44 protein-coding genes, 1 tRNA gene and 1 pseudogene (1 of these 46 running past the window's edge) are annotated in these 57,671 nt (G+C 69.0%); 22 read left to right on the forward strand and 24 right to left on the reverse strand.

The features are described from left to right. The 3 genes from VGU03_RS09010 to VGU03_RS09020 all read left to right on the forward strand — a co-directional run. Positions 1-115 (forward strand): IS3 family transposase (locus tag VGU03_RS09010; RefSeq protein WP_327478489.1); only part of this gene is annotated, 115 nt, incomplete at its 5' end. A 26-nt stretch (positions 116-141) separates the two neighbouring features. Next, a complete protein-coding gene (locus tag VGU03_RS15645) occupies positions 142-804 on the forward strand; it encodes an RHS repeat-associated core domain-containing protein (RefSeq protein WP_414655954.1) in 663 nt (220 codons plus the stop codon). After that, positions 794-1,183: a DUF4279 domain-containing protein gene (locus tag VGU03_RS09020; RefSeq protein ID WP_327480054.1), complete on the forward strand. Its 390-nt coding sequence runs from the start codon at positions 794-796 to the stop codon at positions 1,181-1,183. The genes VGU03_RS15645 and VGU03_RS09020 overlap by 11 nt, the downstream gene beginning before the upstream one ends. 731 nt (positions 1,184-1,914) lie before the next feature. Here the strand turns inward: VGU03_RS09020 and VGU03_RS09025 are convergent. From VGU03_RS09025 to mnmG, 4 genes are all read right to left on the reverse strand, one after another. Next, the gene (locus VGU03_RS09025; RefSeq protein WP_327480055.1) at positions 1,915-2,154 is read right to left on the reverse strand and encodes a hypothetical protein; all 240 of its coding nucleotides are present in this window, start codon (positions 2,152-2,154) and stop codon (positions 1,915-1,917) included. A 401-nt stretch (positions 2,155-2,555) separates the two neighbouring features. Then, positions 2,556-4,889 carry a Tex family protein gene (locus VGU03_RS09030; protein ID WP_327480056.1) on the reverse strand — a complete coding sequence of 778 codons (2,334 nt, stop codon included), beginning with the start codon at positions 4,887-4,889 and terminating at the stop codon, positions 2,556-2,558. Between the two features lie 131 nt (positions 4,890-5,020). Beyond that, positions 5,021-5,776, reverse strand: coding sequence for an RDD family protein (locus tag VGU03_RS09035; protein ID WP_327480057.1), 756 nt, complete (start codon positions 5,774-5,776; stop codon positions 5,021-5,023). A gap of 92 nt (positions 5,777-5,868) precedes the next feature. Further along, positions 5,869-7,743, reverse strand: coding sequence for a tRNA uridine-5-carboxymethylaminomethyl(34) synthesis enzyme MnmG (mnmG, locus tag VGU03_RS09040; protein WP_327480058.1), 1,875 nt, complete (start codon positions 7,741-7,743; stop codon positions 5,869-5,871). Positions 7,744-8,317: 574 nt separating this feature from the next. On the opposite strand from mnmG, the gene VGU03_RS09045 reads away from it, so the two are divergent. Beyond that, on the forward strand, positions 8,318-8,503 hold the full coding sequence (locus VGU03_RS09045) for a hypothetical protein (RefSeq protein ID WP_291190104.1): 186 nt from the start codon (positions 8,318-8,320) through the stop codon (positions 8,501-8,503). A 14-nt stretch (positions 8,504-8,517) separates the two neighbouring features. On the opposite strand, the gene pepN is transcribed toward VGU03_RS09045, so the two are convergent. Then, entirely contained in the window at positions 8,518-11,148 is a 2,631-nt protein-coding gene (gene pepN, locus VGU03_RS09050) for an aminopeptidase N (protein WP_327480059.1), read from the reverse strand. Positions 11,149-11,211: 63 nt separating this feature from the next. Here pepN and VGU03_RS09055 point away from each other — a divergent pair, with 63 nt between their 5' ends. Both VGU03_RS09055 and VGU03_RS09060 read left to right on the forward strand, forming a co-directional pair. Beyond that, a complete protein-coding gene (locus VGU03_RS09055; protein ID WP_327480060.1) occupies positions 11,212-12,207 on the forward strand; it encodes an aldose epimerase in 996 nt (331 codons plus the stop codon). After that, positions 12,204-13,157 carry a pyridoxal-phosphate dependent enzyme gene (locus tag VGU03_RS09060; protein WP_327480061.1) on the forward strand — a complete coding sequence of 318 codons (954 nt, stop codon included), beginning with the start codon at positions 12,204-12,206 and terminating at the stop codon, positions 13,155-13,157. Before VGU03_RS09055 ends, VGU03_RS09060 begins: the two co-directional genes overlap by 4 nt. 4 nt (positions 13,158-13,161) lie before the next feature. Here VGU03_RS09060 and VGU03_RS09065 read toward each other — a convergent pair whose 3' ends face one another. Together VGU03_RS09065 and VGU03_RS09070 are read right to left on the reverse strand one after the other, a co-directional pair. After that, complete coding sequence (locus tag VGU03_RS09065; RefSeq protein ID WP_327480062.1) at positions 13,162-14,223, reverse strand: sterol desaturase family protein; 1,062 nt, start codon at positions 14,221-14,223, stop codon at positions 13,162-13,164. A gap of 31 nt (positions 14,224-14,254) precedes the next feature. Further along, positions 14,255-15,154, reverse strand: a complete 900-nt coding sequence (locus VGU03_RS09070; protein ID WP_327480063.1) for a DMT family transporter — start codon at positions 15,152-15,154, stop codon at positions 14,255-14,257. A 78-nt stretch (positions 15,155-15,232) separates the two neighbouring features. On the opposite strand from VGU03_RS09070, the gene VGU03_RS09075 reads away from it, so the two are divergent. After that, a complete protein-coding gene (locus tag VGU03_RS09075) occupies positions 15,233-15,796 on the forward strand; it encodes a DNA-3-methyladenine glycosylase I (RefSeq protein WP_327480064.1) in 564 nt (187 codons plus the stop codon). A 232-nt stretch (positions 15,797-16,028) separates the two neighbouring features. Next, on the forward strand, positions 16,029-16,898 hold the full coding sequence (locus VGU03_RS09080; RefSeq protein WP_327480065.1) for a DUF72 domain-containing protein: 870 nt from the start codon (positions 16,029-16,031) through the stop codon (positions 16,896-16,898). Between the two features lie 14 nt (positions 16,899-16,912). Here the strand turns inward: VGU03_RS09080 and treF are convergent, their stop codons facing one another. From treF to bioB, 7 genes are all read right to left on the reverse strand, one after another. Beyond that, entirely contained in the window at positions 16,913-18,502 is a 1,590-nt protein-coding gene (gene treF, locus VGU03_RS09085; protein ID WP_327480066.1) for an alpha,alpha-trehalase TreF, read from the reverse strand. After that, positions 18,499-19,302 (reverse strand): glucose 1-dehydrogenase, encoded by an 804-nt coding sequence (locus tag VGU03_RS09090; RefSeq protein ID WP_327480067.1) that lies wholly within the window; start codon positions 19,300-19,302, stop codon positions 18,499-18,501. The genes treF and VGU03_RS09090 overlap by 4 nt, the downstream gene beginning before the upstream one ends. A 141-nt stretch (positions 19,303-19,443) precedes the next feature. Continuing rightward, a complete protein-coding gene (gene bioC, locus VGU03_RS09095) occupies positions 19,444-20,322 on the reverse strand; it encodes a malonyl-ACP O-methyltransferase BioC (protein WP_327480068.1) in 879 nt (292 codons plus the stop codon). Continuing rightward, on the reverse strand, positions 20,319-21,092 hold the full coding sequence (gene bioH, locus VGU03_RS09100; RefSeq protein WP_327480069.1) for a pimeloyl-ACP methyl ester esterase BioH: 774 nt from the start codon (positions 21,090-21,092) through the stop codon (positions 20,319-20,321). The genes bioC and bioH overlap by 4 nt, the downstream gene beginning before the upstream one ends. Continuing rightward, positions 21,089-21,844: a sulfurtransferase gene (locus VGU03_RS09105; RefSeq protein WP_327480070.1), complete on the reverse strand. Its 756-nt coding sequence runs from the start codon at positions 21,842-21,844 to the stop codon at positions 21,089-21,091. The genes bioH and VGU03_RS09105 overlap by 4 nt, the downstream gene beginning before the upstream one ends. A 26-nt stretch (positions 21,845-21,870) precedes the next feature. Then, positions 21,871-23,130 carry an 8-amino-7-oxononanoate synthase gene (bioF, locus tag VGU03_RS09110; RefSeq protein ID WP_327480071.1) on the reverse strand — a complete coding sequence of 420 codons (1,260 nt, stop codon included), beginning with the start codon at positions 23,128-23,130 and terminating at the stop codon, positions 21,871-21,873. Positions 23,131-23,185: 55 nt separating this feature from the next. Next, on the reverse strand, positions 23,186-24,187 hold the full coding sequence (gene bioB, locus VGU03_RS09115) for a biotin synthase BioB (protein ID WP_327480072.1): 1,002 nt from the start codon (positions 24,185-24,187) through the stop codon (positions 23,186-23,188). Positions 24,188-24,329: 142 nt separating this feature from the next. Here bioB and VGU03_RS09120 point away from each other — a divergent pair, with 142 nt between their 5' ends. Both VGU03_RS09120 and VGU03_RS09125 read left to right on the forward strand, forming a co-directional pair. Continuing rightward, positions 24,330-24,536, forward strand: coding sequence for a hypothetical protein (locus tag VGU03_RS09120; RefSeq protein ID WP_327475431.1), 207 nt, complete (start codon positions 24,330-24,332; stop codon positions 24,534-24,536). 12 nt (positions 24,537-24,548) lie between these two features. Further along, complete coding sequence (locus VGU03_RS09125) at positions 24,549-25,268, forward strand: ComF family protein (protein WP_327480292.1); 720 nt, start codon at positions 24,549-24,551, stop codon at positions 25,266-25,268. Between the two features lie 67 nt (positions 25,269-25,335). Here VGU03_RS09125 and ubiA read toward each other — a convergent pair whose 3' ends face one another. Together ubiA and VGU03_RS09135 are read right to left on the reverse strand one after the other, a co-directional pair. Continuing rightward, positions 25,336-26,229, reverse strand: a complete 894-nt coding sequence (gene ubiA, locus VGU03_RS09130; RefSeq protein WP_327480293.1) for a 4-hydroxybenzoate octaprenyltransferase — start codon at positions 26,227-26,229, stop codon at positions 25,336-25,338. Between the two features lie 221 nt (positions 26,230-26,450). Next, positions 26,451-26,621 (reverse strand): hypothetical protein, encoded by a 171-nt coding sequence (locus VGU03_RS09135; protein ID WP_327480073.1) that lies wholly within the window; start codon positions 26,619-26,621, stop codon positions 26,451-26,453. 196 nt (positions 26,622-26,817) lie between these two features. On the opposite strand from VGU03_RS09135, the gene VGU03_RS09140 reads away from it, so the two are divergent. Then, positions 26,818-27,909, forward strand: a complete 1,092-nt coding sequence (locus VGU03_RS09140; protein ID WP_327480074.1) for a GGDEF domain-containing protein — start codon at positions 26,818-26,820, stop codon at positions 27,907-27,909. A 154-nt stretch (positions 27,910-28,063) separates the two neighbouring features. Here the strand turns inward: VGU03_RS09140 and thrC are convergent, their stop codons facing one another. From thrC to VGU03_RS09180, 8 genes are all read right to left on the reverse strand, one after another. After that, positions 28,064-29,395 (reverse strand): threonine synthase, encoded by a 1,332-nt coding sequence (thrC, locus tag VGU03_RS09145; protein ID WP_327480075.1) that lies wholly within the window; start codon positions 29,393-29,395, stop codon positions 28,064-28,066. Then, complete coding sequence (locus VGU03_RS09150; RefSeq protein ID WP_327480076.1) at positions 29,392-30,345, reverse strand: homoserine kinase; 954 nt, start codon at positions 30,343-30,345, stop codon at positions 29,392-29,394. Before VGU03_RS09150 ends, thrC begins: the two co-directional genes overlap by 4 nt. Then, the gene (locus VGU03_RS09155; RefSeq protein ID WP_327480077.1) at positions 30,342-31,493 is read right to left on the reverse strand and encodes a homoserine dehydrogenase; all 1,152 of its coding nucleotides are present in this window, start codon (positions 31,491-31,493) and stop codon (positions 30,342-30,344) included. The genes VGU03_RS09150 and VGU03_RS09155 overlap by 4 nt, the downstream gene beginning before the upstream one ends. A gap of 396 nt (positions 31,494-31,889) precedes the next feature. Further along, entirely contained in the window at positions 31,890-33,872 is a 1,983-nt protein-coding gene (locus VGU03_RS09160; RefSeq protein WP_327480078.1) for a bifunctional 2',3'-cyclic-nucleotide 2'-phosphodiesterase/3'-nucleotidase, read from the reverse strand. An 80-nt stretch (positions 33,873-33,952) separates the two neighbouring features. After that, positions 33,953-35,110: an N-acetylglucosamine-6-phosphate deacetylase gene (gene nagA, locus VGU03_RS09165; protein ID WP_327480079.1), complete on the reverse strand. Its 1,158-nt coding sequence runs from the start codon at positions 35,108-35,110 to the stop codon at positions 33,953-33,955. Continuing rightward, positions 35,107-36,141, reverse strand: coding sequence for an SIS domain-containing protein (locus tag VGU03_RS09170; protein ID WP_327480080.1), 1,035 nt, complete (start codon positions 36,139-36,141; stop codon positions 35,107-35,109). Before VGU03_RS09170 ends, nagA begins: the two co-directional genes overlap by 4 nt. 246 nt (positions 36,142-36,387) lie before the next feature. Then, positions 36,388-37,419 (reverse strand): LacI family DNA-binding transcriptional regulator, encoded by a 1,032-nt coding sequence (locus tag VGU03_RS09175; protein WP_327480081.1) that lies wholly within the window; start codon positions 37,417-37,419, stop codon positions 36,388-36,390. A 65-nt stretch (positions 37,420-37,484) separates the two neighbouring features. Continuing rightward, positions 37,485-38,789, reverse strand: a complete 1,305-nt coding sequence (locus VGU03_RS09180) for a sugar MFS transporter (protein ID WP_327480082.1) — start codon at positions 38,787-38,789, stop codon at positions 37,485-37,487. Between the two features lie 409 nt (positions 38,790-39,198). On the opposite strand from VGU03_RS09180, the gene glk reads away from it, so the two are divergent. The 11 genes and pseudogenes from glk to VGU03_RS09235 all read left to right on the forward strand — a co-directional run. Then, positions 39,199-40,233, forward strand: coding sequence for a glucokinase (gene glk, locus VGU03_RS09185; protein WP_327480083.1), 1,035 nt, complete (start codon positions 39,199-39,201; stop codon positions 40,231-40,233). A gap of 93 nt (positions 40,234-40,326) precedes the next feature. Continuing rightward, positions 40,327-43,026, forward strand: a complete 2,700-nt coding sequence (locus VGU03_RS09190) for a TonB-dependent receptor (RefSeq protein WP_327480084.1) — start codon at positions 40,327-40,329, stop codon at positions 43,024-43,026. A 98-nt stretch (positions 43,027-43,124) separates the two neighbouring features. Further along, entirely contained in the window at positions 43,125-45,470 is a 2,346-nt protein-coding gene (locus VGU03_RS09195) for a beta-N-acetylhexosaminidase (RefSeq protein WP_414655955.1), read from the forward strand. Between the two features lie 7 nt (positions 45,471-45,477). Next, entirely contained in the window at positions 45,478-46,515 is a 1,038-nt protein-coding gene (locus VGU03_RS09200; protein WP_327480085.1) for a glycerophosphodiester phosphodiesterase, read from the forward strand. Between the two features lie 228 nt (positions 46,516-46,743). After that, on the forward strand, positions 46,744-49,854 hold the full coding sequence (locus tag VGU03_RS09205; protein ID WP_327480086.1) for a TonB-dependent receptor: 3,111 nt from the start codon (positions 46,744-46,746) through the stop codon (positions 49,852-49,854). Positions 49,855-50,004: 150 nt separating this feature from the next. Then, positions 50,005-51,279 carry a sterol desaturase family protein gene (locus VGU03_RS09210; RefSeq protein ID WP_327480087.1) on the forward strand — a complete coding sequence of 425 codons (1,275 nt, stop codon included), beginning with the start codon at positions 50,005-50,007 and terminating at the stop codon, positions 51,277-51,279. Positions 51,280-51,413: 134 nt separating this feature from the next. After that, a complete protein-coding gene (locus VGU03_RS09215; RefSeq protein WP_327480088.1) occupies positions 51,414-52,904 on the forward strand; it encodes an amino acid permease in 1,491 nt (496 codons plus the stop codon). 173 nt (positions 52,905-53,077) lie between these two features. Continuing rightward, positions 53,078-54,976 carry a M61 family peptidase gene (locus VGU03_RS09220; protein ID WP_327480089.1) on the forward strand — a complete coding sequence of 633 codons (1,899 nt, stop codon included), beginning with the start codon at positions 53,078-53,080 and terminating at the stop codon, positions 54,974-54,976. A 121-nt stretch (positions 54,977-55,097) separates the two neighbouring features. Then, positions 55,098-56,996 carry a M61 family metallopeptidase gene (locus VGU03_RS09225; protein WP_414655956.1) on the forward strand — a complete coding sequence of 633 codons (1,899 nt, stop codon included), beginning with the start codon at positions 55,098-55,100 and terminating at the stop codon, positions 56,994-56,996. A gap of 291 nt (positions 56,997-57,287) precedes the next feature. After that, a tRNA-Arg gene (locus VGU03_RS09230) sits at positions 57,288-57,364 on the forward strand. A gap of 258 nt (positions 57,365-57,622) precedes the next feature. Continuing rightward, a pseudogene (locus VGU03_RS09235) lies at positions 57,623-57,671 on the forward strand (IS3 family transposase) (its annotated part continues 139 nt past the right edge of the window); the annotation flags it as partial.

A 57,671-nucleotide genomic window follows, 5' to 3' on the forward strand; every position in this document is an offset into this window, starting at 1 on the left:
CGCCGACGTGTTCGACTACATCGAGATGTTCTACAACCCCAAACGCCGCCACGGTTCAAACGGCGACCTGTCGCCTGTAGAGTTCGAACGGCGCTACGCGCAACGAGGGTCCTGAGTGTCTACGGAACCCTGGGCGATTCAGTGCGTGCGGCAACCAACCCGCAAGGCGTACGTAGCTACGAGTGGCCCTGGCTCAACAATGCGTTCGGTGAGGCGCCCAAAAGCGGTACCGACACCTTCTACACCCGCTTCCCGGGGCAGTACTACGACGTCGAGACCGGGCTGCACTACAACATGCACCGGTACTATGACCCGAGTACGGGACGGTATTTGCAAAGCGATCCCATAGGATTGGCAGGGGGGCTGAATACATACACGTACGTCTATGGAGACCCCCTCGAAGGAACGGACTCGCTGGGTTTAATTGGGCCACAAGAATCATCGGTCCAGAATCAAATTGAAGTGGCTATCGCCAGAGGAAATGTTCAGCAGCTCGAAAGCCTCCTTGAATCGGAAGGGCTGTCTCCGGCGGAGGAATCCGCGGTGCGGGAAGGCCTTGAGCAGTTAAAGATTATAAACAGGAGCACTGATAGCATTGAGCGGCTTTCGAAACTGTTCCGGAAAAGTCCGGACGAAATCGAGAATGCAATCCACATGTGTAAGAAACTGTTACCTCGAAATACGCCCGTCAGGAATCCTGATGTGATGGTTGATATGGATACTGGCGAGGTTTATCCTAAAACGGGCAACGGTTCAATTGGCGATTCCATTGGTAACATCTGGGACCATCTCAATGAGCGATAATAAATTCCAAGCCTCCATTGTTATATCCAGCGAGCACATGGAAGCCAAGGAATTAATAAAGCAACTTGGAGAGGCCGAGACTGCAGACAAGGGCGACCCGATTTCGTCCAGAAAGGGGGCAAAGCTCAGGAAAGATTCGATTTGGATGAAATGCTCGACATTAGCCGAGAGCGAGCCCTTGGAGAGCCAGATATCAGAACTAGTTACCTACCTCAAGCAGCGATCTTCACAAGTAGTCGAAGTTCTGAGGCACTCAACAATAGAAATATGGTGCAAGATATCGAACAAGAAAAGCCAATGCGGTTTCGTTATTAGTTCTGGCTTAATTGATGAGCTTGCATCCCTTAAGATAAACCTCGTGTTCGATCTCTACCGTTGAGGTGCCCATGTACTGAGCCATGGTTTTCATGTGCAGCTGTGGCATGCGCACTGAGATCGATGCGAGCCAATCAATCGCCGATGTCGAACGCGCTGCGCGGCATGCCGTTCCGAGCAGTTGCTCAGAGGGCACGCAGCATCTACGGATTGGAGTTGAGGCGGCCGATGCCGTAGGTAGATCATCCACGCCGAACCCACAGTCGCTCAAGCGGTCGAGTTAAGCGTTCTCCCATAGGGAAACGTGGACTGTGAAGGCCTTGAGCCAGCCGACCTTGATCAGCTGTTGGCCAGCCAAGTGAGGATAGGATCTGGACAGGTCGTTACGGCAGAGCAAAATCGAGGTCGATGTAAGTCGGAGATTTGTCGCCTTCGATTTGAGTGCGCCGTGCCTGCCGCGCGGCGACCTTCACTTCCTCGGATGCGATGTCGCGAGTGATGGCCGCCTCGAGTTCGCAATGCGCCTTCGAAGCTCGTCGTATTTTCGTGCCATCTCCGAAGTGCTGGCGACCGAAAACAAGGGGTCTGGTTCAACGATTGACGTTTGCGTGGCCGCTTTTGGCCGGAAGCGGCCCAATGTCGGGTCTTCACAACAGAGTCGCCGGACGCCTGAAGAGCCGCCATCGCCGTTCAGTGCGCACAACGTCTCAAAGTCTCGTCAGACGCAACTGCACACCGCACGCCTGCGCCCCACCTGATCGCCGCCTGGGACCGCTCGTCAAAAGAACGGGCGGGCTAATCTGAGTGCGGGCTATGGCGCAAATACCTCTTCGAGCTCAACCTATTTCGAGTTAAGTCGGTTTCGTGTCGGAGCTTGTAATGCTCGCGGATGCGTTCGCCGACGCCCAGGGCCAACTCCGGGTCGAGGACCTTGCGTTTCTCATCGCGCAACTTAGCTAAAGCCTCCACCCACCAAACTTGGCGAAGCTCCGCCAGGAACATCTCTATAAGCTTGCGTTGTACTTCCTCGGACACCTCAGGTTCCTCGCAGCTGCCTTGCTTTGGACCTCATGCAGTGAGTCGCTGCATGCGTCACATCGGCGCTGGGACCGCTCGTACATCGCGGCCAGGTCGCGCATAGAAGTATACGCTTGGCGTTATCGGGCGAGCTGCCGGTTCGGGAGTGACAAGAGCGGGTGGCCAAAACGGCACACACTTTGGCATATTTGTACTTTCTCTTGTCCAGTCGCTTCGACCTCTAGCTGATTGATTGCATTGCCCTCGCACCGTCTTTGAATTCCGGAGACATCAATAGATTGTGCATTCGGGGACCTAGGAGCACGAACTACGGACTGTGCGCGGCCACAACCTATGGCATTGCGACCACGGCATCGGCCTACGCGCCGGCACCGCCGGCGCGCAGACCAGCATGCCGGTCAGCGCTGCTTGGCGCGCAGCAGGGCGTCGGCGAGCGCGCTGTTGGTCGGTGCGGGAGCGGGCTTGGCCGGGTTGCCCTGGCGCGGCGGGCGGGCGTCGCGGTTGCCCGGGCGCGCATCGTTGCCGGGCGGGCGCGTTGCGCGGGCCTGGCCGGGCTCGTCGTCCAGGCGCATCGACAGGCCGATGCGCTGGCGCGGGAGGTCCACCTCCATCACCTTGACCTTGACGATGTCGCCGGCCTTGACCGCATCGCGCGGGTCCTTGACGAAGCCGTGCGAGAGCGCCGAAACGTGCACCAGACCGTCCTGGTGTACGCCGATGTCGACGAAGGCGCCGAACGCGGCGACGTTGGTGACGCGGCCTTCCAGGATCATGCCGGGACGCAGGTCCTTCAGGTCCTCCACGCCCTCGGCGAAGCTCGGCGCGACGAACTCCGGACGCGGATCGCGGCCGGGCTTTTCCAGTTCCTTGAGGATGTCGCGCACGGTCGGCACGCCGAATTTCTCGTCGGTGTACTGCTCGGGTTTGAGGCCGCGCAGGAAGCCGGTATCGCCGATGATGTTGCGCACCTCGCGGCCGCACTGGGCGATGATCCGCTCGACCACCGGATAGGCCTCCGGGTGCACCGCGCTCGCATCCAGCGGGTTGTCGCCGTTGGGCACACGCAGGAATCCTGCGCACTGCTCGAACGCCTTGTCGCCCAAGCGCGGCACCTTGAGCAGCGCCTTGCGGTTGGCGAACGGGCCGTTGGCGTCGCGGTGCTTGACCACGTTCTCGGCCACGCTGGCGGATAGGCCCGCCACGCGCGAGAGCAGGGCGGCCGAGGCGGTGTTGACGTCCACGCCCACGGCGTTGACGCAATCCTCCACCTTGGCGTCCAGCGCGCGCGCCAGCTTCACCTGGTTGACGTCGTGCTGGTACTGGCCCACGCCGATCGCCTTGGGCTCGATCTTCACCAGTTCGGCCAGTGGGTCCTGCAGGCGGCGGGCGATGGAGACGGCGCCACGCAGGCTCACGTCCAGGTCCGGAAACTCCTTCGCGGCCGTTTCCGATGCGGAGTACACCGACGCGCCGGCCTCGCTCACCACGATCTTCGACAGTTTGTGCTCGGGATGGGTCTTGCCCAGACCTTTGATCAGTTCGCCGGCGAGCTTGTCGGTCTCGCGCGAGGCGGTGCCGTTGCCGATGGCGATGAGGTCCACGCCATGCTTCTGGCACAGGCGCGCCAGCGCGGCCAGCGACTCGTTCCACTGGCGTCTGGGTTCGTGCGGATAGATCGTGTCGGTAGCCAGCAACTTGCCGGTGGCGTCGACCACCGCGACCTTGACGCCGGTGCGGATGCCCGGGTCCAGGCCCATCACGGTCTTGGCGCCCGCCGGTGCGGCCAGCATCAGGTCCTTGAGGTTCTCGCCGAACACGCGGATAGCCTCGTCCTCGGCGCCCTCGCGCACGCGGCCGAACAGGTCCAGCGTCAGGTGCAGGTGCAGCTTCACGCGCCAGGTCAGGCGCACGGTCTCACGCAGCCAGGCGTCGGCGGCGCGGCCGCGGTCGTGGATGCCGGCGTGCGCGGCCACGCGGCCCTCGCCTTCGAGGTGGCCCTGCTCGGCGTCCAGCGCCGGCTGCAGCTCCAGTTCGATCACGCCCTCGTTGCGCGCGCGCATCAGCGCCAGCAGGCGGTGCGATGGAATCTTGCCGATCGGCTCGACGTGGTCGAAGTAGTCGCGGAACTTCGCGCCCTCGTTCTCCTTGCCCTCGACCACCCTGGCGCGGATCTGCCCCCTGTCCCATAGCCAGTCGCGCAGCTCGCCGACCAGGCGGGCGTCTTCGGCGATCGATTCCATCAGGATCGCGCGCGCGCCATCCAGCGCGGCGCGCACGTCGGCCACGCCCTTGTCGGCATCAACGAACCGTTCGGCGAGGGCTTCGGGTGCGAGCGTGGGATCCTCGCGCAGGCCGGTGGCCAGCGGCTCCAGGCCCGCCTCGCGCGCGATCTGCGCCTTGGTGCGGCGCTTGGGCTTGTAGGGGAGGTACAGGTCTTCCAGCCGTGCCTTGGTGTCGGCGGCGAGGAGCTCGTTCTTCAGTGCATCGGTGAGCTTGCCCTGTTCCTCGATGCTGGCGAGCACCGCGCCGCGGCGCTCCTCCAGCTCGCGCAGATAGCGCAGGCGCTCCTCCAGCAGGCGCAGCTGGGTGTCGTCCAGGCCGCCGGTGACTTCCTTGCGGTAGCGGGCGATGAAGGGCACGGTGGCGCCTTCGTCGAGCAGAGCCACCGCCGCGCGCACCTGTGCGGGCTGGGCGGCGATGTCCTGGGCAATGCGGTGTTCGATGCTGAGCATGTGATCGTGCTTCGGTGATGCAGGAAGCCGTCGATCATAGCAACCGCGCCGTTGTCGGATGGATCGCTGCTGGCCGGTCCGCCGCCGCCGCGCAGGGGCATGCTTCACCCGGCACTGCGGTTGAGCTGAGCTCAGGCGTGGAAGGACCGGTCGTCCGGGCGATGCGCCTCGCGAAAGGCGCCGGCGCGGCCATTGAGCACCAGGGTGTTGGCGAGCATGTCGTGCAGGCCCTGCTTTCGGCGCGTCCAGGCGACCATCAGGAAGCCGATCAGCAGGATCATGGCGCTGAGAGTCTTCGCCGCATAGCGCCCCAGTGCGCGCGGGAAGCTGATGCGCCGGCCTTCCAGGTCGGTCACGCGGATGCCCAGCGCCAGCTTGCCCACGGTGCCCTGCCAGGCGGAGCTCTCGCAGACCGCGAAATAGACCCAGGCGAGCAGCCAGGTGAGCAGGTAGGCGGTCTGCATGGTTTCGTAGTAGTGGCCGTACGCGGTCATGAGCCGCTCGATGTCCTGGCCGGCGGAGAGCACGGTTTGCTGCAGCCGTTCCTGCGCCGCGCCATCGCCGAAGGCTTTCATGATGAGCGTGTTGGGGATGAACAACACGATCGCATCGATGATGTAGGCAAGCACCCGCTTCCAGAAGCCGGCGTAGTCCTCCAGCGCGGCCGTGGTGGTTGGCGGCGGTACCGCAACGGCGGCCGGGGCGAACGGCGGCGGGGTGGCCGCCAGCGCATCCGGGAACAACACCGACAGCGGCTGCCAGTCGGCCAGGCCTTCGTACCAGCCCAGGTCCGCGCCGGCGAGCTTGCCCTCGCGCAGCCAGGCGCGCACGTCGCCCTCCTTGTAGGGCCCGTGGCGCTGGCCGTCGCGGCCGATCCAGACTTCCATCCGCATACTCCGAAATCATCGATGCGAGCGATGATGCCATGGGCTACCGCGCGCTGCGCCCTCTCTCCGGAGGGGGGAGGAAGACAGGCGCCTCAGGCGCTGCGGCGCTTGAGGTGCACCAGCAGCAGCGAAATCGCCGCGGGCGTGACGCCGCTGATGCGCGCGGCCTGGCCCAGCGTCGCCGGCTGCGTACGCTTGAGCTTGAGCAGCACCTCGGCGGAGAGGCCGCGCACCTTGTCGTAGTCGAAGTCGGCGGGGATATCGGTGTGCTCGTGGCGGCGCTGGCGCTCGATCTCCTCGCGCTGGCGCTCCAGGTAGCCGGCGTACTTGGCCTGCACCTCGACCTGCGCGGCGACGTCCTCGCGCTCGACGGCGGGGCCGAGTTCGGTCACGGCGGTGAGCCTGGCGTAGTCGAGCTCGGGCCGGCGCAAGAGGTCCAATGCGTTCGTTTCACGGCTGACGGCGATGCCGAGCTGGCGCTCGATCGCCGCTCCCAGGGTGTTGGTGGGTGCGGCCCACAGCGTGGCCAGGCGCTGCGTCTCGCGCTCGACCGCCTCGCGCTTGGCGCACAACGCGTCGAAGCGCGCCGGCGGCACCACGCCGAGCGCGAAGCCTTGCTCGGTCAGGCGCAGGTCGGCGTTGTCCTCGCGCAGGTGCAACCGGTATTCGGCGCGCGAGGTGAACATGCGATAGGGCTCGAGCGTGCCGTTGCTGGTGAGGTCGTCGATAAGCACGCCGAGGTAGGCCTCGTCGCGGCGCGGGAACCAGGGCGCCTCGCCGCGCGTCATTCGCGCCGCGTTGAGCCCGGCGACCAGCCCCTGCGCGGCCGCTTCCTCGTAGCCGGTGGTGCCGTTGATCTGGCCGGCGAAATACAGCCCGCCGATCGCCTTGGTCTCCAGCCACGGGTTGAGCCCGCGCGGGTCGAAGTAGTCGTACTCGATGGCGTAGCCGGGGCGCGTGATGTGTGCGCGCTCGAAACCCTTGATCGAGTGCACCAGCGCCAGTTGCACGTCAAACGGCAGCGAGGTGGAGATGCCGTTGGGATAGATCTCGACGCTCTCCAAGCCTTCGGGCTCGATGAAGATCTGGTGCGAGCCCTTGTCGGCGAAGCGCACCACCTTGTCCTCGATCGAGGGGCAGTAGCGCGGGCCGGTGCCTTCGATCTGGCCGCTGTAGAGCGGCGAGCGATCCAGCGCGCCGCGGATGATCTGGTGCGTGCGCTCGGAAGTGTGGGTGATCCAGCAGCTGACCTGGCGCGGATGCTCCTGGCGCGTTCCGAGGTAGGAGAACACCGGCGCCGGATCGTCGCCCGGTTGTTCATCCAGCCCGTCGAAGTCGATGCTGCGCGCGTCGATACGCGGCGGCGTGCCGGTCTTCAGCCGATCGGCAGCGACCGGCAGCTCGCGCAGGCGCTGCGCCAGCGTGCTCGCCGGCGGATCGCCAGCCCGCCCGCCCGCGTACTGCGCCGGGCCGATGTGGATCTTGCCGGCGAGGAAGGTGCCGGCGGTGAGCACCACCGCAGAGGCACGGAAGCTCACGCCCATCTGCGTGACCGCGCCGGCGACGCGGCCGCCTTCGATGATCAGATCGTCTACGGCCTGCTGGAACAGTTCCAGGTTCGGCTGCGATTCGACCATCTGCCGGATGGCGGCACGGTAGAGCGCGCGGTCGGCCTGGCAGCGCGTGGCGCGGACGGCCGGGCCCTTGGAGGCATTGAGCGTGCGCCACTGGATGCCGGAGCGGTCGGCCGCGTGCGCCATGGCGCCGCCCAGGGCGTCGATCTCCTTCACCAGGTGGCCCTTGCCGATGCCGCCGATGGCCGGGTTGCAGCTCATCGCGCCGACGGTTTCCAGGTTGTGGGTCAGCAGCAGCGTGCGCGCGCCGCAGCGGGCCGCGGCCAGCGCCGCCTCGGTGCCGGCATGGCCGCCGCCGACCACGATCACGTCGTAGCGGGTGGGATGGATCATCGGAAGGACGCCTGGCAGGCAGGGACGAGAACCCTCGTATGGTAGCGCTTCGATGCCGGTGTCTGCGCAGAATCAAGAACTTGGCACGATTGCTGCTTCACTTTCCATGCACTTTCCATGGGCAGACGCTGCGCGACGTGGCGCGCCGAGGCTGGGCAGACAGGGGCCCGACCGCGTACCAGGAGAGGAAGCATGACGGCGCCGCTGGGGCATCCCACGGCGCCGTCGCCTTTTGTGGCCCCGGAAAAACCAAACCCCGCCGTGGGGCGGGGTTTGGCCTTGCTTAGATCTGGCGCCCGGCGGTCTCAGGAACAGGGGGAATCCAGGATGACCGTGTTGCCGGGCGCCAGAAACCGGAAAGTTGCGGGCGCCTCCGCGATCCGTCGCGGCTGCGGGACAGATATTCCCAGCGCTGCCGTGAATAAAAAGTGACTAGTTCAGGCTTTTTTTTGTAAGCCATCTGACGCTGAGCGTCAGCCTGCGGACGGCGCCAAAACCCGAATGTGACGAGGATCACGCTCTGGCACGGCGGTTGCAGAGCTCGCTTGGTCCATCAACACACACACCGTCCGCCATGAACAACATCTTCGACTTCCAGCCGGTCTATCCCCGCCACGACCTGATGATCGAAATCGGCAAGGTGCAGATGGCGATCGAGCACCTGGCCGCGCGTACCGAGCAGGAGCGCCAGCAGCTGCGTCCGCGGCTGGAGTCGCACATGGTCCGCCTGCGCAGCGCGCTGAACCAGCTGGCCGCCTGACGGGGTCGTGATTCTCACCCCTTGAGCATGTTGCCGACGATCTCGGCGAGATTGCGCGACAGTTCTTTTTCCGCCAGTTCCGCCACGGCCGCGCGCGCCAGCTCACGGCGCACCGGCTCGAGTCGCTGCCAGCCGTTGAAGGCGGTGGCCAGCCGCGCTGCCACTTGCGGGTTCAGTGCATCCAGTTCGGCCAGGCGCATGGCGAGCAGGCGATAACCCTCGCCATCGGCGCGGTGAAAGCCGCTGGGATTGCCGCGGGCGAAGGTGCCAAGCAGCGCCTGCACGCGGTTGGGGTTCTTCAGGGTGAACTTGGGATCGGTTTCCAGCGTCCGCACGCGCGCCAGCGCCGGTTCGCCCGGCAACTGGGCCTGCACGGCGAACCACTTGTCCAGCGCCAGCGCGTTGCCCGCATGGCGCTCGCGGAAACGCGCCAACGCACCTGCCGCCTGCGGCGCCTCGCTGCGCACCAGCACCGCGAGGGCGGCCAGGCGATCGGTCATGGTGAGGGCGCGATCGAACTGCGTGGCGGCCAGGGCCTGGGCCGTCGGCGCGTCGAGCAGGACGAGCAGTTCCAGCACGCGGCGCGTGAGCCGTCGCCGCGCCTGGCTGTCCGCATCGAGCGTATCGCTGGCCCGCGCGGCCAGCTCACGGTAGCGCTGGGCGAGCGCCGGCGCACCGATGCGGGCGGCCAGCTCGCGCTGCAGCGTCTGCCGCAAGGCGTGGATGCGCGAAGGATCGACGTTAGTTTCGCGCTCGGCCAGTTCCACCTCGCCCGGTGGCGTCAGCAGGTCGGCGAGCAAGGCCGCGTCGAGCGCCTCCTGGCCGAACAGCCCGGCGAGCGTGCCGCCCCATACGGCCAGCGCTTCGCGGCCGTTGCCCTCGCGCAGCTCGGCATAGGCGCGCCAGGCCAGTTGCTGGGCCGCCTCCCAGCGGTTGAAGCCGTCGGTGTCGTGAGTGAGCAACAGCGCCAATGCGGCCGGCGCGTAGTCGCACTCGAGGATCACCGGCGCGGAGAACCCGCGCAGAAGCGAGGGCACCGGTGCCTCGCCGACGCCGCCGAATACGAACGTCTGCTCGGCCTCGTCGAGCACCACCACCTGCTCGGTGGCGCCGCCGTGCAGCGGCAGCATGCGGCCGTCCGCCGCGAACAGCGCCAGCCTGACCGGGATCGGCAGCGGCCGCGTGTGCGGCTGACCCGGCGAGGGCGGCGTGTGCTGGCGCAGGGTCAGCCTGTACTCGCGCCGCCCGGCGTCGTAGCGGCCCTCGGCGGAAAGGCGCGGCGTGCCGGCCTGGCCATACCAGGCGAGGTAGGGCGAGAGGTCGATGTCGTTGGCTTCGCCCAGTGCGGCAAGGAAATCCTCCAGCGTGGCCGCGCGGCCGTCGTTGCGCGCGAAGTACAGATCCATGCCGCGACGGAAGCCATCCTGCCCCAGCCGACCGGCCACCATGCGCACCAGCTCCGAGCCCTTCTCGTAGACGGTGGCGGTGTAGAAGTTGTTGATCTCGCTGTACTGGGCGGGGCGCACGGGATGGGCCAGCGGGCCGGCGTCCTCGGGGAACTGCGCGCGGCGCAGCAGCGCCACGTCGTCGATGCGCTTGAGCGCGGGCGAGTTCATGTCCGCCGAGAACTGCTGCTCGCGGAACACCGTGAGGCCTTCTTTGAGCGAGAGCTGGAACCAGTCGCGGCAGGTGACGCGATTGCCGCTCCAGTTGTGGAAGTACTCGTGGCCGATCACCGCCTCCACCGCGCGGTATTCGTCGTCGGTGGTGGTATCGGGGTCGGCCAGCAGGTACTTGGCGTTGAAGATGTTGAGGCCCTTGTTCTCCATCGCGCCCATGTTGAAGTCGTGCGTGGCGACGACGTGGAACACGTCCAGATCGAAGTTGCGCCCATAGGCCTGCTCGTCCCAGCGCATGGCGCGCTCGAGCGCATCCATCGCGTAGTGGCAGCAGCCGATCACGTCGGCCTCGGCCCAGATCACGAGCTTCACCTGGCGGCCGTCGGCGGCGAGGTAGTCGCGCTCGATCTTCGACAGGCGGCCGGCGACCAGCGCGAACAGGTAGCTGGGTTTGGGGTAGGGATCGACGAAGCGCGCCCAATGGCGCCCGTCCGGCAACTCGCCCGCGCCATCGGGATTGCCGCCGGCCAGCAGCACCGGGAAGCGTTCGCGGTCGGCGCGCAGGGTGACGGTATAGCGGGCCAGCACGTCCGGCCGGTCCGGGAAGAAGGTGATGTGGCGAAAACCCTCGGCCTCGCACTGGGTCAGCAGGAAGCCGCGCTCGCGCGAGCCGGACAGGTACAGGCCTTCGAGCGCCGTGTTCGCCGCCGGGTTCACCTGCACGCGCGTTTCCAGCACGCTGCCGTCGCGGGCGCCATCGACTTCCAGCACGTTGTCGCGGTAGCGGTAGTCGCCCTCCTGCAGCGGCCGGCCGTCCAGCGTGATGGCCAGCAACTCCAGGCTTTCGCCGTCCAGCCGCAGCGGCGCCCGCTGCTGTGGGTCGCGCGCGAGGTGCAGGCGCGAACGCACCTCGGTGCTGTCGATGCCGAGGTCGAAATCCAGCTCGATCCGCTCGACCCGCCAGGCGGGTGGGCGGTAGTCGGCCAGGCGGATGGGCGAGGGGGTGATGTCGTCGCGCGCGATCATGGGGAGGGAGCCGCAGGGGGAAGGCTCAGGCTAACATGCGACGTTTTCGCGACCGGACCGGCCATGGCTGCTTTCGACGTCGCCATCCAGTGGCTGCAAGAGCAGCCGGTGGTGGTATTGAACGATATCGCGCGTGGTCGTCGCGTGCGCATCGCGCGGCACGGCGCCTGCGTGCTGGGCATCGAGGCGCTGGCGAGCGGGCGCTGCGTCGCGCTGGCCGATGGCCACCGCGACGCGGCCGAGCTCGATGCGCGCCCGGGCTCGCGCTTCGCGCTGCTGGCGCCGTTCGCCAACCGCATCGCCGACGCGCGCTATCGCTTCGGCGGTGTCGATCACGACCTCGCGCCCGGCGTCGCCGGCGCGGCGCGGGCCAGCCGCCACGGTTTCGTGCGCGATGCGGCGTTCGCCATCGTCACCCTGGGAGCCGATGCACAAAGCGCCAGCGTGCAGCTGGCCACGAGCATCGCGCCGCAGCCGGGCTACCCCTTCACGCTGGACCTGGCCGTGCGCTACACGCTGGCGGCCGACGGGCTGACGCTGGAGACCGCGCTGCGCAACGTCGGCGCGGGCGCCGCGCCGGCGTTCGTGGGCTGGCATCCGTACTTTCGCGTGGGCGACACGCCGCTCGCTTCCTGGGAGCTGACGATACCGGCCGATACGGTGATCGACACCGATGCCGATTTCATTCCGCTGCCCGGCGGCGCTGCCTACCTGCCGCTGGCGCAGGCGCCGGAGCTGGATTTCCGCCGCCCCCGCCCGATCGGCACATTGGCGCTCAACCATACCTATGCCGGCCTGAGGCCCGACGCCGATGGCCGCGTGCGCAGCCGCCTGCGCGATCCCGCCAGCGGGATCGGCATCGCCGTGTGGCAAGAGCGCGGCGTACTGCTCGCCTATACCGGCGATACGCTGGAACGCGACCCACGGCGCTCGCTCGCGCTGGAGCCGATGGAAAGCCTGCCCGACGCCTTCAACCGACCCGACTGCGCCGACGCCGTCACCCTTGAACCCGGCGCTGCACGCACGTTCCGCTGCGGCGTGGAGATCGATCTGCCATGACCAAGGTCGCCCTGCCCACCTTCGCCCAGATCCAGGACGCCGCCGCGCGCATCGCGCCGTACGCGCGAGTCACGCCGGTGCTGCGCAGCGACGCGCTCGACGCGCTGGCCGGCGCGCAGCTGTTCTTCAAGTGCGAGAACCTGCAGCGCGGCGGCGCCTTCAAGTTCCGCGGCGCCTGCAACGCGGTGTGGGCGCTGGGCGAGGCGGCCGCCGCGCGTGGCGTGGCCACGCATTCCTCCGGCAACCACGGCAACGCGCTGGCGCTGGCGGCGGCCACCCGCGGCATCCGCGCGCACGTGGTGGTGCCCGAAGGCGCCGTGCGCGCCAAGCTGCAGGCGATCGAGCGCGCCGGCGCGGTGCTGCACCGTTGCGCGCCGACCCAGGCCGCGCGCGAGGCCGCCGTGGCGCAGCTGGTCGAGGACACCGGCGCGGTGCTGGTGCATCCATACGCCGACACGCAGGTGATGGCCGGCCAGGGCACGATCGCGCTGGAGCTCCTGGTGCAGGCGCCCGACCTCGATGCGATGGTCACGCCGGTGGGCGGCGGCGGGCTGGCCGCGGGCGTGGCGATCGCCGTGCATGCGCAGCGCCCGGGACTGGCGCTGTTTGCAGCGGAGCCCGCGGGCGCCGACGACGCGGCGCGCTCGCTCGCCAAGGGCGAGCGGGTCACCGACGTGGTGCCCGACACAGTCTGCGACGGCCTGCGCGCGCTGGTCGGCGAAACCAACCTGGCGGCGCTGCGCGAGCATCGCGTGGACATCGTCACGGTGAGCGACGAGGAGACCATCGCGGCGATGCGCCTGCTATGGCAGGAGCTCAAACTGGTGGTGGAGGTGTCCAGCGCCACCGCGTTCGCGGCCATCCTCAAGGCGCCCGAACGCTTCGCCGGCCGCCGCGTCGGCGTGGTGCTCACCGGCGGCAACGTCGACCTGGACGCGCTGCCCTGGTGAGCCGCTAGTCGGCGGCGACGCCTTCCAATACCGGCGGCACCGTGGCGTGCGGCACCGGCGCCGCGTGCACCACGCGCACCGGCCTGCCGTTGCCGTCGAACGACACCTCGCCCGGGCGCCAGCCTTCCAGCGTGCGCACCGTGGCCCAGAAGCGCTTGAACGCGGCCCAGTGCAGGCCGACCAGGCCATGGCGGTTGTCCGCATCGACGTTGGGATCGCCCACGCCGGTCGGCCGCGCCGGCTCACCGTACAGCGCGGTGCCGAACAGCACGTCCCAGATCGAGAACACCTGGCCGAAATTGCAGTTGTGCAGGCCCGGCCGCGCCTCGTCGACCACCATGTGGTGCAGGCGGTGGAACTTCGGATCGACGAAGCACTTCTGCAATACCGGCCCGAAGCCGAGGCGCACGTTGGTGTGCGAGAAGTTCTGCACCAGCTCGCCCAGCAGCATCAGCCAGGCGAAGTCGGTCGGCGCCACGCCGATCAGCACGCCCACGCCGGCCAGCACCATCGACTGCAGGAAGCCGTCGACCAGGCTGCCGCGGTCGTTGGTCCAGCAGCTCATCTGGCGCTGGCTGTGGTGCATGCTGTGCAGCGCCCACCACCAGGGGATCGCGTGCTGCACCCGGTGCATCAGGTAGTACACCAGGTCGTAGATCACGTAGTAGACGAGGAACAGCGCCAGCGGGTGATGCTCCAGCCCCGGCCACCAGTGCGTGATGCCCAGCAGCGAGTCGCTGCTGCCGCCTTGGTCGGAGCCGCCGAAATAGTTGCTGATCGGCGTCAGCACCAGGTAGGAGAACAGCGGGAAAATGCCCAGCAGCATCAGCAGCGTGTACTGGCGATCGACCCGCGTCAGCTTGCGGTCGGTCCAGCGCTCGGCCGGCGCCAGCGTCTCCAGCGGGCGGAACACGCAGGCGATGATCGCCACCTGCAGCAGCGCGATCAGCACCGCCTCGGCGATCTCGCGCGGATCGCCGGCGAACTTTTCGATATGCAGCCAGGCCAGCAGCGGCATCACGGCATGCTGACTGAACCAGGTGACGAGGTCGGACCACACGTGCATAGACGAACCCGCAATGGCGGAAGGCGACAGCCTAGCCTGCGCGGCGCACCTTTCCCGGCCATTTCAGCACGCCGGTCACCGCCGCCAGGCCCAGCAGCACCAGCAGAATGCCGGCGCCGTCGGCCGCGCTCGGCTGCTCACCCAGGATCAGCCACGCGAGCAGCACGCTGACCACCGGCACGCCCAGGCTGGACAGGCTGGCGATGGTGGTGGGCAGCCGCTTGAGCACCACCAGCCACAATCCCCACGCTACGCTGGAGGCCATCACGGCGCTGTAGACCAGTGCGCCGGCGAAGCGCCAGTTCCAATCGACCGGGCGCTGCGGCACCAGCAGCGCCACCGCGCCCAGCGCCAGCGCGCCGATCAGCATCTGCCAGCTGGTGAGTGAGAGCGGCGACACTGCATGGCGCTGGAACAGCCGCTTGCTGAGCACGGTGCCGCCGGCCCAGCTCACGCCGCCGGCCAGCGCCAGCATGGTGCTGAGCGGGCTGCCCAGGCCTCGCCAGGGTTCGAGGATGCACACCAGTCCCGCCGCCGCCAGCGCCAGGCCCACCCAGTGCCGGCCGGTCGGCCGTTCGGCCAGCAGCGGCCAGGCCAGCAGCACCGCCCAGAACGGCATGCTGTAGGCGAGCAAGGCCACGTGGCCGGCGCCGCCGCCGACCAGCGCCCACTGTTCCAGCCCCTGGAAGGCCGCGGTCTGGCACAGGCCGATCAGCACCGTGGGAAGCAACGGCGGCGGCCTGAGCGACTGCCGCCCGACCAGCAGCGCGCCGAACAGCACCAGCGCGCCGAACAGGTAGCGCAGCGCCGCGAAGTCGAACGGCCCGGCCCAGGCCAGCGCCTGCTTCATCACCACCCAGCTGTAGGCCCAGATCAGGATCGTGGCGGAGAGGGCGGCCAGCGCGCCGCGCTGGGGTGAGGCGTTCGACATGGCCAAGGCACGGGAAAAGGAGCGAGTGTACGCCGCGCGCTGAGCTACAGTGGCCGCCGCTTCCGGCGAGGAACCTCCATGCAACGCTGCCCCTGGGCCACCGACGACCTGCTTGGCGCCTACCACGACACCGAATGGGGCGTGCCGCTGCACCAGGACCGCGCGCTGTTCGAGTTCCTCTGCCTGGAAGGCGCGCAGGCCGGCCTGTCCTGGCGCACGGTGCTGGCCAAGCGCGAGCGCTACCGCGAGCTGTTCCACGGCTTCGACATCGACCGTGTCGCGCGCATGAGCGACCGCGAGCTGGACCGGGCGCTGGCCGATCCGGGCATCATCCGCAACCGCCTGAAGGTGCATGCCGCCCGCGACAACGCCCGCGCCGCGCTCGCCGTGATCGATGCGCACGGCAGCCTGGATGCCTACCTGTGGTCGTTCGTCGACGGCGAGCCGGTGCGCAACCGCTGGCGCGACCGCGGCGAAGTGCCGGCCACCACGGCGCTCTCCGACCGCATGAGCAAGGCGATGAAGAAGCAGGGCTTCCGCTTCGTCGGCAGCACCATCTGCTATGCCTTCATGCAGGCGACCGGGATGGTCAACGACCACCTGGTGGGGTGCTTCCGCCACCGGCAGATTCGCGAGTCGTAGCTTCCCGACCTTCTGGCCGCAGCTCCCACTTCCGAGTCCTTCCCCCCGCGAATGAGGTGCCGGGGGGGCGGATGGGGGCGCTCTTGGGCCCAATGCTTTGGCGAGGCTTTCGCAAGGCCTTCCCCATCCGCCTTTCCCCGTAAACGGGAAAGGGGCCAATGGAAGCGTGCTTCACCCGCATCTCACCCGGCGGGCGCTTGCATGTTGGCCGGCATCGGTGGACGAGGCGGGCGTGGCGAAACTGCGGATCGGCATTTCCGGCTGGCGCTACGCGCCCTGGCGGGGCGTGTTCTATCCGAAGGACCTGCCGCAGCGCGCCGAGCTCGAGTACGCCTCGCGCCAGGTGGCCAGCATCGAGTTGAACGGCTCCTTCTACAGCCTGCAGCGGCCCTCGAGCTACGCCTGCTGGAACGCCGCCACGCCGCGCGGATTCGTGTTCGCGGTGAAGGGACCGCGCTTCATCACCCACATCAAGCGGCTGCGCGACATCGACGGCCCGCTGGCGAACTTCCTCGCCTCCGGCGTGTTCGAGCTGGGACCGAAGCTCGGGCCGATCCTGTGGCAATGCCCGCCCAGCCAGCGCTTCGACGAGGCGCTGTTCGACCGCTTCCTCGGCGCGTTGCCGCGCGATACGGACCAGGCGGCCGCGCTGGCGCGGCGGCACGACGAGCACCTCAAGCATGGCGCCAGCGTCGCTCCCGGCCGCCGGCGACGCCTGCGACACGCACTGGAGATCCGCCACGAAAGCTTCGCCTGCGAGGCCTTCATCGCACTGCTGCGTCGCCACGGCGTGGCGCTGGTGGTGGCCGACACCGCCGGCCGCTGGCCGTACCTGGAGGACGTCACCGCCGACTTCGTCTACCTGCGCCTGCACGGGGACGAGAAGCTCTACACCAGCGGTTACAGCGACGAAGCGCTGGAACGCTGGGCCGCGCGCATCCGCGCCTGGTCGCAGGGCGGCGAGCCGCCGGATGCGGTGCGCGCCAGCGCGGTTGCGCCACGGCGGCGGCCCGGTCGCGACGTCTACTGCTATTTCGACAACGACGCCAAGGTGCATGCGCCGTTCGACGCGAAGTCGCTGATGCGCAAGCTGGACCTGTAGGCAGGCGCAAGGCGCTACTTGCGGCTAGCCGCCTTCGCCTGGTTCGCCTCGTGCCGCGGGTCCTCGTGCAGCAGCCGGCGCGTCACGCCGTTGGTCCAGCCGAAGCCATCCTGCAGCGGATACTCGCCGCCGCCGCCGCCCTTGGCATCCCCGCTGCGGGTGATCACGTACTTCTCCACCAGCTTGCTCTGCTGCTGGTAAAGGCTGCCCACGGTCTTCAGCCAGCGGCAGGCGATGTCGTCGGCGAGCGCGATGCCGTAATTGCGCATGCCGCGGATGGCCATCCAGTGCAGTGGCGCCCAGCCGTTGGGCCGGTCCCATTGCTGGCCGCTTTCCAGTTCGCTGGTGCCCAGGCCGCCGTCGCGCAGCAGGCGGTCCTGCAACGCCTCGGCGGTGCGCTGGGCTTGTTCGGCGCTGGCCAGGCCGACGAACAGGGGCACCGCCGTGGTGGCGTTGAGCGCTTCGCGCGGCTTGCCTCGCTGCCAGTCGTAGTCGAGGTAGGCGCCCGCCTGCTCGTTCCAGAACAGCCGCTCGATGGCTTCCTTGCGCGCCTGCGCGCGCTGCTGGAACTTCTCCGCCTGCTTGCGCTGGCCGATGGCGTGGTTGAGCAGGCAGATCTGCCGCTCGAGCTTGTAGAGGAAGCTGTTGAGATCCACCGGCAGGATCGACGTGGTGCGGATGGTGGAAAGCGCATCACCGTCGCACCAGCGGGAACTGAAATCCCAGCCCGATGCCGCGCCCGCCCGCAACTCGCGATAGACCTCATGGGCGGGGCGCTTGGACTGGCGCGCGGTCAGCACGTCTTCGCGGTAGGACTCCTCGCGCGGCGAATCGCGGTCGTCCCAGTAGCGGTTGAGCACGCTGCCGTCGTCCAGGCACACGCAATGGCGGCGCGCGTCGCCGGGGCGCAGTTCCTCGGCGCCGGACATCCAGTAGTTGTATTCCTTGCGCAGGCGCGGCAGGTACTCGATCGCCTGGCATACGCCGTGCGCCTCGAACAGCTCCACCATCAACGCGAACACCGGCGGCTGCGAGCGGCTCAGGTAGTAGGTGCGGTTGCCATTGGGCACGTGGCCGTAGGTGTCGATCAGGTAGGCGAAGTTGTTCGCCATCGAGGCCAGCAGGTCGCGTCGGCCGCTCTCGGCCAGGCCCAGCATGGTGAAGTAGGAATCCCAGTAGTACAGCTCGGTGAAGCGCCCGCCCGGCACCACGTAGTCGTTGGGCAGCGGCAGGATCGAGGCGTTGGGCGGATGCTGGTGCGGGTGGCGGGTGAGCACCTCCCACAGGCTGTCGATGTGGTCCCTGAGCGACTGACCCGGCGGCGACACGTAATGGCTGGCATGTACCTGCGGTGGGTCGAAGTGCTCGTGCACGAAGTGCGCGAGGTCGAAGTCGTCGCCGTCGCAGCGGTCGCGGTAGTCCTCCAGGATCCGTTCCGGGTCGCCGCGCGGCACGCAGTCGACGAAGGTCTTGCTGTCGGCGAATACACCGCCCATCTGCACCGCGACGAACAGCTCCTGGTAGCGGTCGGCCGGGGTGAGGGTGTCCGCCCGGGGGACGCTGGCGGCCCTCTCCTCGTTGCGGCGCTTGGCCTCCTCGCTCATTGCTCGGCGTAGTTCCACAGGAGGCCGCCGTCGACGAAGAGCGTGCTGCCGGTCATGTAGGCGGCATCGTCGCCGGCGAGGAAGGCGACCGCGCCGGCCACGTCCTCGGGCGAGCCCAGCCGCTTGAGCGGGATGTTCTTGAGCAGCGCCTGCATCAATGCCGGGTCGCTCATCAGGTGCGCGTTGATCGGCGTCTTGATCGCGCCGGGCGCGATGTTGTTGACCGTGATGCCCAGCGGGGCCAGTTCCAACGACAGGTCGCGCATCAGCATCTTCAGGCCGCCCTTGCTGGCGCAGTAGCTGGCGAAGTGCGGGAAGGGCAGCTCCTCGTGCACCGAACTGATGTTGACGATGCGCCCGCCGTTGCCACGGTCGCGCACGTGGCGAGCGAAGGCCTGGGTGAGGAAATAGGGGCCCTTGAGGTTGACGTGCATCACCAGGTCGTAGTCGGCCTCGGTGGCGTCGACGAAATCGGCCCGCCGCTCCACCCCGGCGTTGTTGACCAGGATGTCGATGCGTCCCAGGCGCTCGACCGTCTCGGCGATCACGCGCTGGTCGTCCTCCACCTTGCCGATGTCGCCGGCGATCAGCACCGCGCGGTCGCAACCGGCGGCCTCGACCTCCTTGAGCGTGCCTTCGGCGCGGTCGTCGGCGGTGCGATCTTCGACCGCCACCGCCGCACCTTCCCGCGCCAGCCGCAGCGCGATGGCGCGGCCGATGCCCTGCGCGGCGCCGGTAACCAGCGCGACCTTGCCTTGGAGCCCCATCGCGATGCCCTTGGAAGTGATGAGGTCGCCCACCCTAGGCCGGCACGGGTGAAGATTGCGCTTATCGCCGCCCGCCCGAACGCTTCGCCGACGGCCGGGCACGCTTCGGCGCACCGCACGGCGCCGCTGCAATCCCCGCACCCAACGGACACCCTGGCGGGACCAGGACGCCGTCTAACGACGTCGCGAGCCGCGCAGGCTCGAAAGCGAGAAGGTGGCGATCTCGCCCTCGGGCGTGCGCCGCGCCTGGCCTGGCGGCGGGCCCCAGGCGTGCGCGGTGACCACTTCCCAGGTGGCCGGGATGCGCCCGTCCACGCGCATCGCCTCGTAGGCGGCGAGCATGGCGCGGTAGTGCGACTTGCCGGTGAGGTGGCGCTCGCGCGCGCGGTCGGCGTGGGTGGCGCCCAGGCCCTTCAGTTCCTTCAGCAGCGCGCGCGGTTCGCTGTAGGTGAGCGTATAGCGGGCCACGTCGAGTACCGGATCGCGCAGGCCGGCGTTGATCATCGCGTCGCCCACGTCGTGCATGTCGAGGAAGCGGCTGACGTGCGAGTGCTCGTCCACCGACGCCCACGCCGCGCGCAGCTCCTTGAGCGTGTCCGGGCCGAAGCTGGAGAAGGCCAGCAGGCCGCCGGGCTTGAGCACGCGCACGCATTCGCCGAACAGCGCCGGCAGATCGTCGATCCACTGGAAGCACAGGTTCGAGTGCAGCACGTCGACGCTGCGGTCGGGCAGCGGCAGGGCGGTGGCCTCGGCGCAGACGCGCTGGAACGGGCGCAGCAGGCCCTGGTGCCGGCGCGCCGCGTGCAGCATCGGCTGGGCCATGTCGACCGCGATCACCTGCGCCTTGGGGTAGCGCTTCTTGAGCTGCGCCGTGCCGCGGCCGGTGCCGGCGCCGACGTCGAGCACGCGCTCGGGCGCCTGCAGATAGAAGTCCAGGCGGCCGAGCAGGTCGGCCTGGACTTCGCGCTGCAACGCGTCGTGCTGCTCGTAGCTGGCGGCGGCGCGGGCGAAATTGCGGCGCACGCGGTTGCGGTCGAGATGGAACGCGCTCATGCCGGGGTTTCCGTGAACAGGGGCCCGAGCGCCGTGGCGACGGCGCCCGCGTGGCCGATGAAGGGGGCGTGGCCGGCATGCGGTATTTCCACGAAGCGGCCGCCGCACTGCGCGGCCGACCAGGCCATGGCCGCGGGCGGCACCAGCCGGTCGCGGCGCCCGGCGATCCATACGCTGGGCACCTGCAGTCGGGCCAGGCGGTCGCGCAGGTCGCTGCGCTCGAGCAGGCCGATGCCTTCCTGCAGCACGCGCAGTTCCGGCTCGCCGCGCTCGAACACTTCCGCGCGCAGGCGACGCAGTTCGGCCTTGGGATCGGCGCTGCCCATCGCCTCCAGCGCCAGGAAACGCTCGATGGTGGCGTGGTAGCCGGTTTCCAGGTCCAGCGCGAGCTGGTGCACCAGGGCGGCGTCGCTGCCGTGCGGCCAGCTTTCGTCGCGCGTGAACTTCGGCGTGGCGCACAGCATGGCGAGGCCTTGCACCTGCGCGGGATCGTCCAGTGCGCCGGTGAGCGCGACCAGGCCGCCCAGCGACCAGCCCAGCCAGGGCGCCGGCGGCGTGGCCGCGGCGATCGCCCGGGCAATGGCATGCGGCTCCAGCGGCAGCCCGCATTGGCGCGAGTAGCCATGGCCGGGCAGGTCGACGACGTAGAGCGTGCAGCGGTCGGCCAGTGCCTCGATCAACGGCGCGAAGATGCCGCCGTGCATGGCCCAGCCGTGGATCAGCACCAGCGGCTGCGGGCCGTGGCCCAGCCGGTCGATGTGCAGCGTCATGCGGCGCTCTCGGTTTCCACCGGGGGCAGTGCGGTGGGCTGCAGGTCCTTGTCGACCGCGCCGCGTCCGTCGAACACGAAGCAGCCACCTTCCCAGTGGCTGCCGTCGGTCTCTTCCAGGTACTTCAGGATGCCGCCTTCGAGCTGGAGCACCTCGCCCACGCCCAGCGCGGACAGGTGCAGTGCGGCCTTCTCGCAGCGGATGCCGCCGGTGCAATACGAGACCACGGTCTTGCCCAGGTAGCGTCCGCGGTCGGCCAGCACGGCGTCGGGCAGGGCGGTGAAGCTTGCGATGCGGTAGTCGATGGCGCCGGCGAAGCGGCCGACATCGGTTTCGTAGGCGTTGCGCGTGTCCAGCAGCAGCACCTCGCGGCCGGCGTCGTCGCGGCCCTGGTCGAGCCAGCGCTTGAGCGTGGCGGGATCCACCGCGGGTGCGCGTCCTTGGTGCGGCGCCACCGGCGCGCGCAGGGTGATGATCTCGCGCTTGAGCCGCACGCGCAGTCGGCCGAAGGGCACCGTTTCGGACACCGATTCCTTCACCGGCAGGCCGGCGAAGCGCACATCCTCGCGCAGCCAGCCGAGGAACCCGTCCACGCTCGCGCGCGTGCCGGCGAGGAACAGGTTGATGCCCTCGGGCGCGAGCAGGATGGTGCCCTTGAGCGCCAGCGCCTCGGCGCGCGCATGCAGGGCCTCGCGCAGCGCGGACAGGTCCGCGAGCGGAACGAAACGGTAGGCGGCGACGTTGACGATCATGGGAGAGGGCGACGGTGAGCCGGCGATTATACCGGCCGGTCGCCGAGGGCCCGCGGCAGCGCCGCCAGTGCGTCGAGCAGGCGGTCGACGTGCTCCTCCTCGTGCGCGGCGCTCAGTGTGATGCGCAGGCGCGCCTGGCCGGCCGGCACGGTGGGCGGGCGGATCGCGCCGACCAGCAGGCCGCGCGCCTCCAGCGCCGTCGCCGCGGCCAGCGCGGAAGCAGCATCGCCCAGCAACAGGGGCTGGATCGGCGTGTCCGAGGCGGCCAACGGCAGACCCAGCTGCGTGGCGCCGCCGCGGAAGCGGGCGATCAGAGCGGCGAGCTTGTCGCGGCGCCAGCCGTCCGCGCGCGCCAGCCGCACGGCCGCGAGCGCGGCGGCGGCGAGCGCGGGCGGCATCGCGGTGGTGTAGACGTAGGTGCGTGCGAACTGGGTCAGGCCCTCGATGAGCGCCGCCGATCCGGCGACGAAAGCGCCCTGCGTGCCCAGCGCCTTGCCCAGCGTGGCCATCAGCACCGGCACCTCGCGCGTCCCCAAGCCAGCCTCGGCGACGCTGCCGGCGCCTTCGGGGCCGAGCAGTCCCAAGCCGTGCGCGTCGTCGACCATCAGCGTGGCGCCGTCGCGCCGGCACAGCGCCGCGAGCTCGCGCAGCGGCGCGCGATCGCCGTCCATGCTGAACACGCCGTCGGTGGCCAGCAGCGTCGACGCCTGCGGATCGCTGGCGAGCTGGCGTGCGGCCGCCGCCGCGTCGCCGTGCGGGTAGCGGCGCAGCGTGGCGCCGGCGAGCGCGGCGCCATCGAGCAGGCAGGCGTGGTTGAGCTTGTCCTGCACGCACAGATCGCCGCGGCGCAGCAGCGCCTGCATCACGCCCAGGTTGGCCATGTAGCCGGTGGAGAACAGCAGCGCGCGTTCGCGCCCGGTCCACTCGGCCAGCGCTTCCTCCAGCTCCGCGTGCTCGCGGCGGTGGCCGCAGACCAGGTGCGCGGCGGTGCTGCCCACGCCTTCGTCGTCGGCCACGCGCTTGAAAGCGGCGATCAGCTGCGGGTGCCGGGCCAGGCCCAGGTAGTCGTTGGAGCAGAAGGCGAGCAGGCGGCGGTCGCCGATCTCCAGCCAGGGGCCTTCGGCGTGGTCGACGGTGCGCGCGCGGCGCAGCAGGTCGCAAGCGGCGCGTTCGGACGTCTGGACGGTAAGTCGTTGCAGGAGACTGGCGCGTCCGACTTCCTCTCCCCCGGCGCTGCCGGGGGAGAGGGGCGGGGAGAGGGGGGCTTTTGCTTTTTCCGTGGTCATGATCGGGGGCAAAGGCTTTCCCCTCTCTCCGGCGGAGCCGGAGGGAGGGCGCAGATCAGGCAGGTTCGCAGATGTCGGCGTGCACCGTGCCCGAATGCTCGACGACCTCCAGCGGATGCAGGTCCAGCCGCGCGAACAGGGCCCGGTCGGCCTCGACGTCCGGATTGCCGGTGGTCAACAGCTTCTCGCCGTAGAAGATCGAATTGGCGCCGGCGTGGAAGCACAAGGCCTGCACCGCCTCGTCCATCTGCTGGCGGCCGGCGGACAGGCGCACCATCGAGGCGGGCATCAGGATGCGCGCCACGGCGATGGTGCGCACGAACTCGAACGGGTCCAGCGCGGCCGTGCCGTGCAGCGGCGTGCCCTGGACCTGCACCAGCCGGTTGATCGGCACCGACTGCGGATGCTCGGGCAGGTTGGCCAGCGCCTGCAGCAGGCCGGCGCGCTGCTCGCGCGACTCGCCCATGCCGACGATGCCGCCGCAGCAGGTCTTCAGGCCGGCGTGGCGCACGTGCTCCAGGGTGTCCAGCCGGTCCTGGTATTCGCGCGTGTGGATGATCTGGCCGTAGAACTCCGGCGCGCTGTCGAGGTTGTGGTTGTAGTAGTCCAGCCCGGCCTGCTTGAGGGTGTCGGCCTGTTCGCCGGTCAGCATGCCCAGCGTGGCGCAGGTCTCCAGACCCAGCGCCTTCACCGCGCTGACGATCTGCGCCACCTTGGCCACGTCGCGGTCCTTCGGGTTGCGCCAGGCCGCACCCATGCAGAAGCGGCTGGCGCCGGCGTCGCGCGCGGCCTGCGCGCGTTCGAGCACGGCTTGCACGCTCATCAGCTTCTCGGCCTTCACGCCGGTCTGGTAACGCTGTGCCTGCGGGCAGTAGGCGCAATCCTCCGGGCAGCCGCCGGTCTTGATCGACAGCAGCGTGGACACCTGCACTGCGTTCGGATCGTGGTGCGCGCGGTGCACCGTGTGCGCGCGATGCAACAGGTCGTTGAACGGCAGCGCGAAGAGCGCGGCGACCTCCGCACGCGTCCAGTCGTGGCGGATGGGAGAAGCGCTCATGCAGGGACTCCACCGGGGAATGCGACAGTGTGTAAGCGCCCCCGAGGTGTGTCAACCAATTGGCATGCGGTTCTGGTTTACCAGGGCGGAGCCCGTGCCGTCCGCTACCATCACGCGGACCACCTCCAGCGGAGAAGCCACGATGAGCGCAGGGCAGGGCAGCACCGGCAACGTGATCGCCGCGGTGTGCAGCTTTTTCATCCCGGGATTGGGCCAGCTGGTGCAGGGGCGGCTGCTCAAGGCGATCCTGATGTTCGTGCTGGCGATCGCGTTGTGGATCGTTTGGATGGGCTGGCTCATCCATCTGTGGTCGATCCTCGACGCGGCGCTCTACAAACCCGGGGAGTAACCACCCATGCGCATGGATGCGCCGCTGCAGGCATGGCGCCGGTTGAACCGCTGGCTGCTGCCGTGGCGCTGCCTGCTGTGCGGGGACGCCGGTGCGGATGGGCTGGACCTGTGTGCGGCATGCGCCGCCGAGCTTCCCCGCAATACCCGCTGCTGCGCGCGCTGCGCGCTGCCGCTGGCGAGCCCCGCCGCGATGTGCGGGGCCTGCCAGCGCAGGCCGCCGCCGTGGGACGCGGCATGGGCGCCGTTCCGCTACGGCTGGCCGCTGGACCGGCTGGAGGCGCGTTTCAAGTTCGGCCGCGACCTGGCGGCCGGGCGCGCGCTGGCCGAACTGTGGCGGCGCCTGCCGTCGCCGACCGAGCGCCCTGCGCTGATCCTGCCGGTACCGCTGCACCGTGCCCGCCTGCGCCAGCGCGGCTACAACCAGGCATTGGAGCTGGCGCGTCCGCTCGGCCGCGCCTTCGGCGTGCCGGTGCGGCACGGCCTGCTGGTGCGTGCCCGCGCCACCGCGGCGCAGAGCGAGCTGGATGCGGCCGCGCGCCGGCGCAACGTGCGCGGCGCCTTCGCCGTGCGCACGGGGCCCGCGTTGCCTTCCCACGTGGCCGTGCTCGACGACGTCATGACCACCGGCGCCACCCTGGCCGAATGCGTCCGCGCGCTGAAGCGCGCCGGAGCGCAGCGCGTGGACGTGTGGGCGCTGGCGCGGGCGCCCACACCGGGTCGATCGGGCTAACGGCCATCTGCCGGGTGCTGGCTATGCCGGCCGCCGCCTGGCCCGCGGCTGGACGGTCGCCGAGGACCTACTTCACCGCCAACGCCAGCACGATGCCCACCCACAGCGTGAGCCCCACCCAGTTGTTGTGGCGGAACGCAGCCAGGCAGGCGTCGCGGGCGCGGCGGCGGATCAGCCACAGCTGCCGGCCGAACAGGCCGGCGACGGCGAGCAGGGCGAGCCAGTACGGCCAGCCCAGCGCGGCGCGCTGGCCCACGAACAGCATGGCCAGCAGGAAGGTGCCGATCAGCATTCCGAGGATCGGTACGTCGGCGTCGCCGAACAGGATCGCGGTGGACTTGGCGCCGGCCCTGAGGTCGTCGTCGCGATCGACCATCGCGTATTCGGTGTCGTAGATCACCGACCACAGGATGTTGCCCAGGAACAGGAGCCACCCCAGCGGCGGCACCGTGTTCGACACCGCGGCGAAGGCCATCGGGATGGCCCAGCCGAAGGCCGCGCCCAGCACCACCTGCGGCAGGTAGGTCCAGCGCTTGGTGAACGGATAGATCGCCGCCAGCGCGGCGCCGGCGAAGGACAGCCTGACCGTCAGCGCATTGGTGAACAGCACCAGCACGAAGGCGAAGGCCAGCAGCGCGCCGAACACGACCAGCGCCTCGCGCGGGCTCACCCTGCCGCTGGCGATCGGCCGCCCGGCGGTGCGCGCCACCTGCGGGTCGAGCTTGCGGTCGGCGTAGTCGTTGATCGCACAGCCGGCCGAGCGCATGGCGAACACGCCCAGCGTAAAGACCACCAGCGCGCCCCACGGCGGAAAGTCGCCCGCGGCCAGCCACAGCGCCCACCAGGTCGGCCACAGCAGCAGCAGGGCGCCGATCGGACGATCCATGCGGGTGAGCAGGAGATAGTCGGTCGCCCTTTCGCGCCAGGGGCGCGGCAGCGGACGCAACAGCACGTCGAGCACGCGGGTGGCGCGGGTGGAACTGTCCGCCGGACGGGCCGGCACTGCGGGGGGTGAGGAGGTGCGGGGCCTGGCCGCCGGCGGGGGCGTGCGGCGCTGGCGCTGGCGGGAAGGAGGAACCATGCGCGGGAGTTTAGCCCGGCGGCCCGCGGCGAGGGCTGACGCTGCGCACGCTACCTGCCCTGCGGCCGCGCCGGCCGGTGGGTATTCCTAACGCGTGCCTCTTACAGCGGCGGCGGCTCCAGCGGATCGTCCCGATCCAGCGGGCTGCCCAGGGGATCGCTGTCGGCGTCGCGTGCGGGGTTGGCGCTGCCCGGGCTGCGGATCTCCTCGTCGGGCCGCAGTTTGCCCGGCTGCGCGATCGGCGGTTCCGGATGCTGGGGGTTGTTGGGCATGACAAGCTCCGTCCGGATGGGGGGCGTCAGCCTTGCGCAGGCGACGTCAAGCGCGTGCAAACGGGCCGGTTCGGACAGCGCGCGCGGGCAAGCTCAAGTGTCTGCGCCCGCCGGCCGATACAACCGGACGAGAGGATCCGCCGCACGCCGGCGGATTGCGCCAGGAGACGGCATGTCCGTGGCATACGACATTGGAATGCAAGAAGCGAGCGGCCTGGCATGGGCGCTGCCGGTGGCCTCCCTGCTGCCGCGGCCGGTCCCGTTGCCGGCACACGCCCGGCTGCTCGATTCGGTCGCTTCCTTCACCCACCACCGCGACATCGATGCGCTCGACCACAGCCTGGCGCTGTCGCTGGCCGAGCTGGCGCCGGCGCGCGAGGTGCTGCTGTGCAAGCGTGCGGTGGATGGCCGCCGGCTGGAAAGCCTGGTGCGCTGCGTCGCCGATGCGACCGGCGAGTTCGCCGTCGGCGCCTGCGATCCGGACGAACAGGACCCTTCGCTGCAGCCGGTCTGGCATTGCATGGACAGCCAGCGCAGCCACGTCGTGGCCGGCGAGGACGGCTGCCACCGGCTGTACGTGCCGATCCTGCACGAAGGCCGTGCGCTGGGGGCGCTGCAGCTGGAGAGCCAGTCCACGCTGGACGGCGCGCGCGCGCTGGCCGAGGGCTTCGCGCGCATCTACGCCAACTACATCACCCTGCTCAACGAGAGCGAACGCGACAAGCTGACCGGCCTGTACAACCGGCGCACCTTCGAGCGCAACCTGCAGCGGATGTTCCGCCCGACCGCCGTCGCGCGCCGGCCGCAGGAACGCCGCGCGTCCGGCCCGGGCACTCCGGCGGTGTGGCTGGCGATCTTCGACATCGACCATTTCAAGCGCATCAACGACACCTACGGCCACATCTACGGCGACGAGGTGATCCTGCTGCTGGCGCAGCAGATGCGTACCGGCTTCCGCCAGAGCGACGTGCTGTTCCGCTTCGGCGGCGAAGAATTCGTGGTGCTGCTCGGCGGGCACGACGAGGCGGAAGTGCGCGGTGCGCTCGAGCGCTTCCGCGAACGCGTGGCCAACTGCGTGTTCCCGCAGGTGGGCCATGTGACCGTGAGCGTGGGCTACGCCCTGGCCGCCGTGGGCGACTATCCCGAAACGGTGATCGACCGCGCGGACAAGGCGCTCTATTACGCCAAGGAGCACGGCCGCAATCGCACCTACGGCTACGAGCAGCTGGTCGCGCGCGGCGACTTGGCGTCGGATGCGGTGAGCACCGGCAGCATCGACCTGTTCTGAACGCACGGGCGTTGCCGTCCTCATCCTTCCTCCGCGTTCGCGGAGGGATGAGGTGGGCGCTGGCCGTACCTGAAACCGGCCCACGCGGCCTCGCTGTGCGTCTCAGGCCAGCGTCACCCTGCGCCGGCGGCATCTGCGAAATGGACGGTTGGCTCTATGCGCCGGCGTGGGCGCCTGGACGTCCAGACGTCCGCAGCCATTGCGCGAGCGAGTCCTTTTCTGCCGGCATCGGCATGGCCTGTGCCGGGCGATCGAGCATCGCGCCGAGCGCGGTCGGCACGGGAACGGATCGACCGAGCAAGGGTTCCAGCACGGTTTCGAACTTGGCCGGGTGCGCAGTGGCGGCGATCGCCCATGCCCGGCCCTCGCGCACGGGTTCGCGACCGAGCACGGCCAGCGCGGCGGCCGTGTGCGGGCAGACGACTTCGCCGTGTTCGCGGGCATGGCGCAGCAGGGTGGCGCGCAGGGTGGCGTCGTCGAAGCCCTCGGCGCGCAGCGCGCGGCGCAGGGCATCGTCGTCGCCGTGCCAGGTCCAGCGCAGGCGCTCGAAGTTGCTGGGTGCGCCGACGTCCATGGCGTTGGCGATCGTGGCGACGGCGCCGCGCGGCCGGTAGTCGCCGCCGGCGAAGAATTCCGGCAGGGTGGCGTTGGCGTTGCAGGCCAGGCGCACCTCGCCGATCGGCAGGCCCATCGCGCGCGCCCACAGGCAGGCCAGCGCGTTGCCGAGGTTACCGGTCGGAATGATGAAGTCCAGCGGCGCGCCGTGCGTGCGCCACCAGCCGAGCGCGGCATGCGCGTAGTAGCTCATCTGTGGCAACAGGCGGCCCAGGCTGATGCTGTTGGCGGAGCTCAGCGGCACCTCGCGCTGCAGGGCGGCGTCGTTGAGTGCGGCTTTGACCATGCGCTGGCAGTCGTCGAAGCTGCCGGCCACGCGCAGGGCCTGTACGTTGCCGCCGAAGCTGCCCAGCTGGTGGGCCTGGCGCGGCGAGACGCGGCCGTCGGGATAGAGGATCGCCACGCGCACGTTCGCCTGGCCGTGGAACGCCGCGCCGACGGCGGCGCCGGTGTCGCCGGAGGTGGCGACCAGGATGGTGAGGGGCGGCGCGTTTGGGCCCCGCAAGCGGCGCAGGCAGGCGGCGAGAAAGCGCGCGCCGAAATCCTTGAAGGCGGCAGTAGGGCCGTGGAACAGCTCCAGCAGCAGCGCGTCGGGCCGGGCGAGCGGGCGCAGCGGCGCCTCCAAGGTGAAAGCCTCGGCGCAGATCGCGGGCAGTACGCCGGCCAGCGGATCGTCGGCGAAAAAGGGAGCGAGCAGCCTGGCGGCGGTAGCGGCCAGATCGCCGTGCGGGTCGAAGGCCGCCGGATCGATCGCGGGCAGCCGCTCGGGCACGTAGAGGCCGCCGTCGGGCGCCAGGCCGGCAGCGATCGCTTCGCTCAGCCCGGTGGCTGGGGCATGGCCGCGCGTGCTTACGTAGCGCAAGGCCTTCATGCCACCGGCTCCGCGCCGGGGCCGTCGATGGGCCCGACCAGCAAGTCGCTGGCCAGGCCGGCTTCGGCAAAGGCCGCGCGCATGGACTCGGCGGCAGCATGCGCCAGGGATGCGTCCTCGAACCAGCCGAACACGCTGGGTCCGGCGCCGGAGATGCTGGCGCCGAGCGCGCCGTGGTCGAGCGCGGCCTGCTGCACGCGGGCGAAGTTGGGCACCAGCGGCGCGCGGCGCGGTTCGACCAGCACGTCCTTCAGGCCCTCGCGCACCAGCGCGGCGTCGCCGCGCCAGCAGCCGGCGATCACCTGCGCCAGGTTGGCGCTCTGCGCCACAAACTCGTGCAAGGCGTAGGCACCGGCCAGCGCCGCGCGCGCCTGGCGAGTCTCCAGCACGTAGTGCGGATGCACCAGCGCGCAGTGCCAGTGCGTGGGCACCGGGATGCGCAGCAGCCGCGTGGCGGTGGCCAGCACCAGGCCGCCGAGCAGCTGCGGACCGACGTTGTCGCCGTGGCGGCCGCCGCTGGCCACCGCCTCGCCGTCCATGGCGAAGCCGTACAGCGCCTCGCGCGGCAGGGGTTCGTCCAGCAGCGTGTTGGCGGCGACCAGCGCCGCCACGCAGGAGGCGGCCGAACCGGCCATGCCCGAGCCCAGCGCGATGCCCTTGTGCAGGGTGAGTTCGAAGCCGTGCTCGAGCCTAAGCGCCTGGCGCAGCGCGATCAGCGCAGCGCCGGCGGTATTGCGCTCGGCCTCCAGCGGCAGCTCGCGCACCACCCCTTCGATGGCGGCGATGCGCACCAGCGGCTCGTCGATGCGCCTGACCTGCGCGCGGTCGCCAGCACCGGCCAGGGTGTGGCCGAGGATGTCGAAGCCCACGCCCACGTTGCCCACGCAGGCGGGGGCGAAGGCGCTGGCGATGCGGACGGACGACATGGGCGGTTCCTCGATGATGTTCATGCGCGCGCTCCCTGGGCCTCGGCGATGCGCAGCACGTCGGCGAACACGCCGGCGGCGGTGACCTGCGGCCCGGCGCCGGGGCCTTGCACGATCAGCGGATTGTCGCAGTAGCGGGCGGTGCGCAGCTGCACGACGTTGTCGGTGAGATGCGTGTGCGCGAACGTATGCTGCGCGGGCAGCACCTGGAGCCGGACTTTCGCGCGGCCGTCGGCGTCCAGGCTGGCGACGTGGCGCAGCACGCCGCCGGCCGCGCGCGCCTGCGCCAGGCGCTCGGCCAGCGGCGCGTCCAGCTCGGCCAGGGCGCCCTGCGCGAGGCGGCCCAGGAACGCATCGCAGGGGAGCGAAGCCAGTGCCGGCGGCACCAGGCTTTCGACCTCGACCTCCTGCAACGACAGCGGCCAGCCGGCCTCGCGGGCGAGGATCACCAGCTTGCGCGCCACGTCGGCGCCGGAGAGGTCCTCGCGCGGATCCGGCTCGGTGTAGCCCAATGCGTGGGCCTCGCGCAGCAACGCGGAGAACGGCTGCGCGCCGTCGTGCCGGTTGCACAGCCAGGCCAGCGTGCCGGAGAACATGCCGTCGATGGCCTGCAGCGAGTCGCCGGTGTCGAGCAGGTCGCGCAGGGTCTGGATCACCGGCAAGCCGGCGCCGACGGTGGCCTCGTAGCGCCAGCGGGCGGAGCCGGCGGCGGCCGCTTCGCGGATGGCCCGCCAGCGCGCGAGCGGGCCGCTGCCGGCGAGCTTGTTCGGCGTGACCACGTGCAGCCCCGCCGCCAGCCAGCCCGCATAGCGGTCGGCGACCGCCTCGCTGGCGCTGCAATCGACCAGCACCGCGACGCCCTCGCCGCCGCGCACGTGGGCGGCGAAGGCGTCCAGCTCGGCCGGCCGCCAGACCTGCGCGCCGCTGCGGCGGTTCAGTTGCGGGTCGTCGCAGTCGAGCCACATGCGATGGCGGGTCGCCACGCCGCGCAGCTGCAGCGCGAGGCCCGCATGGACGGCGAGCCGGTCGCGTGCCATGCACAGCTGGTCCAGCAGTGCGGTGCCGACCCGCCCGGGGCCGATCACGCCCAGCGCCAGCGGGCGGGCGGCGGGCCGGACGGCCGCATGCGGCCGCGGTATCGACGACGGGATCGGTGATGCGAGGATGTCCATGTAAGCCTCCTGGTGGAGGCCCCTGGGCTCGTGCGACGGATAGGGTGGTGTTGCAGCCCGGCCCGCCTCATCGAGGGCGGGGCCGTTGCGGGATGGAACCTATGCGCGCACGGACACCCACCCGGACCGGGTAGTGGTCGTGGTGGTCAGGGTCGTGGCGTTGGCGTGCCGCACGCTGGCGCCGGCCCGCTCGGCCACGCCCGGCAGGGCCGGGGCGAAGGGCGGGCGAGCGTGGGTACGGAGCGGCGACATGCGGGCGACCCTAGCGGGCGCGGCGTGGCGGCGTCAATCGAGCGGATGTGAAGTGGACGGGAGGCCCCGGCACGGGCATTCCCGGTCCTCCCGCCATTTCTCCGGGCGGCGAGGGAAGGCCCACCCGTGGCGGCGCGCTGGCCTTCAGCGGGCGAGATCGATCGCGTAGGTCGCGGTGCCGTCGCCGTGGTCGCGCAGCTGCGTGATGCCCTTCACCCCGTCGGCCGTGGCGATCGCCTGCTTGCCGCTGGCCGCGGTGAAGGTGAGCGGACCGCGGGCCTTCAGCGGCGCGAAACGCCAGGCGTTCGAGGGCAGCGCCGCGCGCTCTAGCGTACCGGTGCGCTTGAGCCAGGCGGCGACGATCTCGCGCACGCCATCCTGCGAGGCGAGCACGGTGTTGCTGCCGTCGAGGCCGGGGAAGTTGCCGCCGCCGCTGGCGCGGTAGTTGTTGGTGGCGACGATGAAGCTCTGTCCCGGCAGCACCGGCTTGCCGCGATAGCTCAGCGACACGATGCGCCGGCCCGCCGGGCGGGCGACGTCGATCACGTAGGCCAGGTCGCCCTGGATCTGGTCGAAGTTGAAGCCCGGCATGCGCGCGTTGACCAGCGGCTGCTGGCCGGTCCTGGCCGGGTCGATGCGATTGAAGCGTTCGGCGGACTTCTCCAGCCAGGCCTTCAGGCCGGCGCCGTCGATCTTCACCGCCGCCAGCGTGTTCGGATAGAAGTACAGGTCCGCCGCGCTGCGCAGGGTCAGCGGCCCGGGCGCCACGTCGGTGTAGTCCTCCGGGCCGCCGAAGCCGGTGCGGAAGGCGGCCGCGGCCGCGAGCACCGGCACGCCGGCCAGCTCGGGATGCAGCTTGGGCAGCTCGCGCTCGACGTAGTCGCGCTGGGCGGCGTTGACCACCGCAAGCGCGGTCATGTCGCCCTCGTCGGCGAAGTAGCTGGTCAGTCGCACCGTGCTCTGGCCGATCGGCGTGCCCACGTAGGCCACCGCGGCGGCGTGGACCTTGGCCACCAGCGGGGCGATCGCGGGGTCGGCGGGCACGCACGCGTTCTTCTTGGGGCAGATCGGGCGCGCTTCGCTGTGGGTGTCGGCGCGGTCCACGACCCAGCGGCCGCCGCTGCGCGCGAGCGCGAGCTTGATCACTCCCAGGTCCTTGCCGAAGAAGCCGCCCATCACCGCCGGCTTGCCGCGCACGAAGCCGCGCACGGCGTCCACGTCCGCCATGCCCGCGTAGTGCGGGCCGGGAAACTCGGTGTGCGAATGGCCCATCAGCAATACGTCGATGCCCGGCACGCCGGCCAGGTACCAGCCGCCGTTTTCCATCTGCGAGGTGTAGGGATGGGTGTCCAGGCCGCCGTGCAGGATCGCCACCACCAGGTCCGGGTGCTGCGCCTGGATCTGCGGCAGGTAGCGCCGCGCCGCCTCGACCACGCCGCTGACGGTGACCTTGCCCTGCAGGTTGCGCTGGTCCCACTTGAGAATCGGCGGCGGCGTGAAGCCGATGATCGCCACCTTCAGCGGCACCTGGATGCGGCTGCCGTCGCTAGTGTAGGCCTCGATGGTCCTGTCTACCATCGTCCACGGCTTGAACACCGGCTCGCCGCTTTGGGCGTCGAACACATTGGCCAGAACCAGCGGATAGTGCGGCCCGGCGCAACGCGGCGTGCGCTTGCCGCCGATCTCCATCGGCGTGCCGGTCACCTGCGAGAGGAACGGCAGGCCGTAGTTGAACTCGTGGTTGCCGGCGGTGCCGCCGTCGTAGCCCAGCGCATCCATGGCCTGGTAGATCGCCAGCTCCTCCCCGCAGCCGACCGGCGAGACCAGCGCCTGATAGTCGGCCAGCACGGTGCCCTGGATGGTGTCGCCGCTGTCGAACAGGAAGCTGTTGGGAAACTCCGCGCGGGCGCGGCGGATCAGCGTGGCGGTGCGCTCGTAGCCGACGCTGGGGTCGTCCTTGGCCTTGAAGTAGTCGTAGCTGAGGACATTGGAGTGGACGTCGGTGGTTTCCAGGATGGCCACGTCCGCGCGCGCCCCCTCCGGCGCCGTGGCGGGGCGGATCGCGCTGCCGGCGCAGCCGGCGAGCAGGGCGGTGGCGAGCAGCGGAAACAGCGGGCGCAACGACATCGGGTGAACATCCGGCGGACGACAGGGCGGGCAACGTAGCAGATCGGTACGGCGAAACGGCACCGTCCGCCGGCACGCGCCTATGCGGCCGCGGGGTGGCGCTCTCCGCCGATCCAGGTCTCGCGCACCATCAGCGCATCGTCCAGCACCGCGAAGTCGGCGCGCTGGCCCGGGGCGATGCGCCCGTGGGTCTGTTCCAGGCCCAGCCATTCGGCCGGATAGGCGCTGGCCATGCGCGCGGCCTCCGGCAGCGTGAGGCCGAGCAGGTTGACGCTGTTGCGCACGGCGCTGGCCATGTCCAGCGCGCTGCCGGCGAGCACGCCGTCGTCGCTCATGCAGATGCCGTCGCGGGCGGTGATGGTCTGGCCGTTGAGCACGTAGTCCGGCCGCGAACTGCCTACCGGCGGCATCGCGTCGGTGACCAGCACGCACTTGCCCGGCGGCTTGGCGGCGAGGGCGATGCGCAAGCTCGCCGGATGCACGTGGTGGCCGTCGACGATCAGCCCGCACCAGCTTCCCGCATCGTCCAGCGCTGCCCCGACCGCGCCCGGCTCGCGGCTGGTGAGCGGAGTCATCGCGTTGTAGAGATGGGTGAAGCCGCATACGCCGGCATCGAGCGCGGCGCGGGCGGTGGCGTAGTCGGCGGCGGTGTGGCCGGCGACCACGCGCACGCCGGCCGCGGCCAGGCGCGCGATGAACGAGGGCTCGACCCGCTCGGGGGCGAGCGTGAGCATCACCACGCCGCGGCGCGGCGCGGCGAGCGCGAGCAGGTCGTCGGCGTCGGGCGTGCGGAACAGCGAGGCATCGTGGATGCCCTTGCGCGCCGGCGCCAGGAACGGCCCCTCGACGTGGATGCCCAGGATGCCGGGCACGCCCTGCGCGATCGCCGCATCGACCGCATCGAGCGCGGCGCGCATCTTCTGGGCGGTGTCGGTGATCAGCGTGGGCAGCAGGCCGGTGGTGCCGTAGCGGCGGTGCGCGATGGCGATGCCGCGCAGCGTGTCGACGGTGGGTGCATCGTTGAACAGCAGTCCGCCGCCGCCGTTGACCTGCACGTCGATGAAGCCCGGCAGCAGCAGCGCGCCGGCAAGATCGTGGCGCTGCGCATCGCGCACGCGCGCGTCGCCGGCCGCGGCCAGCGCGAGCACGTGGCCGTCGCGCACGAGTACGGCCACGTCGTCGCGCAGGCCGTCGTCGGTCAGTACGCGACCGTTGAGCAGGGCGAGCAGGGGCCTCATAGCGTCTCCGTGACCTTGCGCAGATGCGGCGGCACGTCCGGATCGTAGCCGCGCTCCAGTGAAAGCGCGCTGGCGGCGCGGTAGAAGCTCTGTACCGCGACCAGCGGGGTGGAGATCGCCGGCACGCCCGCCGGCATCGGCAACGCGTCCGGACCGCTCACGCCGGGCGCGGCCACCCATACCCGCGCACCGCGCGCGCGGAACTCGGCGGCCAGTGCCAAGGTGTTTTCCAGCGTGCCGTCCTCCTGCGCGAACACCAGCACCGGGAAACCTTCGCCGACCAGCGCCATCGGTCCATGCCGGACCTCCGCCGCGCTGAACGCCTCGGCATGCAGGCCGCAGGTCTCCTTGAGCTTCAGCGCCGCTTCCAGTGCGGCGCCGAAGCCGTAGCCGCGGCCGACCACGAACAGGTTGTGCACCGCGCGCAGGCCCTCGCCGAGCGGACGCCAATCCATGTCCCAGCCCTGGCGCAGGTCGCCGGGAAGGCGGTCGAGCGCGGCATGCAGCGACTCCTCGCCGCTCCAGCAGGCGGCCAGCTGCAGCACCGCGGACAAGGTGGCGAGGTAGCTCTTGGTCGCCGCCACGCTGCGCTCGGGGCCGGCGCGCAGCGGCACCACCGTATCGGCCATGCGGGCGAGCGGGGAATCCTCCACGTTGACCAGCGCCAGCACCTGCGCGCCGGCGGCGCGCGCGGCCTCGGCGCTGCGCAGCAGGTCCGGACTCTTGCCCGATTGCGAGACGGCGACGAACAGCGTGTCCTCAAGGTCCAGCGGCGCGTCGTAGATCGAGCTGACCGAGGGCGACGCCGAGGCGGTGACCACGCCCAACCGCGTCTCGAACACGTATTTGGCATAGGCGGCCGCATGGTCGGAGCTGCCGCGCGCGCAGGTGACGATGCAGCGCGGCGGCCGTGCGCGCAGCCGCTCGCCCAGCTCGGCCAGCAGGCCGGCGTTGGCGTCCAGCTGGTGGGCGATCACGTCGGCGGCGGCATGCGCCTCCTGGTACATCAGGGTGTCATCGGGCGATTTCATGGAGAGTCCGCAGAAGCATGAGGTGGGGTTTCCTTTCCCGCCGGGAGAGGGCGCCCGGCAGGGCGGGAGAGGATGGGCGGAGCGGGTGCGCGGCGGTCGATGGGCGTTCCTTCGCTGCACGCAGGGCGAGCGGCGCTGTTGATCGTGTCGTCCCGCGCTGGGCGAACGGCGTTGTCTCCACCGCTCGCCCCTGGGCGTAGGCTCCCAGGACCGACGTCGAGGTCAGGATGCCTGCAGCAAGCGGTCTCAGCTCTTCCGCGGCGGCGCGGTGGACCCGCGCACCACCAGCTCCGGCACGAAGCCCTCGTTGGCCGTGTCCCGTGCCGGCTCGCCCTGCTGCAGGTCGGCCATCAACCGCAGCGCGGCGTGCCGGCCGATCTCGGCGGTCGACTGCCGCGCGGTGGTCAGCGCCGGCCAGGCCTGCTTGGAGAACGGGTTGTCCTCGAAACCGGCGATCGAAAGGTCCCACGGCACGTCCAGCCCCGCCGAACGTGCCGCGGCCAGCACGCCGGCGGCGATCTCGTCGTTGCTGCCGAAGATGGCGGTGGGCGGTTCCTTCAGCGCCAGCAGCTTGCGCGCGCCGCGGAAGCCATCGTCGAAGGCATAGCGCCCGGGCAGGATCAATTTCTTGTTGAGCGCGATGCCGTAGTCCTTCAGCGCGTCGGCATAGCCCTGGTAGCGCTCGGGGCTGGAGCGGTGGTGCGGCTCGCCCCACAGAAAGCCGATGCGCGTGTGGCCGAGCTGGATCAGGTGCTCGGTGATCGCGTAGGCCGCGTCGCGGTCGTCCACCCAGACGCAAGGCGAGCCGTCGGCCGGATCGGTACGCGCGGCCAGGATGCGCACGAAGGCGATGTCGTGCGCCTTCAGCGTGGCGATCAGCTGCGGCTGCTCGGACATCGGCGGCGCCAGCACCAGTCCGGCCAGGCGCGAGCGGCGCACCAGCGCGCACAGCTCCTCGGCCAGCGCAGGCGAGGTCGAGTCGCAGGGATGGATCTGCAGGCCGAAGCCGCGCTCGCGGCAGGCCGACAGCACGCCGTTCTGCATGCTGATGACGTAGTGCGCGTTCGGGTTGTCGTAGACCAGGCCGATCGCGTAGGAATGCGCCGCGCGCAGGCTGCGCGCGGACAGGTTGGGGCGGTAGCCCAGCGCCTCGATCGCCCGCTCGACCTTCTCGCGCGTGTCCTCGCGCACCGAGGCCTCGCGGTTGATCACCCGCGATACGGTCTTGAGCGACACGCCGGCGCGCTTGGCGACGTCCTTGATGGTGGCGTGCAGCAAAGACGGCGTCTCCCCGGATTCGGCGCGCCATCCTAGCCCAGCGGCGCGCCGGCGTGGCGGCGCCCTCACTTCGCGCGCGCGCCATCGCCGTCACGCAGGCCCACGCGGTACCCGCGCAGGCCGTAGAACAGGATGTAGAGGTAACAGGGCACCATCAGTGCCGCGAAGACCACCTGGAAGCCGAAGTGCTCCTTCAGGTGCGCATACAGCTGCGGTACCACCGCGCCGCCGGCGATGCCCATGATCAGCAGCGCCGAGCCGGCTTCGGTGTGCCGGCCCAGCCCGTTGATCGCCAGCGGAAAGATCGCTGGCCACATCATCGCGTTGGCGAAGCCCAGCGCGGCCACGAAGCCCACCGACAGGTAGCCCTGGGTGAGATAGGCGCACAGGCTGAAGAGCACGCCCAGCATCGCCGACACCGCCAGGTAGCGCTGTTGCGAAATGAAGCGCGGAATCAGCACCAGTCCCGCCACGTAGCCCAGCAGCATCCCGCCGAGGGTGAAGGCGGTGAAGAACTTGGTCTGGTCCAGCGGCAGGTGGAAGCCCGTGCCATAGGTGCCGATCGCATCGCCCGCCATCACCTCCACGCCCACGTAGAGGAACAGGCAGAGCACGCCCAGCCACAGGTGCGGAAAGCCGACGATGCTGGTGTCGGCATGACCGATCCCCTGCTCGCTGTTGGCGCTGGCGGGGCGTACTTCCGGCAGCGACGAGCGCAGGATCCACACCGCCAGCAGCACCAGCAGCACGGCCATCCCCAAGTAGGGCGCGTGGATCTTGGCGGCGAATGCGTTGAGCAGCGCCTCGCGGGCCTGCGGCGAGGGCGCGGCCTGTACCTGGGCATCGATGTCGCCGATGCCCGAAAGCACGAGTGAGCCGATCACGATCGGCGCCAGGATGCCGGCGAACTTGTTGCAGATGCCCATGATGGCGATGCGCTGGGCCGCGCTCTCGATCGGTCCCAGGATGCTGATGTAGGGATTGGACGCCGTCTGCAGCAGCGACAGCCCCGCGCCGATCACGAACAGGCCCGACAGTGCGCCGGCGAACACGCGCATGGTGGCGAACTGGCCGAACGCCAGCGCACCGGCCGCCATCACGAACAGGCCCAGCGCCATGCCCTTCTTCATGCCGGTGCGCCGCAGCACCGCCGACGCCGGCAGCGAAAACACCAGATAGGAGATGTAGAACGCGAACGGCACCAGGAACGCGTAGACGTCGGCCACCTGGAAGGCCAGCTTGACGAAGGTGATCAGCGGCCCGTTGAGCCAGGTCACGAAGCCGAAGATGAAGAACAGGAGGCCGATGACCAGCATCGGCCCCAGTGTCGAAGGCCTGGGCCGGTCGGCCGCGAGCGTGGTGGACGACATGGACGGCTCTCCTTTGGTACGCGCTTTTGCGATGCGAGCGCCGCCCCTTGCGGTCACTCCCCCGGCCGGCTTTATGGGCCTTGCGGGCCAACGTTGTCAATTTATGTCCGTGCTGGCCTGCCGCCTGGCAGCTCGATCGATACCCAACCGATGGCCTATGCGATGTTTTCTTGGTGCGGCGCGTCACCTGATACAGGGGTGCCGATGGTCCGAATGAATGGCCGTGCGTAGCCATCTTTGCCCTGAATTTCCTATGTCATGACAACTACCCGGACGGGTCGTGCTGCGGTGCGCGAAACGGGCTTGCCAAATTGTCGCCAAGACGCGTTGACAACGTTGTCATGGCTGTCCAGACTGCGCCCCGCCCGAGCCAGACGCGTCGGGCGAACCGGGGATAGGGAGGAACCGCGTGGCCGAGGTCGCCAACCCAAGGAGTGCGCCCCAGCGCCTGCCGCAGGAAGCCCTGCTGCTGGCCGCCGACGTCGGCGGGACGCATGCGCGCGTGGGCCTGGTCAGCCGACAGCCCAATGGCGCCAGTCCGGTGACCGTGCTGCGCTACCAGCGCTACGCCTGCGCCGAATGGCCCAGCCTCACCGCGGTGCTGCAGCATTTCGTCACCTACCTGGATGCGCCGGCGCCGATCGGCCGGTGCGTGGTGGCCAGCGCCGGCTACGTGCTGGACGACGCCATCGTCAACGACAACCTGGCCTGGCCGGTATCGATCCGCGACATCCGCGACAGCCTGGCACTCGACCAGCTGGCGGTGATCAACGATTTCGAGGCCGTCGCCTGGGCCACCCAGTTTCTCACCGACGCCGACACGCTGCCGGTGATCGAGGCCAGCACGCCGCCCCAGCGTGGGCCGGTGCTGGTGATGGGCCCGGGCACCGGCCTGGGCTCGGCGGTGCTGCTGCCGGGCCAGCCGCACGCGACGGTGCTCGCCACCGAAGCCGGGCAGATCGCGCTGGCGCCCGGCGACGAGCGGGAGATCGAGATCCTGCGCCTGTTCGCGCGCGAGCGTTCGCACGTGCCGTTCGAATACGCGCTTTCCGGACCGGGCCTGCGCAATCTCTACCGTGCCATCTGCAGCTTGCGCGGTACGAGCCCCGCGCTCGTCGAACCCAACGCGATCACCCACGCGGCGCTCATGCAAACCGATGCCGCGGCGGTGGAGGCGGTGGAGGTTTTCTGCGGGCTGCTCGGCAGCTTCGTCGCCGACCTGGTGCTGCTCTACGGCGCGCGCGGCGGCGTGTTCCTGGCCGGCGGGATCCTGCCGCAGATCCGCCAGCTGCTGATGGCCAGCCGTTTCCGCGAGCGCTTCTTCAACAAGGGCGTGATGCGCCCGTTCCTGCAACAGGTACCCGTACGACTGATGGAGCACGGCCAGCACGGCGTGATCGGCGCGGCCGGCATGGCCATCGCCGGCCATGCCGCGGCCGGATGAGTTTGCTGTCAACGCAATGAACCGGGCGCGAGCCCATACAACCAGCAGCGCCCCACATCGCGCGGCGCTGGATTTCTTGAGGGGAGGATGACCATGTCGCACCGCAAAACGCTGTTAGCCGCAAGCATCGTCGCCAGCCTGTGCCTCGCCGGCACGCTGCACGCCCAGGACGCTACCCAGGGCACCCAGAACACCCGCTCGACGCAGGCCGACAAGGCCAAGGCCAAGGAGCTGGCCACCGTCACCGTCACCGGCATCCGCGAGTCGACGCAGAAGTCGATCGACATCAAGCGCGGCGCCAATTCCGTGGTGGATGTCGTCACCGCCGAGGACGTAGGCAAGCTGCCCGCCCACAACGTGGCCGACACCCTGCGCGCGTTGCCCGGCGTGGATATCAGCTCGTCCAGCGCCCAGGAGGGCGGCTTCGACGAAGCCGACCGCATCAGCCTGCGCGGCACCGCCCCGAGCCTGACCCAGACGCTCATCAACGGCCACACTGTCGGCACGGCCGACTGGTTCGTGCTCAGCCAGGGCAACACCGTAGGCCGCAGCGTGAGCTACACCCTGCTGCCGTCCGAGATCGTCAGTCGCGTGGAGGTGCACAAGTCTTCCGAAGCCCGCTTCCAGGACGGCGGCACCACCGGCAACGTGGACATCATCACCCGCAAGCCGCTGGACTTCGACAAGCAGTACACCGCGGACGCCAGCATCGGCGGCGTGTACTCCAGCACGGCGTCCAAGACCGACGGTCAGTTCGCTGGCCTGTTCAATTACAAGAACGACGACAGCACGTTCGGCGTCCTGGCCCAGGTGTTCGACGAAAAGCGTCACCTGCAGCGTGAGGCCCAGGAGCTTCCCAGCGGCTTCACCCAGATCACCGCGACCAGCCCGGTGGGGATCAGCCATCCCGATCTCGTAGGCGTGTACATCCCCTCGCTGCTCGGCTCGACGCTGTTCACCCAGACCCGCACGCGCAAAGGCGGCCTGCTGGAAGCCCAGTTCCGGCCGACCAACGACCTGACCCTGGGCCTGAGCGGCTTCTACTCCAAGCTCGATGCCGACAACTACAACCGCAACTACATGCTGTGGGCCGGCAACTGGGGCATGACGCAGGCCCCGAATCCGGGCTACACGGTGCAGAACGGCGTGCTCACCAACGCCACCTACGCCGGCGTGGCGGGCACCCCCTACACCGTGTACGACATGATCGCGCGCAAGTCCCAGGCCAAGACCTACTACTACACCGCGGACGCCGACTGGAACGTGTCGGACAACCTGACGGCGACGTTCCAGGCGGGCACTACCAAGGGCACGGGCACCACGCCGAAGCAGTACATCGCCGAAGTCACCGACAACTACGGTGGGGGCGCCAGTTGGCAGACACATGGTGCCGGCTCGCCGGTGGACTGGAGCGTCGGCGGCGACGGCAGCCTGGCCGGTGCGCAATGGAGCGGCACCTGGGGCGACCAGCTGGTCAGGGCGACCGACAAGGAAAACTGGTTTTCGGCCGACTTCACCCAGTACATGAATGCCGGCGTGCTGGAGTCGTTCAACTACGGCGTGCGCTACGCCAAGCATGACCGCGCCACCGTGTCGCCGGAAGGCGCCACCCCGGGCAACCTCTGGGGCGCACTGCAGGGTGCCGCCACCAGCAGCTACCCGAGCAATTTCGCCCAGGGCATCGGTGGTGTGTTCCCGCGCAACATCTGGTTCTTCACCCAGTCCGCGCTGGCCAATGCGGTCGACTCCACCGCCACCTGGCTCGCCGGCAACGATGGTCCGACCGGTCGCCACAACTACGGTGCCGACTGGACCGTGAGCGAGAAGAACGCCGCGGCGTACTTCCAGGCCAACTTCCAGGGCGACAACTGGAGCGGCAACGCCGGCGTGCGCTACGTCAACATCAGCCAGGGCATCGACACCTACGCCGCCACCACGGTCAATCCGGACGTGAGCAGCCTGTTCGGCATGTGGAATCGCGAGCACTACAGCAACCACTACGGCCGCTTCCTGCCGAGCTTCAACCTGAAGTTCAACATGACCCAGGATCTGGTCGCCCGCTTTGCGGTGTCGCAGACCCAGACCCTGCCGGATTACTCCGCCCTGGGCGCCTCCTCGTGGGGCTCGGACCTGAGCAAGACCGGCGGCGGCGGCAACCCGCACCTCAAGCCGGTGCTGTCGACAAACTTCGACGCCGGCCTGGAGTGGTACTTCATGCCGCGCGGCCTGCTGGCGGCCACCGCGTTCTCGATGAACATGAAGGACTACGTGGCCTATGGCACCACCAACCGCCAGCTCTTCAGCGAACTGAGCCACCAGCTGGAGACGTATAACGTCGCCATCCCGCTGAATGCCGATGCCCGCCTGTCCGGTCTCGAGCTGACCTATAACCAGCCGATCGGCAAGTACCTCGGCGTGAATGCCAACTACACCTATGCGGACGGCTCGTCGTCCTTCACCTGGGCGGATGGTTCGAACAACCTGCTCGGCACCTCGAAGAACACCTACAACGTGGGCGCCTACTTCGAAAACGACATGTTCAACGCGCGCATCGGCTACAGCTGGCGTTCGTCGTTCCTGATCGGCCTGCAGGGCGCAGTGCCCTACTACCAGGCGGCGTCGGGCACGCTGAACGCGTCCGTCGGCTACAAGGCGACGGATTGGCTGAGCTTCAGCCTGGATGCGCTGAACCTCAACAACCCCACCACCAAGTACTACCAGAGCGCGTACATCCCGACCGCTTTCTACGAGAACGGCCGCCAGTACTACTTCACCGCGCATCTGAAGTTCTGATCCAACGCACGACACGCAGGCCACGGATGGCCTGCGCTCCCCGTTCGGGCCCGATCAGTACGTTGCGGGCCCTTTTTTTTGCCCGCCGCGGCGGTGGCATGCTGGGCCACCCCGCGCAGGAGATGCCGATGATCCGCTGCCCGATCCCTTCCAGCTGTCTGTGCCTGCTGGCGCTCGCCCTGCTGCCGTTGCGCGCGGCGGTCGCCGACGCCGCGCCGCCGGCCCTCATCCCGCAGCCGGCGCAACTGGAGCTGCAGCAGGGCCACTTCAGCGTCGACGCGCACACGCCCATCGTGCTCGCCGACCGCGACGCGGCGACGAGGCAGACCGCCGACTACCTGATCGACCTGCTGGCGCGCACGCGTGGCCTGCGCCTGAAGATCGGCAAGGGCGACGGTGCGGCCGCCGCCATCGTGCTGCAGCGCGATCCGCAGGCGCCGGTGAGCGAGGCCGAGGGCTATGCGCTCAGCGTGACGGCGCAGGGCATCCGCGTCCAGGCGCGCGACGACGCCGGCCTGTTCCATGGAGCGGTCACGCTGTACCAGTTGCTGACGCCCGACGCCTCGCAGGGCAGGGTGGACGTGCCCGCGCTGTCCATCCGCGACTGGCCGCGTTTCGGCTGGCGCGGCTTGATGCTCGACTCGGCTCGCCATTTCCAGAGCGTGGCCGAGGTCGAGCGGCTGATCGACCAGATGGCCCAGCACAAGCTCGACGTGCTGCACTGGCACCTCACCGACGATCAGGGCTGGCGCATCCAGATCAAGCGCTATCCCGAGCTGACCAGGATCGGGGCCTGGCGCACGCCGCCGGGCGCCGGCCACGACGGGGAGCCGGCGCGCTACGGCGGCTTCTACACCCAGGCGCAGATCCGCCAGGTGGTCGCCTATGCCGCCGCGCGCCACGTCACCATCGTGCCGGAGCTGGACATGCCCGGCCATGCGCAGGCCGCGGTGGCCGCCTATCCCGAGCTCGGCGTCACCGGGCAGCGCCCGCAGGTGTCCGCCGACGCCGGCGTGCACCCCTGGCTGTACAACGTGGACGATGACACCTTCACCTTCATCGACCACGTGCTCGACGAGGTGATGGCGCTGTTCCCCTCGCCCTACATCCACGTCGGCGGCGACGAGGCGATCAAGGACCAGTGGAAGGCCTCGCCCGCGGTGCAGGCGAAGATGCGCGAGCTGGGCCTCGCCAGCGAGGACGCGCTGCAGGGCTGGTTCATCGGGCGTATCGGTCGGTATCTCGAACAACACGGTCGCAAGCTGGTCGGCTGGGACGAGATCCTCGAGGGCGAAAACCTGCCGGCCGACGCCACGGTGATGTCCTGGCGCGGCACCGACGGCGCGATCAAGGCGGCGCTGCTGGGCCACGACGTGGTCATGTCGCCGTCGCCGGGCCTGTACTTCGACCACGTGCAGAGCGGCCTGGCCGACGAATACGCCGGCCGCCTCGCGGTGGAGTCGCTGCAGAGCGTGTACGCCTTCCAGCCCGTGCCCGGCGTGCTGAGCGCGGCGCAGGCCCGGCACGTGCTGGGCGTGCAGGCCAATGCGTGGACCGAGCACATGCCCACCATGGCGCACGTGGAGCATCAGGTGTTCCCGCGGCTGGACGCGCTCAGCGAAGTGGCCTGGTCGCCCGCCGGTACGACCAACTGGCCGGGATTCCTGTCACGCCTGCCGGCACAACTGGCGCGCTACCGCAGGCAGCACATCAACGTGGCCGACGGCGCCTTCGCGGTGGACATCGCCGTCGATCGCAACGTGGCGCTGGCCACGGCCAAGGCCACGGTCACGCTGTCTAACCAGACCGGCTACGGCGCCATCCACTACACGCTCGACGGCAGCATGCCCACGCCGGCCTCGCCGCGCTACGACCTGCCGTTCAACGTGGCGCTGCCGGCCACCGTGCGCGCCGCGAGCTTCGCCGCCGACGGCAGCGCGCTGGCCGCGCCGCGCGAGCGCGTGCTCGATCGGTCCAGCCTGCTCGGCCTGGCGGGGACGGAACTGGCGAACTGCCCCGGGATGGATTTCCGCCTGCTGCTGCAGCCGATGCCCGACGCCGCCAGCACCCAGCCGGTGTATGCGGTCAACCTGTTCGATACCTGCCAGCTGTATCCGCCCACGCTGATGGACGGCGTCGGCGCGATCCACGTCGATGCGGTTCGGCTCGAACGCAACTTCCAGCTGGCGAACGAGGCCAGGCTGGTGGTTTATCGCCCGCATGCCACGCCGTTCGGCGAGCTGGTGGTGCATGCCGACCGCTGCGACGGCCCGGTGCTGGCCAGCCTGCCGCTGCCCGACCCTGCACACAGCCCGCGCCGGTTCGCGCTGGATGCCACGCTGCCGGCCCTGAGCGGCGAGCACAGCCTGTGCCTCATCTACACCGCGCCCACCGATGGCCCGCTGTACGCGCTCGGCCGCGTTGCCTTGAAAGAGAAACGCTGAGGCTCGCGTGCACGCCGCAAAGCCGCTTGCGCCCCGCGTCCAGGTGATCGCCCACCGCGGCGCCAGCGCGCATCTGCCGGAACACACGCTGGCCGCCTATGCGCGCGCCATCGCCGACGGCGCCGACCTGATCGAGCCCGACCTGGTGATGAGCCGCGACGGCGTGCTCGTCGCGCGCCACGAGAACGAGATCGGCGCGACCACCGACGTGGCGGACCACCCCCGCTTCGCCGCACGGCGCACGACCAAGCGCATCGACGGCGTGCCGGTCGAAGGCTGGTTCACCGAGGACTTCACCCTCGCCGAGCTCAAGACCCTGCGCACCCGGGAGCGCCTGCCGCACCTGCGCGGCACCGCCCACGACGGCCGCTACCCCATCGCCACGCTGGAGGAGATCATCGGGCTGCTGGCACACGAACATGCGCGGCTGGGCAGGTCGGTCGGGCTGATTCCGGAGATCAAGCACGGCACCTGGTACCGGCAGCAAGGCCTGCCGATGGAGCAACGCCTGCTCGACATGCTGCGGGCGCACGCCTGCACGCGCACCGTGCCGGTGGTGATCCAGTCCTTCGAGACCGCCAACCTGCGCGAGCTGCGCGCCGGCCTGGGCGATCTGCCCAACGTGCGCCTGCTGCAGCTCATCGACGATCCCCAGGCGCAGCCCTGGGACGTCGAGGCCCGCGGCGGCGCACTGCGCTACGCCGACCTGCTCACGCCGGCCGGCCTGCGCGAAGTGGCCGCTTACGCCGACGCCATCGGCCCGAACGCGCGCGCGATCCTGCCGCTGGATCGCGCGGGCCGCCTCGGCCCGCCCACGCCGCTGGTGCGCGAGGCGCATGCCGCGGGGCTGGAGGTGCACGCCTGGACCTTCCGTCCGGAAAACGCCTTCCTCCCCGAAGGGTTGCGGCAGGGCGACCCGGCGGCACGGAACGAGCAAGGGTCGATCACCGAGATCCGCGCCCATCTGGAAGCGGGCGTCGATGCGTTCTTCACGGATGATCCTGCGCTCGGGCGCCGCGCCGTCGGCCCCAAGTGCCGTAAGTAATTCCGGTAAATGTTGAATTTTTGCTTTGCGCACCTTAAGGTTCGGTCAAACGAGTCCCGCTTCCCCACAGCCTGTCGTGTCGGCGCCGATCCCCCTTTGCGGCTGCCGACCTCCTGCAGGAACTCCTGAAAACCGGATTTGGACGCGGAAGGATGACCGTGCTCGTTGCCACGGGGCATGACGATTGCCTCAGTCCTTTATCCAAACACAGGTTTTGGGGAGTTTTGCATGAACTTGCAAGTTGCCAATCGTCCGGCGATCCGCCGGACGGCCCTAGCTATTGCCCTGAGCATGGGCTTTGCGGGCGCCGCCTTCGCGCAGTCGACCACCGGCAGCATCTTCGGTGACGCGCCTGCCGCCCAGGGCGAGACCGTCCTGATCCAGAACGCCACGGGCTTCAGCCGCGAAGTGCCGGTGGATGCACAGGGCCGCTTCGCCGCCAGCCAGCTGCCGCTGGGCTCCTACACGGTCACCCTGCGCCAGAACGGCCAGACGGTCGATTCGCGCAAGGACGTGTCCCTGCGCGTGGGCGCCGGCACCCAGATTTCCTTCGCCGCCGCTGCCGCCGCCAGCTCGGCCAGCGCCCAGAACCTGTCGGCGATCACCGTCAGCGCCAACGCGCTGCCGTCGATCGACGTGACCGGCGTGGACTCGCGCACCGTCATCACCGCCGAGCAGCTGGCCAAGCTGCCGCTGGCCCGTAGCGCCGAAGCGATCGCGCTGCTGGCGCCGGGCGTGGTGCAGGGCAGTGGTTACTTCGCCGGCAACCTCGGTGGCCCGGTGGTTTCCTTCGGCGGTTCCTCGGTGACCGAGAACGCCTACTACATCAACGGCTTCAACACGACCGATCCGCTCAGCGGCTTCGGCGGCCTGAGCCTGCCGTACGGCGCCATCGACCAGCAGGAAATCCTGCAGGGTGGTTACAGCGCCGCCTACGGCCGTTCCGATGGCGGCGTGATCAGCCAGGTCGGCAAGCGTGGCACCAACGACTGGCATTTCGGCGCGCAGGTCCAGTGGACCCCGACCAGCCTGATGTCCGATCCGAAGAACTACCACTACGTCAACAAGGACGGTTCCGAGGGTAAGCTCCGCCAGTACCGCACGGACAACAAGTCCTGGACCACCACGGTCGACGCCTACGTCGGCGGCCCGCTGATCAAGGACAAGCTGTTCTTCTTCGCCGCCGTGGAAGGCGAGCGCAAGCAGGGCACGGGCGCCAGCCTGGGCTCGGCTGCCGCCGGCACCGGTCCGAATACTTCGCCGTTCACCAACCACTCGCGCATCGACAACCCGAAGTGGTACGGCAAGCTGGACTGGAACATCAACGAGAGCAACATCCTCGAAGTGACGGGCGCTTCGAGCAAGTCCTCCTACGAGGGCTCGCTGTACAACTTCGACTACAGCACGCTCAAGCAGGGCAGCTTCAACAGCTACGACACCTCGACCAAGAACGGCGCCGACCTCTATTCGGCCAAGTTCACCAGCTACATCACCGACGACCTGACCCTGTCGGCCATGTACGGCAAGATGAAGGGTACGTACTACAGCACCACGCCTGGCTACGACCCGACCTATCCGTACCTCTTCAGCACTGCCGAGCAGAACCCGGCGCTGAACGGCGGCACCCCGATCACCAACAGCCAGACCGTCTCGACGATCAACCTGCCGGGCCACAAGTCGACCAACACCAACCTGCGCGTCGACCTGACCTACCACCTGGGCGATCACACCATCGCCGCCGGTATCGACAACCAGGACGTGAGCAACATCGACGCGGGCAGCATCTTCCCGACCAATGGCCTGGGCTACGCCTGGGAATACAACACCATGGGCGGCGATGCGGCGACCTACATCGTCGGTGGTCCGGGTACCGCCCAGCCGGGCGCCGACTGGCGCAATTCGCCGTGGGTGGCCAACACCGGCTCGCAGCCGGGCGGCCAGACGGGCTACTACGTCGCCCGCTACCGCTACCACGACAACGCGTCGGTGCGCGTGCAGCAGCGTGCGCAGTACATCGAGGACAGCTGGCAGGTCAACGACCGCTGGCTGGTCAAGCTGGGCCTGCGCAATGACCAGTTCACCAACTATGGCGCCAGCGGCGCGCCGTTCCTGCGCCTGACCAAGCCGCAGTGGGCGCCGCGCGTCGGCTTCACCTGGGACGTCAACGGTGACTCCAGCTTCAAGGTCTACGGCAATGCCGGCCGCTACTACCTGGCGATGCCGACCAGCGTGGCCCTGCGTTCGGCCGGTTCCTCGCTGTACACCCGCGAGTACTTCACCTACACGGGCATCGATGCCAACGGCATTCCGACCGGCCTGAGCCCGATCGACACCAGCCGCGGCGCCGGCGCTCCGTTCTCCGCCAACGGCGAGTACGGCCAGCCGCGTGATCCGAAGCTGGCGGCCGCCAAGGACCTCAAGTCCGAGTACCAGGACGAGTTCATCCTCGGCTTCGACCGGAAGCTGGGCGAGAGCTACGTGTGGGGCGCCAAGGCGACCTACCGCAACCTGCGCAACGCCATCGACGACATCGCCGACAGCCCCTCGATCATCGCCAAGATGAACGCGATGGGCATCGATCCGGCGACCTACGATGCCTCGCAGGTGCCGGGCAGCATCCTGATCAACCCGGGCAAGAACGCCACGTTCTACGTCGCCAAGCTCAACGGCGGCTACTACGAGGTGCCGATGGACTGGCACAAGGACTTCGGCTTCAACACCGACATGAAGCGCAAGTACTACGGCCTGGATCTGTACCTGGAGCATCCGTTCGACGGCAAGTGGTACGGCAAGGTCGACTACCTGTGGTCGCACAGCTTCGGCAACTCCGAAGGCCAGGTGCGCAGCGACATCGGCCAGGCCGACGTCTCGGCGACGATGGACTGGGATTACGCCACGATCATGGATTACGCCAACGGCGACCTGGCTAACGACCGTCGTCACCAGATCAAGGCCTACGGTTCGTACCAGATCGCTCCGGAGTGGATGCTCTCGGGCAACCTGGCGGTCGCTTCGGGCGCCCCGATCCAGTGCCTCGGCCCGTACGCCGGTGGCACCTATCCGGGCCTGGGCTACGGTCCGTACTACCACTTCTGTGGTGGCCAGCCGTCGCCTCCGGGTGCCAAGCGCACGGAATGGACCTACCGCCTGGATCTGAGCGCCGAGTACCGTCCGGAGTGGGCCGGCAAGAAGCTGGCCTTCAGCGCGATGGTCTACAACGTGCTCAACAGCCAGCGCAACACGCAGGTCTACGGTATCTCGACCAGCGCGAGCTACCTGCGTCCGATCAGCTCGCAGACCCCGCGTTACGTGCGCTTCGGCGTCTCGTACGACTTCTAAGCAGGTCGCAACACCCGGGCTGTCCGCAGCCCGGTTCACCTTGGGGCCGCAGGTTTACCTGCGGCCCTTTTTGTTGCGCGGCCTCACGCGGGTCGGATGGCTCACCGCGAGGTAGCATGGTGTCGGAACGGGAACGGTTGGCCGTACGCCATGCACCTGCAGGAACTCATCATCACCTTCGCCACACCGGTGTTCTTCGCGCTGATCGGCGTGGAGTGGCTGGTGGCGCGCTGGCGCGGGCGGGTGGCCTACCGGGCGAACGATGCGGTGAGCAGCATCGGCCTGGGAGTGATCTCGCAGATCGTGGGCGTGTTCGCCAAGCTGCTCTCGATCGGCGTCTACGCCTGGGTGGCGGCGCACCTGGCGCTGCTCGCCCTGCCGGCCGACAGCATCCTGGTGTGGGCGTTCGCGCTGCTCGCCTATGACTTTCTCTATTACTGGCTGCATCGCGCCGGCCACGAGGTGAACATCCTCTGGGCCGCGCACGTGGTGCATCACCAGAGCGAGCACTACAACCTCTCCACCGCGCTGCGCCAGACCGGCAGCGGCGTGCTGCTGGGCTGGCTGTTCTACCTGCCGATGGCGCTCGCCGGGATCCCGGTCGAGGTGTTCGTGGTGGTGGCGCTGATCGATCTGCTTTACCAGTTCTGGGTGCACACCGAGCAGATCGGCCGGCTGGGATGGTTCGACCGCGTGTTCTGCTCGCCCTCCAACCATCGCGCGCATCACGCGGTGAACAAGCGCTACCTCGATCGCAACTACGGCGGCATCCTGATCGTCTGGGACCGGCTGTTCGGGACCTTTGTGGAGGAGGATGACGCCGATCCGCCGGTGTACGGCACCCGCGCGCCGTTGCGCAGCTGGAATCCGCTGTGGGCCAACGCCGAGGTGTACTGGGCGGCGGCGAAGGACACCTGGCGCACGCGGCGCTGGAGCGACAAGGTGGCGGTCTGGCTGAAGCCGCCGGGTTGGCGGCCGGCCGACGTCGCGGCGCGCTATCCCCGTACCGCCTTCGACATCCGCCGCGAACGCTTCGACCCGCCGATGCCGCGCGCGCTCACCCTCTACTGCCTGCTGCAGTTCGCGCTGCTGCTGGGCATGGCAACGCAGTTCCTCGACCTGAGCGCGCGGGCCAGCCTGCCGACCCTGCTTGCATACGCCGTCTACCTGATCGGCAGCCTCACCGTGCTCGGTGCGCTGATGGAAGGGCGCGCCGGCGCGCGGTCGATCGAAGCGGCGCGTGTCCTGGCGACCGCATGGCTGCCCTGGGCGACCGGGCGCTGGTTCGGCGTGGCCCATCTGGATCCGGGCCTCGCGCTTGCGCTGCTGCTGGTGTTCGGTCTCGCTCCCCTTGCCCTGCCGCGGCTGGCCAACCCTTCCCCTCGTACGACACAAACGGCGACACCCGGCAGCCATAGCCTCTAACGGTTCATCGGGCCGATCGTCCGCCCGCGACGGCCGACGGGCGTTGTCCGCGTGCGTGGTGGACCCAACCCATGGCAGTGCCGTCGGCGCCGACGCCCACGTTATGATCCCGGCTCGCTTCAGGGGGATGCGCGATGGGTTTTCTAGCCAAGCTGGTGCGCCACAAATCGGTTGAACAACTGCAGGCCGAGGCCGGCAGCTCCGGAGATTTCCGCCGCGTGCTGGGACTGTGGCAACTGACCGCGATCGGTATCGGTGCGATCATCGGCGTGGGCGTGTTCGTGCTGGCCGGGCAACAGGCGGCGGTCAATGCCGGCCCCGCGGTGATCCTTTCCTTCATCGTCGCGGGCCTGGGCAGCGCCTGTGCGGCGCTGGCCTATGCCGAGTTCTCCGGTCTCATCCCGGTCACCGGCAGCGCCTATACCTACGGCTATGCGGTGCTGGGCGAGCTGTTCGCCTGGATCATCGGCTGGGACCTGCTGATCGAGTACGCGCTGATCGTGGGCGTGGTGGCGATCGGATGGTCCGGCTACGTGCAGGCGTTGATCGAGCAGCTTTTCCACGTGCAGCTGCCGGTCTGGGCACAGGGCGCCTACGACCCGGCCGACCCGGGCAATGGCAAGGTGTTCAACGTGATCGCGGCGGCGATCTCGCTGCTGATCGCCGTGATGCTCACGGTCAAGACCGAATGGGGCGCGCGCTTCAACACTGCGGTAGTGGTGATCAAGGTGATCGGCGTGGCGCTGGTGATCGGTGTGGGTGCCTTCTTCGTCGATACCGCCAACTGGCACCCGTTCATCCCGCCGGTCGTGCACGGCACCGATGGCGACCACTTCGGCTGGGGCGGCGTGCTGGCCGCCTCCAGCGTGGTGTTCTTCGCCGTGTTCGGCTACGACACGCTGACCACCGCGGCCGAAGAAGCCAGGCACCCGCAGCGCGATCTGCCGCGCGCGGTGCTGCTCTCGCTGGCAGTGTCGATGGCGCTTTACCTGGCCGTGTCGCTGGTGCTCACCGGCATGGTGCCCTATGCGCAGCTCAACTCGCCGGCGCCGGTGGACGCGGCTTTCAAGGCGCTGGGGCTGGACTGGGTCCGCGGCATCATTTCGGTGGCGGCGATCGCCGGCATCACCAGCGTGCTGTTTGCCTTCATGCTTGGCGCGGCGCGCATCTGGTTCGCCCTTTCGCGTGACGGGTTGCTGCCCAAATGGTTCTCGCAGGTGCATCCGAAGTACGGCACCCCGGCCCGGCCGACCATGATCCTGGGCGTGTTCACCGCGCTGGTCGCCGGTTTCCTGCCGATCGGCGAGGTGGCCGAGCTGGTCAACATCGGCACGCTCTCTGCGTTCATCGTCATCTGCGCTTCGGTGCTGATCCTGCGCGTGCGCAAGCCCCACCTGCAGCGCAGCTTCCGCACCCCGGCGCTGTGGTTGGTCGCCCCGGCCGGCATGTTGTTCTCGCTGTTCCTGATTACCGGCTGGCCGTGGATCGCCAACGGCCATCTGCATTTCCTCGGCGGCCTGCCGGCGGTGACCATCTGGCGCTTCGTGGTGTGGATGGTGCTGGGCCTGGCGATCTATTTCTTCTACGGCATGCGCCACAGCCGGCTGGAAGGCGGGCGCGACTGACACGCGTTTTCCAGACGCCGGCGCATGGTTTCGGCGTGACCTCTGGCAGGGGGAGGGGCGTGACCTTCGTCCTACCATCGGATGACTGTCATGTTGGTTATCGGGTCGCGGTCGTGGCCCCGGCGTGGCAGGTGGGGCGCGCAGGCGCCCTTCGTCCGTCAGGGGAAGTGCTCGTGAAGAATGTTCGTTCGAAGCTGCTCGTGGTCGCGCTGGGCGCGGCGTTGTCGTCCGGTGCGCTCGCGGAGAAGGCGGCACCAGTCGACCAGCCCTATCCGGGCATGCTGACGCTGAAAGTGGACCTCACCGACGCGCCGAAGAAGATCTTCCGCGTGCATGAAACCATCCCTGCCAAGCCTGGCGCGTTCACGCTCTACTACCCGCAGTGGATTCCCGGCGAGCACGCACCGTCCGGACCGATCGACAACCTGGCCGGACTGATCATCACCGCCAACGGCAAGCGCGTGCCGTGGCGCCGCGATCTGCGCGACATGTTCACGCTGCACCTGGACGTGCCCGAGGGCGCCACCCAGCTGGAGCTCCAGTTCCAGTTCCTTTCGCCGGGCGAGGGCGGACTGTTCGGCGCCAGCGCCTCGTCGACGCCGAACCTGGTGGACGTGGAGTTCAACCAAGTGGCCTTCTACCCGGCCGGTTACTACACGCGTCGGATCCAGATTCAGCCGACCGTGACGCTGCCCAAGGGCTGGCAGTTCGGCACCGCCATGCAGGTGCAGTCGCGCGACGGCGCCACCACGACCTTCCAGCCCATCAGCTTCAACAACTTCGTAGACTCGCCCCTGATCGCCGGCGAGCACTTCAACCGCGTGGACCTCGCTCCCAAGGGTGACGTGCCGGTGCACCTCAACGTGGTGGCCGACGAGGCCGACCAGGTCAAGCTCACCGACAAGCAGCTCGAGCAGCACCGCCACCTCGTCGAGCAGGCCAACAGGCTCTTCGGCGCGCATCACTACGGGCATTACGACTTCCTGCTCACGCTGTCCGACCACACCGGCCACTTCGGCCTGGAGCACCATCAATCCAGCGACGACCGCCTGCCGGCCGACATGCTGACGGACGACAAGTCCTACACGCTGATGGCCAGCCTGATGCCGCACGAGTACGTGCACTCCTGGTGCGGCAAGTTCCGACGCCCGGCCAAGCTGTGGGCACCGGACTTCAACACCGTCGAAGAGGACGACCTTTTGTGGGTCTACGAGGGCCTGACCGACTACTGGTCCGGCGTGCTCACCGCTCGCTCGGGCATGTGGACGGCCGCGCAGTACCGCGACTCGATGGCCAACATCGCCGCGGCGATGTCCGCGCGCACCGGTCGCGACTGGCGTCCACTGCAGGACACCGCCGACGCCGCGCCGCTGACCTACTTCGGCGGCAGCGGCTGGGGCAACTGGCGCCGCGGCACCGACTTCTATCCGGAAGGCCAGCTCCTGTGGCTGGATGTGGACACGCAGATCCGCGAGCTCTCGCACGGCAAGCACTCGCTGGATGATTTCGCCCACGCCTTCTTCGGCATGGACAATGGCAGCTACGTCACCAAGACCTACACCTTCGAGGACGTGGTGAACACGCTCAATCAGGTGCAGCCCTACGACTGGAAGACCTTCCTGCGCACGCGGCTGGACTACGTGGGCGACCAGCTGCCCGAGCACGGCATCGAGCGCGGCGGCTGGAAGCTCGTCTATACCGACACGCCCAATGCCGAGGCCAAGGCCGCCGAGTCGCTGCGCCACAACGTGAACCTGGCCTATTCGCTGGGCCTGTCCGCCTCCAAGAGCGGCAACATCTACGACGTCCAGTGGAACGGGCCCGCGTTCGACGCCGGACTGGTGCCGGGCCTGACCATCATCGCGGTCAACGGCAAGGACTTCTCGCCCGACGCGCTGAAGGACGCCGTCACCGCCGCCAAGACCGGCAAGGCGCCGATCGAGCTGCTGGTCAAGAACGTGGACGTCTACAGCACCGTCAAGGTCGACTACCACGGCGGCCTGAAGTATCCGCACCTGGTCCGCGCCGATGGCAAGGACCTGCTGACCGCGATCACCGCTCCACGCAAGTAACTTGCACAGCCGTTCACCCTGAGCGTAGCCAGGCGAAGTGGAAGGGCCGCCCTTCGGCTCCGCTACGGGCCCGCGTTCAAGTGAGCGGTACTTGAGGCACCACCACCGGAGAGCCCCTTCCGTGAAAACCAAACCCCTCGCATCCGCCCTGCTGGCCGCCGGCTTCGCGCTGGTCGCCGTGCCCGCCCTGGCCGACGTGCCGCCGCCGCAGGACGTGCCCTTCAATGGCACGGTCAAGATCTCGGTCGACGCCACCGACGTCGCGCACCGCGTGTTCCGCATCAACGAGACCATCCCGGCGCAGCCCGGCCCGCTGACGCTGCTCTACCCGCAGTGGATCCCCGGCAACCATTCCCCGACCGGGCCGATCGACAAATTCGCGGGCCTGGTGGTCAAGGCCAACGGCAAGGTGCTGCCGTGGACGCGCGACCCGCTCAACGTCTACGCCTTCCACGTCGACGTGCCGCAGGGCGCCACTTCGGTCGAGGCCTACTTCGAATACCTCTCACCGCAGGACACCAAGCAGGGCCGTGTCGTGATGACGCCGGAAATGCTCAACCTGCAGTGGAACACCGTCACGCTGTATCCGGCCGGCTACAACGCCAACCGCATCATGACCCAGGCCAGTGTGACCTACCCGGCCGGCTGGCAGGCGGGCACCGCGCTGGAAGTGGCTTCCACCAGCGGCGCCACGGTCAGCTACAAGCCGATCGACTACTGCGACCTGGTCGACTCGCCGATCTACGCCGGCAAGTACTTCAAGCGCGTGGACCTCGACCCGAACGGCAAGGTGCCGGTGCACATGGCCATCGTCGCCGACGACTCGAAGTATCTGGAAATCAAGCCCGAGCAGCTCAAGCTGCACCGCGAGCTGGTGCAGCAGATGTACAAGCTCTACGGCGCGCACCACTACAACCACTACACCTTCCTGGTTTCGCTCAGCGACAAGATGAGCGGCAACGGCCTGGAGCACCACCGCTCCAGCGAGGACGGCACCAGCGCCGACTACTTCACCGAGTGGGACAAGAACGTCTACGCGCGCGACCTGTTCTCGCACGAGTTCAACCATTCGTGGGACGGCAAGTACCGCCGCGGCGCGGATCTGACCACGCCCAACTTCAACGTGCCGATGAGCGATACCCTGCTGTGGGTGTACGAGGGCCAGACCCAGTTCTGGGGCCAGATCATGGCCGCGCGCTCGGGCCTGTGGAACACCGAGCAGACGCTGGACATGCTGGCCTACGTCGCCGCCACCTACGACAAGGGCCGCCCCGGCCTGGCCAGCTGGCGCAACGTGCAGGACACCACCAACGACCCGCCGATCGCCCAGCGCCGCCCGCTGCCGTACCGCAACTACCAGGCCAGCGAGGACTACTACTCGGCCGGCGAGATGATCTGGCTGGACGTGGACGGCAAGCTGCGTGAGCTCACCCACAACAAGAAGAACATCGACGCCTTCGCGCGCGCCTTCTTCGGCATGAACAACGGCGACTGGGGCGTCAACACCTACACCTTCGAGGACGTGGTCAAGACGCTAAACGACATCGCGCCGTACGACTGGAAGAGCTACCTGCGCACGCGCCTGGACGGCCACGGCCCGCTGATCGGCGGCATCGCCTCGCACGGCTGGAAGCTGGTCTACACCGACAAGCCCTCCGCCGCGGTCAAGGCAGCCGAAAGCCGCCGCGGCTTCACCGACCTGACCTATTCGCTCGGCGTGGCGGTGGGCAAGGGCGGCGCCATCGCCGACGTGCTGTGGGACGGCCCTGCGTTCAAGGCCGGCCTGTCGCCGGGCATGAGCATCGTCGCGGTCAACGGCAAGGAGTATTCCGGCGATGCCATCAAGGACGCCGTCACGGCGGCCGCGAAGGACAAGAGCCAGCCGGTCGAGTTGCTGGTGAAGAACTTCGACGAGTACAAGACCCTGCGCGTGGACTACCACGAAGGCCTCAAGTACCCGCACCTGGTCCGCGACACGAGCAAGCCCGACACGCTCGCCGAGCTGATCAAGCCACTGTAACGCGCCGCACCCCGCTCTCCCGTTCTCGTCAAGGATGGGAGAGAGGCCGGTGAGGGGCCAAGGCCCGCCGAAAGCCCCGCAAGCCGGAATCCCCGACCTCTCTCCCCCGGGAGAGAGGTTCCAGGAAACAGTCCGTCCAGCGCGTACCGCGCTACGTCCGAAGCCTCGCCTCAACCCAGTGGGCGCCCGCTCCCGAGGGAGCGGGAGGGGCGCATGAACGACCCACCCAACTCCGCTATACTGCCCGTCCGCCGCGGACCGACCGGTCCCTGCGCGGCCTCGCAGCACCACGCGCCCGTAGCTCAGCCGGATAGAGTAGTGGCTTCCGAAGCCATTGGTCGGGGGTTCGAATCCCTCCGGGCGCGCCATCTGCCATAGGTCATCGGCTCATTCGTTCCGGTTAGAGCACGGTGACTCGCAAGCGGCGCAAGCCGTTCCCAGCAAGCCTCAGGCCCTGTCGAGATATTCGGCAGGGCCTTTTGTGCGTTGGCGACCCGCGTCAGGAGCACTCGGAATTGACCCATGACCCACCGGACGAAATCTTGCGTGAGAAGCCGTCCGGGACACATGCGAATGGGTTGGGGTGGACTGCTGCCGGTTTCACGGACACCGAACTAGGTGTGATGATGAAGCGGAGGTGGTTCGTGGCGACACGAAGGACATTCGGCAATGAGT

Origin of the sequence: Frateuria sp. (assembly GCF_035944355.1) — a bacterium.
Classification (GTDB): domain Bacteria; phylum Pseudomonadota; class Gammaproteobacteria; order Xanthomonadales; family Rhodanobacteraceae; genus Frateuria_A.

What these genes read in the sequence shown, in the direction of transcription:
- bioC (WP_327480068.1), bottom strand. Translation starts at nt 20,322, where the DNA reads ATGAGCGCGTTCCATCTCGACCGCAACCGCGTGCGCCGCAATTTCGCC.
- nagA (WP_327480079.1), bottom strand. Translation starts at nt 35,110, where the DNA reads ATGAGGCCCCTGCTCGCCCTGCTCAACGGTCGCGTACTGACCGACGAC.
- bioB (WP_327480072.1), bottom strand. Translation starts at nt 24,187, where the DNA reads ATGAGCGCTTCTCCCATCCGCCACGACTGGACGCGTGCGGAGGTCGCC.
- VGU03_RS09060 (WP_327480061.1), top strand. Translation starts at nt 12,204, where the DNA reads ATGACCAAGGTCGCCCTGCCCACCTTCGCCCAGATCCAGGACGCCGCC.
- VGU03_RS09045 (WP_291190104.1), top strand. Translation starts at nt 8,318, where the DNA reads ATGAACAACATCTTCGACTTCCAGCCGGTCTATCCCCGCCACGACCTG.
- mnmG (WP_327480058.1), bottom strand. Translation starts at nt 7,743, where the DNA reads ATGATCCATCCCACCCGCTACGACGTGATCGTGGTCGGCGGCGGCCAT.
- VGU03_RS09065 (WP_327480062.1), bottom strand. Translation starts at nt 14,223, where the DNA reads ATGCACGTGTGGTCCGACCTCGTCACCTGGTTCAGTCAGCATGCCGTG.
- VGU03_RS09160 (WP_327480078.1), bottom strand. Translation starts at nt 33,872, where the DNA reads ATGTCGTTGCGCCCGCTGTTTCCGCTGCTCGCCACCGCCCTGCTCGCC.
- VGU03_RS09020 (WP_327480054.1), top strand. Translation starts at nt 794, where the DNA reads ATGAGCGATAATAAATTCCAAGCCTCCATTGTTATATCCAGCGAGCAC.
- VGU03_RS09105 (WP_327480070.1), bottom strand. Translation starts at nt 21,844, where the DNA reads ATGATCGTCAACGTCGCCGCCTACCGTTTCGTTCCGCTCGCGGACCTG.
- VGU03_RS09035 (WP_327480057.1), bottom strand. Translation starts at nt 5,776, where the DNA reads ATGGAAGTCTGGATCGGCCGCGACGGCCAGCGCCACGGGCCCTACAAG.
- VGU03_RS09155 (WP_327480077.1), bottom strand. Translation starts at nt 31,493, where the DNA reads ATGGACATCCTCGCATCACCGATCCCGTCGTCGATACCGCGGCCGCAT.
- VGU03_RS09140 (WP_327480074.1), top strand. Translation starts at nt 26,818, where the DNA reads ATGCAAGAAGCGAGCGGCCTGGCATGGGCGCTGCCGGTGGCCTCCCTG.
- VGU03_RS09215 (WP_327480088.1), top strand. Translation starts at nt 51,414, where the DNA reads ATGGGTTTTCTAGCCAAGCTGGTGCGCCACAAATCGGTTGAACAACTG.
- VGU03_RS09190 (WP_327480084.1), top strand. Translation starts at nt 40,327, where the DNA reads ATGTCGCACCGCAAAACGCTGTTAGCCGCAAGCATCGTCGCCAGCCTG.
- VGU03_RS09205 (WP_327480086.1), top strand. Translation starts at nt 46,744, where the DNA reads ATGAACTTGCAAGTTGCCAATCGTCCGGCGATCCGCCGGACGGCCCTA.
- VGU03_RS09070 (WP_327480063.1), bottom strand. Translation starts at nt 15,154, where the DNA reads ATGTCGAACGCCTCACCCCAGCGCGGCGCGCTGGCCGCCCTCTCCGCC.
- VGU03_RS09120 (WP_327475431.1), top strand. Translation starts at nt 24,330, where the DNA reads ATGAGCGCAGGGCAGGGCAGCACCGGCAACGTGATCGCCGCGGTGTGC.
- VGU03_RS09135 (WP_327480073.1), bottom strand. Translation starts at nt 26,621, where the DNA reads ATGCCCAACAACCCCCAGCATCCGGAACCGCCGATCGCGCAGCCGGGC.
- VGU03_RS09075 (WP_327480064.1), top strand. Translation starts at nt 15,233, where the DNA reads ATGCAACGCTGCCCCTGGGCCACCGACGACCTGCTTGGCGCCTACCAC.
- thrC (WP_327480075.1), bottom strand. Translation starts at nt 29,395, where the DNA reads ATGAAGGCCTTGCGCTACGTAAGCACGCGCGGCCATGCCCCAGCCACC.
- bioH (WP_327480069.1), bottom strand. Translation starts at nt 21,092, where the DNA reads ATGACGCTGCACATCGACCGGCTGGGCCACGGCCCGCAGCCGCTGGTG.
- pepN (WP_327480059.1), bottom strand. Translation starts at nt 11,148, where the DNA reads ATGATCGCGCGCGACGACATCACCCCCTCGCCCATCCGCCTGGCCGAC.
- VGU03_RS09210 (WP_327480087.1), top strand. Translation starts at nt 50,005, where the DNA reads ATGCACCTGCAGGAACTCATCATCACCTTCGCCACACCGGTGTTCTTC.
- bioF (WP_327480071.1), bottom strand. Translation starts at nt 23,130, where the DNA reads ATGACCACGGAAAAAGCAAAAGCCCCCCTCTCCCCGCCCCTCTCCCCC.
- VGU03_RS09170 (WP_327480080.1), bottom strand. Translation starts at nt 36,141, where the DNA reads ATGAAATCGCCCGATGACACCCTGATGTACCAGGAGGCGCATGCCGCC.
- VGU03_RS09055 (WP_327480060.1), top strand. Translation starts at nt 11,212, where the DNA reads ATGGCTGCTTTCGACGTCGCCATCCAGTGGCTGCAAGAGCAGCCGGTG.
- VGU03_RS09150 (WP_327480076.1), bottom strand. Translation starts at nt 30,345, where the DNA reads ATGAACATCATCGAGGAACCGCCCATGTCGTCCGTCCGCATCGCCAGC.
- VGU03_RS09180 (WP_327480082.1), bottom strand. Translation starts at nt 38,789, where the DNA reads ATGTCGTCCACCACGCTCGCGGCCGACCGGCCCAGGCCTTCGACACTG.
- treF (WP_327480066.1), bottom strand. Translation starts at nt 18,502, where the DNA reads ATGAGCGAGGAGGCCAAGCGCCGCAACGAGGAGAGGGCCGCCAGCGTC.
- VGU03_RS09125 (WP_327480292.1), top strand. Translation starts at nt 24,549, where the DNA reads ATGGATGCGCCGCTGCAGGCATGGCGCCGGTTGAACCGCTGGCTGCTG.
- VGU03_RS09030 (WP_327480056.1), bottom strand. Translation starts at nt 4,889, where the DNA reads ATGCTCAGCATCGAACACCGCATTGCCCAGGACATCGCCGCCCAGCCC.
- VGU03_RS09195 (WP_414655955.1), top strand. Translation starts at nt 43,125, where the DNA reads ATGCTGGGCCACCCCGCGCAGGAGATGCCGATGATCCGCTGCCCGATC.